The organism is Campylobacter sp. 7477a (genome assembly GCF_014892335.1).
Taxonomy (GTDB): domain Bacteria; phylum Campylobacterota; class Campylobacteria; order Campylobacterales; family Campylobacteraceae; genus Campylobacter_A; species Campylobacter_A californiensis.
The window spans coordinates 1-55,763 of record NZ_JADBJH010000014.1; the positions used below are offsets into that span (position 1 = coordinate 1).

Here is a 55,763-nt window from a genome sequence, read left to right on the forward strand (position 1 = left end):
GATGAAAATTTAAGAAAAGTATAGTTTTAAAAACCAATGGCTTAAATTTAAACAGTAAATCTTTAAAACTTATTACAAGATAGTTTGGTAAATTAATTTTTAGGAGTAATTAGGGAATTTCTTCCCTAATTAATTATTTAATAGATAGGTAATCAATACTGATTTCTTAAGTATTGATTGTTTGATCTTTTTACTTAGCCCACTAATGTTGGGTGAAACTGTATCATTTCAGGGTCTTCAAAGCCAAGTCCAGCTCTTAAAGCCGCAGCTACACCGTCTCCGGTAGCGATGTAAGGAGTAGATGTTCTGTTATAAAAAATTCTCGTATATCCACCAGTTGCAACAACTAGCGACTTACAAAGTATCGGATAAATTTCACCGGTTTGGATATCTCTAAGAACGGCACCTTCGCATTTACCGCCATCAACACCTATCTCAAGAAGCTCATGATCCATTAAAAATTTAACACCGTGACTGATAGCATCATCTAGGCAAGAGTGCATTAAGATATGACCTGTTTTATCGGCAGAAAAGTTACATCTTCTCTTTGAAGCGCCACCCATCATACGTTGAGCAACACCACCCTTTTCTGTTCTTGAAAAAAGCGTTCCCGCAAAATCCATCTCAGCGATAGCTTTACCAGCTAACTCACAAAATTTAATAGCCGCATCTTGATCAACCAAGTAAGCTCCACCCTTTACGGTATCGTAAGCATGCAGCTTGTATGAGTCACCGTTTGAAAAATCAGTAACGCCGTTTATACCGCCCTCAGCCATACATGTCGCGTTTCTGGAAGGCATCATTTTTGTTGCGACAACAACTGTTAAATTTGGATTATTTTTTCTAGCTGCAACGGCTGCTCTAAGTCCTGCACCGCCTGAGCCGATGATTAATATATCGCAAGAAGGAAGCCCTTTTGAATTTCCTGATTTCTTGGTGTCTTCTGCCCCAAATGCACTAACGCCACTGCCGCTAACGGCAAGAGCACTAACGCTAATACAGGCAGACTGAAGAAAATCTCTTCTGGTAAATTTTTGTTCACTCATTGATAATTCCTTGTGATTTTTAAGCATGAACGCCTAGTCGTAAGCATCTGGATATGAAAACATATCACTATGCACACTGTCTCTTATTTACTCAAATTTCATAAAATTTTTACTATGTATTTACGAAATTTAAAATCGGGGCGTACTTTACAAAAAGAATTCTTTATTTTTCTTTATATTCTTAGTTTAGTTTTAAATAAACTATGTAAATTGTAACTTTATGTTAAAAATACAATTTTTATATCATGCCGATAAGGGTGTAATAGTTAAAAGGCGAATATATCGCCTTTTATTAGAAGATATTTATAATTTAATATTTAAGTTTAAATAGTAAATTTTATCAATTAATTTAAATTTTAGTAATCCTCGGCTTCCTAAACGCCGTAACCTCAGGCAAATCACCCCTAAATTTCTCAACCTCAACCATACTTGTATGAGCCGTGTTGCTTTGAGATAATTTACTTGAGGCGACATCTTTGGTCAAGACATTTAAATTTCCATGCTTGCAAAGACTTTTTTCGCCAAATTCCACAGGATCATACCACGCCCCCTCACTTACGATAACCACATCATCTTGCACATCAGAAGTCACTAACGCACCGCATAAAATTTCACCTCTGTCGTTAAACACACGAACAACGTCGCCATCTTCTATGCCTCTTTGTTTTGCTGTTTTAGGGCTTATTAGCATAGGCTCACGCTCGCTTATCTCGTTGTATTGTCTTAGCATAGAGTTGTTTAACTGAGAGTGAAGTCTAAATTTAGAGTGCGCACCGCTAATTGCGATAGGAAATTTCTTATCTTTTGCACCAAGCCACTCAAACGGCTCAAACCAAGTTGCGTGTCCGGGGCAGTCATCATAACCAAAGTCGGATATCGTTTGAGAAAAAATTTCTATCTTTCCAGACGGCGTTTTAAGCGCATTTGCGACTGGATCTGCACGAAATTCAGAGTAATTTGTAAAATATCTTTTCTTCTCGTCAAGCTTGTCAAATCTAAAATATCCCTTTTGCCAAAACTCATCAAAACTAGGCATATCATAACCCATCGCACTTGCCCTACTTACGACATCTGCATAAATTTCTTTAACCCAGTCAAGCTCGCTCTTGCCCTCACTAAACGCCTCTTCTTGCTCCTTGCCCCATTTTTCACATATAAGACGTGCTATCTCAAAGTCGCTTTTGCTCTCTCCAGCAGGCTTTACAAGAGGTTTTATCGCGAAAATATACTCATTTGTGGAGTTTGACATCTCTATATCGGTTCTTTCACATTCTAAACAAACAGGCAAAACTATATCGCTAAATTTTGCATTTGAAGTCCAAAATGGCTCGGTTGTGATGATGGCACTTACTTTTTTTATCGCCGCTACTGCGCGGTTAGTGTCTGGATGACGAGTGAAGGTAGACCCGTTGGCATTAAACATAACACGGATATGAGGAAGCTTATACATCTTGCCGTTACGTGGAATTTCTTTACCAGGCTGCATCAAAGCATCTATAAGCCTTGAATTTGGCATTTCGTGAGCTTTGCTTTTTGCTAGTTTGCCGTTTGGAGTGATGTATCTGTCGGCAACTTTTGCATCAAAGGCGCGAAGTCTAGGCGCGATGTAACTCTCATCAGCATTTTTATGCATTTGGTCATTCATAACAAAACCACCGCCAATCTTACCGATGTGGCCTAGCATGGCACTAAGCGTAATTAAGGCTTGATACGCTTGCTCGCCATATGCTTGACGCTGTATCGCATATCCGCTAACTATCACGGCATTATCTTTAACCAAGGTATCGCAAAGTTCTTTTAACTTTGCCTCTTTTACACCGCAAATTTTACTAGCCCAGGCTAAATTTTTAACGATCCCGTCAACTTTACCAAGGAAATAATCCCTAAATTTATCAAATCCTACCGTATATTTTTCGATAAATTCCTTACTATAAAGTCCGCTTTCATATAGATAGTGGCACATTCCTATCATCATCGCCGTATCGGTACAAGGCACAACACATATGTAGTCGCTGTCAAAGTAGTTAGCGCTTTCGTTTTTATAAACATCTACACTATAAATTTTTATCTCACCGGACGCATTTTTTTGGCGCATTTTATCGTAATAAGCGTATGAGTTATGCATAGGAACACCTATGGCTATTTTGTTTGATACAACAGGGTTTGTTCCCCAAAATACAATTGTCTTAGCCTCTTTTAGTATCGCTTCCCATCTTGTAGGATTATGCGTTGGATCAACGCTTCCTGTTATGTGAGGCAGCAAAGCCGTTGCGCCGCCGTATGAGTAGCCACCCAACTCGGTCACATATCCACCAAGGATATTTAACATCTTTCTGGCTGTAAATCTAGCATGCCCTACTCTGCCTAAACTTCCCCACTGATAAAGCTGTCCCCATATCGCTTCAGAGCCGTATTTGTCAAAATTTTCTTTTAAAACATTAGCTGTTAGTTCTATGGCTTTATCCCAGCTAACGCGCACGAATTCCTCTTTTCCGCGAAGATGCGGTTTTGAATTATTTGGATCTTTTAAGAAACTTTTACGAACATACGGATATCTCACTCTAGTCTCGTTTTGTATATGATCGATTAACGCGTTATTTAGCACCGTAGGCATAGCATCACCCTCAAACGGCTCTGTATCGACAACTCTTTTGCCTATGCTTTTTACCCAAAAAGCGCCAAATTTATTTGCGCTTAGTCCTGAATTTGCGTCATAAACAGCCTGTGCATCACCACTTAAAACCCTTGCGCTAAGCGAAGATAAAGGCACACTTGCAGCCGTAGCCGCGCCTAATTTTAGAAATTTACGTCTTTGCATTTTGATAACTTTGTGTTAAGATAACGCGAACTCGCGTCTAAAGCCGTATTGTAGCACAATTTTAAGAGATGTTTTTAAGATTTTATGTTAGATTAGCAAATTTTAAATACAAAGGTTTTAACGATGAAGATATCTGCTCTTGATCATTTTGTTTTAACGGTTAAAGATGTTAATTGTTCTATCAAATTTTACACGCAAATACTTGGTATGAAAGAGATAAGCTTTGAAGATGGCAGAAAAGCTGTAAAGTTTGGCTCTATGAAGATAAATTTTCATCAACTAGGCAAAGAAGTAAAACCAAATGCGCTAAACGCAACCGTCGGCTCAGCCGATATCTGCTTACTAACTACGACTTTACTTGAAGATGTGCTTAAAGAATGCAAAGCCAAAAATGTCGATGTCATAAGCGATATCGTAAAACGAACAGGTGCAAAAGGAGCGATAAACTCGATCTACCTTAGAGATCCTGACGGAAATTTAATAGAAATTAGTCAATACATCTAAACGGAATAAAATTTGCTTAAAAATTTTGAAAACAGATAACGGATAAAATATGGACCTTTACACAAATAAACAAATGATACTAAAAATGCTTAACGCAACACTTGATGAGATGTTTTTAGCCATCGCAAGAGGTGGTGCGACAAATGAGTCTTGCAGAGACGACAGAGACTATTTATGGGATATTCGTGAAAAATTTGACGCAGCCGACAAAGAGGGATTTGACTTCATAGAGGCTTCAAACGATCTGATATTTTTGTTTGAAAAATACCGCGCAAAAAGCATAAATACATTTTTACCTATCTAAAAATTTAACAAAACTTTCTACTCGAAATTTCCGTAAAATAAATTTAAAATCATTTTGCGGAAATTTAAACCTCAATATCACAAAATATCTTGACATTTAAATTTTTTATCTATATACTTTCATATGAATATATGCTCATATATTAAATAAAGGCAAAAAATGATAAACGAAAATGACAAAAATTTAGAAATTTGCGAGGTAGAGTGTATACACAAAGAAATTATCGATAGCGTTAAAAAAGATATGCCAGATGACGCAAGTCTTATAAATTTAGCCGACTTTTTTAAAAATTTCGGAGATACAACGCGTATCAAAATTCTCTGGGCTTTGAGTATATCAGAGATGTGCGTATGCGATATTTCGGTGCTTTTAAACATGTCGCAATCCTCCATCTCACACCAACTAAGAGTCTTAAAACAAAGTAAGATCGTAAAAAACAGACGCGACGGTAAGATAGTTTACTACTCGCTAACAGACGAACATGTAGCACAGGTATTTAAGCAAGGCTTTAACCATATAAACGAATAAGGATAAAAAAATGATACAAAAATATGAAATTTCAGGACTTTGTTGCCCAAACTGCGCAGCGAAAATAGAAGCAAACATCGCCAAACTTGACGGAGTAAACGAAGCTAGCATAAATTACATCGGCATGAAGATATTGCTTGATTTTGACGAAAGCAAGAAAGATGAAATTTTAAAAGCTACTCAAAACATAATGAACAAAATAGAACCGGGCATGAGTATAAAATTTTAAGGAATTTAGATGAGTTTAAAAACGGATAAAATTTGCATAGCGCTTAGCTTTTTACTTGTGATCTTTAGCTACTTTACACAAGAGATAGGTGTAAAAACAGCGCTTTTAGGCGTAGCCTTAATCATCGCGGGATACGAGATAATCTTTAAAGCGTTTAAAAGTCTAAAAAACGGCTTTAGCTTGGATGAAAATTTCCTCATGTCCATTGCATCTTTAGCCGCATTTAGCATAGGAGAGATGGTCGAAGCGGTAGCGATCTTGCTCTTTTATCGTATCGGCGAGGCGTTTGAGGACTACTCTCTTAACAGATCAAGACGTTCGGTGTCAAGTTTGGTTGATTTGGCTCCAAAACAGGCAAATTTAAAACAAAACGGCGAGATAACAACCGTAGATGTTCAAAGCGTCAAAGTCGGCGAAACCATAGTAGTTAGAGCTGGAGAGAAAGTGCCTATAGATGGCATTATAACTAGCGGAATAAGTCTTTTTAACACCGCCTCTATAAACGGCGAACCACTGCCTCTTGAGCTTGGCAAAGGAGACAAGATCACAAGCGGTTTTATAAATTTAAATGCGACAGTTGAGATAAAGACAACAAGCGAATTTGAAAATTCAGTCGTTAGTAAAATTTTAGATATGGTTGAAAACGCGGCGTTTAAAAAGTCAAAAAGCGAGAAATTTATAACAAAATTTGCAAGAATTTACACACCTATCGTGGTTGGTTTTGCCTTTGTCTTAGCGTTTATACCGCCTGTTTTATTTGACGGAGACTTTAGCGAATGGCTAAAAAGAGGCATTATATTTATAGTCGTCTCTTGCCCTTGTGCACTCGTTGTTTCAGTGCCTTTAAGCTTCTTTGGTGGCATAGGCGGAGCCAGTAAAAACGGTATCTTGATAAAAGGAAGTAGCTTTATAGAGACGCTATCTAAAATCAAGCTCGTTGCATTTGATAAAACAGGCACGCTTAGCAAGGGCGAGTTTGTCCCTTATAAATTTAGCCCAACAAACGGATTTAGCAAAGATGAGCTTTTTAAATTTATCGCATTAGCCGAGAAAAACAGCATACACCCCATCGCTGTTTCTATAGTCAAAGCTTACAAGGAACCTCTTGATGAAAATTTGATAAAACACGTAAAAGAGTCTGCCGGTTTTGGCATTAGTGCGGTTATAGACGGCAAAGATGTTCTTGTAGGAAGCGCTAAATTTATTAAAGACTTTAACCCGCATGATACCGACGAAACAGCCGTTCATTTGGTAGTAAATAATTCATATGCCGGTTATATAAGTCTAAAAGACGAGCTTAGAAAAGAGAGTCGCGAAACCATAAAATGGCTTCATAAAAACTCTATAAAAACCGCAATGATAACGGGCGATAAAAAGGCTCCGGCTCTTGCGGTTGCGAATGAGCTTGGGATTTCAAGCGTAAATTACGAGCTTTTACCTGATCAAAAAGTTAGTGTTTTTGAGAACTTTTTGGATAAAAAAGACAAAAACACAAGCATAGCCTACGTAGGAGACGGCATAAACGACGCTCCTGTTATAGCAAGAGCGGATGTTGGAGTGGCGATGCTTGGAACTGACGCTGCGATAGAAACTGCCGATGTTGTGCTTATGCATAACAACTTAGCCAAGCTAAAAACCGCGATACAAATTTCTAAAAAAACTATCGGCATAGCTAAATTTAATATCATTTTTAGCATCAGTTTTAAAGTTGGAGTTTTGATTTTGGCGATTTTTGGTCTTGCAAATATTCCTCTTGCGATATTTGCCGATGTTGGCGTAACTATAATCGCCGTTTTAAATGCCCTTCGAGCGTTTAAAATTTAATGAGATAAAACTTACTTTTAATCATTTTTTGGTAAAATACCCCCCTAAAAAGGGGTAAAGATGAATATTTTAATTACCGGTGGAGCCGGCTATATCGGTTCTCATGTTTTAAAGGCGCTTTTAACCCAAGGCGGACATAAAATCACAGTCCTTGACAACCTCTCTAAAGGCTCTGCCGAAGCCTTGAAAACACTTAAGAAATTAGGCGAATTTGAGTTTGTAAACGCAAATTTAGAAGATGATTTAAGCGAAGTTTTCTCACGCGGTAAATTTGATGCGATAATACATTTCGCGGCATTTATAGAAGTTGCCGAAAGTGTGGCAAAACCGCTAAAATACTACCTAAACAACACTGCAAACGTGGCTAAAATTTTAACTTATTGCGATAGATTTGGTGTTAATAAATTTATATTTAGTTCAACTGCTGCTGTTTATGGAGAGCCCGAAGTTGGCGAAGTAACCGAAGAAAACCAAACCGCTCCGATAAATCCATATGGTATGAGCAAACTCATGAGCGAGCAAATCATAAAAGACTTTGCCGCTACGAACAAATGCTTTAAATACGCCATTTTGCGCTACTTTAACGTAGCAGGAGCCGACGAAGAGGGACTTATCGGACAAAGGTATCCAAACGCAACCCATCTTATAAAAGTAGCCGTGCAAACCGCACTCGGTAAACGCGAAAGCATGTCGATATTTGGCGATGACTATCCTAGTAACGACGGCACTTGCGTGAGGGATTATATACATGTTAGCGACCTTGCGGATGCACATTTATCGGCACTTGAGTATCTTGCGCAAAACGGTAGCGAAGTATTTAACGTGGGTTATGGACACGGTTTTAGTGTAAAAGAAGTTATACAAACTGCAAAAAAAGTAAGCGGGATAAATTTCTTGGTCAATAAAGCTCCTAGAAGAGAGGGCGACCCTGCGATACTTATCTCAAACGCAACAAAGATCAGAACTAAGACAAACTGGAAACCAAAGAGAGAAAATTTAGAACTCATTATAAAAACCGCGCTAGAATGGGAAAAAAAGATTTAATAAATTTCAAAAGTGTTTTTGAAATTTTAAGAAATAGATATTTTAAAATTTGCGCTCTAAGCCAATTGCCAGTCTCTTTAAGAGTTAAGTAAAAGCTATTAAAACATAGCTATAATGGGCAAAGTGGCATTAAAATATCTCAAAAATAGTTAGAATTTTAAAACTTAAATACGTGCAAAACGTTTTGATGTAAATTTTAAATTATAAATTTAATCGGCAAAAAGCCAAAAAGGAAAAATTATGAAAATAGCCGTTATCGGTCTTGGTTATGTGGGACTTCCACTTGCAGCTGCATTTAGCAAAAGATACAAAGTCAAAGGCTTTGACGTAAATGCCGCAAGGATAGACGAGCTTAGAAAAGCTCACGACCGCACGCTAGAACTTAGCCGCGAACAAATGGAAGAAGCGATACAAAACGGTATGGAATTTAGTCTAAATTTAGACGATATTAAAGACTGCAACTTCTACATCGTTACAGTGCCAACACCTATCGACAAAAATAACCGTCCCGATCTAACGCCTGTCGTAAAAGCAAGTCAAAGCGTGGCACAAGTCCTTAAAAAAGGCGACATCGTAGTATATGAAAGCACTGTTTATCCAGGTGTAACAGAAGAAATTTGTGTGCCGATACTAGAGAAAATTTCGGGGCTAAAATTTAACGAGGACTTCTTTTGCGGATACTCGCCAGAGCGAATAAATCCTGGTGACAAAGAGCATACCGTAACTAAGATCAAAAAAATCACAAGTGGCTCAACACCTCAAATCGCAGACAAAGTCGATGAAATTTACTCATCTATCATCACCGCTGGAACATACAAAGCAAGTAGTATCAAAGTCGCCGAAGCCGCAAAAGTTATAGAAAATACACAACGTGATATAAATATCGCATTTATCAACGAGCTTGCAATGATATTTGAACGCCTTAATATCGATACAAGCGAGGTTTTAAAAGCTGCCGGAACAAAATGGAATTTCTTAAATTTCCGTCCAGGACTTGTTGGAGGACACTGTATAGGTGTTGATCCATACTACTTAACACATAAAGCCCAAGAAGTCGGCTATCATCCAGAAATCATCCTTGCGGGTCGCCGTATAAATGATAACATGGGAAGGTATGTCGCGCAACGCGTGATTAAGATGATGATAAAAGACGGGATCTTAATCAACAAAGCACGTATCTTGGTTCTTGGTATCACATTTAAAGAAAATTGCCCGGACATCCGCAACTCTCGCGTTATAGATGTCATAGAGGAGCTTAAAGACTTTGGTTGCACCGTAGATGTGAGTGACCCTTGGGCGGACGCAAACGAAGTAAAACACGAATACAACCTAGAGCTTATCAAAGACTATGATACAAACAAATACGACTGTGTGGTATTTGCAGTCGCACATAACGAATTTAAAGAGTTAAAATTTAAAGATACTCTCGTTTTTGATATAAAAAATATCTACGAAAACGCAAACGAAAGACTTTAGGCTAAATTTTGGCGATAAATTTAATTAGCTCAATAATCGTCTTCATGGTCTCCATGGGGATAAATTTCTTCCTAACGCCATACATCCTAAAAAGCCTTGGAAACGAGGCTTTTGGCTTTGTAGGGCTTAGTAACACCATAGTAAGCTATGCAGCCGTAATTACCGTGGCAATAAACTCTGTTAGCGGTAGATTTGTCGCTTACGAATGGCACAAAGGCAACTTAGAAAGAGCAAATTCTTACTACTCGTCTGTTTTGGCAGTAAATTTCATCTTCGCGCTATTTGTTGTCGTTGCAAGTGGAATTTTTATACTAAATTTAGACGTGATCTTAAATGTCCCAAGCCACCTTAAAACAGACGTAACCCTGACTTTTGTATTTTATTTTATAAATTTTTGTGTCGGACTTTTTAACGGTGTCATCACAGTTTGTGCATTTGTGCGAAACAAGCTTTATCTACTTTCTATTAGAAATGCCATTTCAAGTGCGATACTAGCGACTTTGATAGTTTTACTGTTTTACCTGTTTTCAGCGATGATAACCTACATTGCTATCTCTGCACTTATCTCATCTATCTTTGTGCTTTTAAGCACGATTTATATGTCAAAACGCATAACACCCGAGCTTAAATTTGATCTTAAAATTTTTGATTTTAACAAGATAAAAGAGCTTTTAAACTCCGGAGTATGGAACAGTTTTAATGCATTAAACCGCATACTTTTAACCGGCATGGATCTTTTTATATGTAACATCTTTATAAACGCCTGGATGACGGGTATTTTAGCAACTGCCAAAGCCGCCCCGATAATCCTAGAAAGCTTCGTTGCCCAGCTTAGCTCGATCTTTTCTCCCAAATTTGTAGAATTTTACTCAAAAGGCAACATCTTAGCACTGATAAATGAAGCTAAATTTTCAATGCGAACGGTCGCGTTTATCATGAGCGCTCCGGCTGCATTTTTTGTTGTATTTGGACGTGACTTTTACTCGCTTTGGTTGCCGTTTAAAAGTGCCGACGAGATAACCCTAATATACAACTTAAGTATGATAACACTTGTGCCTATAGTCTTTATCAGTTATCTTTTTTCACTTTTTGGTATCGATAGCGCGACAAATAAACTTCGTCGTCCCGCCATAGCAAATACGATCTTAGGCGTTAGCACGATACTAGCGCAAATTTGTATTGTGAAATTTAGTGACTATGGAATTTACGGCATAGCTATCGTTGGAGCCGGTTTTTATTGCATTCGCATACTATTTTTCGACCTCATCAACGCGGCTTTAAATTTAGATGTTAAGCTTACGACATTTTATGGGGTTTATCTTAGAAATTTAGCTCTTTTTGTCTTTGTTTGTATGATTTATTATGCTATTTCTAGGCTTGTAAGTATTCAAAGCTGGATCGACCTAGCATTTGCGCTTGTAGCACTTCTTGCATTTGGATACATTATAAATTTATTCTTGATATTTAATAAATTCGAACAACGTATCCTCATGAATAAAATTTTGGCAAAATTTAAAAGGAATTTATGATGAAATTTCCTATCTTTTTAATCTCTCTTCAAAAAGATAGCGCAAGAAGAGAAGTGCTTAAAAGCTTGTTTAAAAGCTACGATGAGTTTGTTTTAACTAGCGCCGTTGATGGACGCGAGATGAGTGCGAAAGAGTATTTTGCCTATGCCGATACCTCACTTAAAGCCTACGGCAAACTTCTAAGCCCCGCAGAGATCGGCTGTGCACTTTCTCACGCAAAAGCATATGAGGCATTTTTAGCCACAGATGCCAAACTAGCACTTATCTTTGAAGACGATGTTATAGGCGATGATAGCAAGATACAAAAAGCTTTTGAGTATGCAAAACTTTTACCACCAAACGGCATACTTATATGTGGCGGCACGGACGGTCTTGAGGGTAGATTTTCGGCATTTGGCAAGTGTATAAAAAGAGGTGAAATTTCAGACGCTAAAGACGATACGCTATTTGAAGTCTCGTCAAATTCATACGGCGTGATATACCGAGCAACGGCATACATCCTAACTCGCAAAGCAGCCAAGGCTTTGCTTGAAACACACAAAAAGGCTGTTTGCGTGGCGGATTTATGGGGTTATTTGCTAAAAAGTAATAAATTAAAAATGTATTATGCCGATATTTTTGCACATCCACTTGACCTAACCAACTCTAACCTAGAAACAGATCGACAAAAACGCGGATACAAACCAAGTTTTAAAACCTATCTAAATAGCTTAAAATTTATCATCTTGTCACGTTTTGAGAGATTTATTTTGGGACATGAGAGGATATTTAAAAGATGAACGAAGTAAAAATAAGCGTTATCATCCCGACGTTTAACCGTCCCGAACTTTTAAAAAAGGCGCTAAGCTCGGCACTTAATCAAACTTATAAAAATTTAGAGATCATTGTTAGCGATGATGCAAATGATGAAACAGCAAAACAAATTTGCGAGAAATTTGGCGATAAAAGAGTAAGATACGTTAAAAATAAAACTCACGCCAAAAGCCCAAACGGCAACAAAAACAACGGCTTTGACAACGCAAGCGGCGAGTTTGTATGCATACTTGACGATGACGATGAGCTTTGTTTAGAGGCGATAAGTGAGTGCTTTAGCTACATCAAAGAGGGCTATAAATGTGTATTTGCAGACGGAGTGTGTGAGATAGACGGCAAGATCACAGATAAGATCGCGGGACGAAATCCATACCAAAACAGCTGCGAGATGAGCAAGATCGACTATCATTGCGGACGCATTACAGGGGAGTATTTTAAGCTATTTTCACGCGAATTTATAGAGGGATTTAGGTTTGACGAGAAGAGTTTTGGCGGCGAAAACGAGCTTTATATACGCTTTTTTGAAAACAGAGTTTTTTATCACAAAAAGCCTCTTTATATATACCGTATAAACCGAGCCGATAGCGCTACCACAAATGCCGACAAACACGCAAAAGGCGTGGCTTATGCCTACTTAAAAACTGCCAAAATTTGTCACGATATAGCCATAAAGCACAATCCCAAATTTCTTTGTTTGCAATATAAAAATGCCGCTTACTACGCAAAGATCGCGGGGGATTATAAGCTTATGCTAAGCTGTATCGCGCGTAGCTTCAAGATAAGCATTTGTAAAGAAAATTTAGCCTTTCTAGCAGTCTGTTTCTTGCCAAATTCAGCCATAAAATCACTCTCAAATTTTAGAGTATGGATTAAAAAAAGGTTTGGCGTATGAAAGTTTTATTTGTTATCTCAACTTTAAGAGCAGGAGGCGCGGAACGAGTTTGCGCGCTTTTGGCATCTAAATTTAGCCTAGAGCACGAAAGCGTTTTGGTAAAATTTGACAAAGATGAGCCGTTTTATGAACTTCACGAAAATGTAAAGCTCATAAATTTAAACCAAGGCGTAGACGAGCTTGGAATTCTTGGTAACATAAAAAAACGTCTGGGTAAAATTTTTAGCCTACGACGCATAGTAAAAGAGGGAAAATTTGACGTCGTCATCTCCTTTTTAGATACTACGAATTTGCTGGTTTTATCAAGCACGTTAGGACTAAAAACTCCTGTAATAATCAGCGAACATACAAGCTTTGACAAGCTTTCTTCTAAGACGATAAAAACACTAAAACGCATACTCTATCCTCGTGCAAGTGCTTTAAGTGTCTTAACAAAAGCTGACGCAAAACTCTACGCCAAATACTGCAAAATCGTAAATGTGATACACAACCCGCTATTTATAAAACCAAATTTATCAAACACCAAAAAAGAAAATTTAGTCATATTTGTAGGGCGTTTGGTAGGTCTTAAAAACTGTGAAATGTTTATCGAAGTAGCAAAAAATTTAAACTCGAGTGGCTATAAATTTATAGTCGCAGGAGACGGCAATGAGAGAAAAAGGCTTGAGGACTTGTCAAATAAACTCGGAGCAGATGTCAAATTTTTAGGCAATGTTACAAACATCGGCGAACTTTATGCAAAAGCTAAATTTATACTCTCAACCTCTAAAGTAGAAGGACTTGGCAACACTCTAATCGAAGCTGTGGCATTTGACTGTGTAAGGATAGCAACCAAAACAAGCGGAGCATGCGAGCTCATAACAAACGGCTATAACGGAATTTTATGTGAAATTTCAAATTCTAAGGCTATGAGCGAGAGCCTAAAAAGTCTCATGAACGACGAGCAAGAGCAACGCAGACTAGCCACAAATGCAAGACTTGGACTTAATGAATTTAGTCTTGAAAATATCTATGAACGCTGGCTTTACCTTTTAAAAATGGCCGGCGTAAAAATACAAGGCGCATAAATGAAAATTTTATTTGTCATAGCAGCTCTTAGAAACGGTGGAGCAGAGCGCGTTTTGAGCATAGTCTCAAGCGAACTTGCCAAAGATAACGAAGTTTATATAGCAGTCTTGGAAGAAAATTTAGGACTTTACGAATTTAACTCAAATATCAAATTTATCTATCCTAAAATTTATGGCTCAAGCAGACTTCTTTCTAAGATAAAAAAAATTTTTGCACTACGTAAATGCTTTAAAGAGATAAATCCCGATGTCATTATAAGCTTTATAGACTGGACAAATGTAGCTTGTGTAGCGGCAAATTTGGGACTTGGATATGAACATATCGCAACAGAACATCACGCAAACGAGTATCTTACGTCGGCTAAATTTAGACTTATACGCGACCTTGCCTATAAGCGCGTTGACATGCTTAGTGTGCTTAGTAAAAGCGACTTTGAGTATTACGACTTCGTAAAAAACCGCACTATCTTGCACAATCCTTGTTTTTTAGCAAGTCCCATCTACTGCAAAAAAGAAAACATCATCTTAAGCGTTGGTCGTCTTGAAAAAGTAAAAGGATACGATGTGTATTTAGACGCCTTAAAAAATGTACCAAAAGAGCTTTTAAACGGGTGGCGCATAGTTATAGCAGGAGACGGAAGTCTTAGAGGCAAGCTAGAACAAAAGGCAAAAGAATATGGCTTAGAGGTTGAATTTTTAGGTCATGTAAACGATGTTGCGCCGCTTTATGAAAAGGCTAAAATTTTTGTCATATCATCAAGAAGCGAAGGCCTTTCAAATGTCTTGATCGAAGCGGCAAATTTTAACTGTGCTCGCATCTCAAGCGATACCGTCGGCGCAAAAGAGCTTATAAGAAACGGCATAGACGGACTTATCTTTGAAAATCAAAACAAAGACGACTTAGCATTCATGCTTGAAGAAATTTTAAATGATGATAATTTACGCAAAAAAATCGCACAAAACGCCAAGGATAAAGCCGACGAATTTAGTGTAGCAAATATCATGAAAAAGTGGCGTAAAGTGATAGAAGAAACGGTAAAACAATGAAAAAATTATGTCTGTTTTTATACTCAATGGGTCCAGGAGGCGCAGAACGCGTGGTGTCAAATTTACTTCCTTATTTAAAGGAAAACTTTGAAGTCCATCTAGTGCTTATGAGCAATATCATAGCCTACCCTATCCCAAGCGAAGTCAAACTGCATTTTATAGAAAATTCAAATCCCTACGAAAACAAGATAAAAAAGCTTTTTAGGCTATTTTTTGCCTTGCCGATGCTGGCTTTTAAATTTAAAAAACTCTGCCTACAACTTAACATCGATACTTATTTTGTCCTGATGAATCGCCCATGTTATATCGCCTTGCTGGCTAGGATTTTAGGGCTTAAAGGACGCATGGTGATAAGTGAAAGAAGCTGTCCGTCCGTGATATACAAAAACGGCGTAAGCGGCTTTTTCAACCGAGTATTTATGAAAATTTTATATCCAAAAGCGGATTTGATACTAGCTAACGCAAAAGGAAATGCCGACGATCTGATACAAAATTTCGGCTGTGATAAGGCAAAGACAAAAGTTCTTTACAACGCTTTAAATTTAGATGAGATAAAAAAAGCTCAAAACGAGCCGCTAGAAAGTGAATTTAGGCCCTTTTTTATAAATATCGGACGTCTTGATAGCGGTAAAAATCAAGCCATGTTGATACGCGCTATAGCAAGCATAAACGACGAAAGAGCAACACTTGGCATACTGGGAAAAGGCGGGCTAAAAAACGAGCTTGCAAATTTAATAAAAGAGCTTAATGTAAGCAAAAGAGTAAGGCTTCTTGGCACAGATAAAAACCCATTTAAACATATCAAAAATGCATCGTGCCTGCTTTGCGCATCGCGTTTTGAAGGCTTTTCAAATGTGCTTATAGAAGCTTTAGCATGTGAAAAAACGATAATCACAACAGAACACAAAAGCGGTGCAAAAGAGCTTATCGGCGACGATGAGTATGGGATTTTAGTGCCGGTTGATGACGAAGACGCTATGCAAAAAGCAATGATAAAAGTGCTAAACGAACCTGAAATGAGAGCAAAATTTGAGGCAAAAGCCTATCAAAAAGCAAAAGAATTTGATAGCAGGAACATCGCAAACGAGCTTATGAGTTATTTGTAGATTATGCTTTAAATTTAACGATAAACTGCGTTTTGTCTTTATCGCTTGTGCAGTTTATCTTAAACCCAAGCTCGTCACAAAATTTTTTTACTAAATTTAGTCCTACGCCAAAGCCGCCGTTTCGCTTGTCAAACCTAGTATAAAGCTCAAAAATATGAGGCAAATTTTGCTTTGCTATGCCCTCGCCCGTATTTGAGATATTAAGACTATTTTGGCTTAAATTTAACTCTATTTTCCCGCCTTCGTTGCAGTATTTTACAGCGTTTGAGAGCAAGTTGTCGATGATTTTGCGAATTTTAAATTTTGAGGTTGTTAGCGTAAACTCATCAGTATTTAGGCTTAAGCTTATGCCTTTTGCATTTAAAGAAGCACCGAAATATTCAGCTCTTTCTTTAAGCATATCGGCTAAATTTACCTCTTGCACGCTCTCATCGGTTTTATTAAATTTAATCATCGCCAAGTCTTCATATAAATTTGAAAGTGTCATAGCTGCTGTTTTTATATTTGCAAGGTATTTTTCTGGGTTATTTTTAAAAAGCTCGATACTCATCAAGATTACGCTTAAAGGCGTATTTATCTCGTGCGTAGTATCTCGTAAAAATCCATCTAAAAACTCTATCTTCTCATAAAGTGGGCGCAAAGAAAGCCTTATGATAAGATAAGCGATAAGTAAGATCGCCGCTAGAATTCCAAGTGAAACAAACAAAATTTGCATCTTTAACGCAAGTAGTTTTTCGCCAAGACCCGTAGTTTTGATCGCTACAAAATACTCGTTTTTTCGCATCCTATCATGCAAAACAAACTGAGAAATCGCTTCATTTGCCTCGATATATCGTCTTGGTGTGCCTGGCTTTACGCGAAAATCCTCTTTTACAATCTCTTGCGTTTTTAAATTTACAACAAAGGCTAAAATTTCACTAAAATCCTCCCTAGTAAGCTCTCCACTAAATTGCAACTTCATATGCAAGTCACGCCTTAGTTCTCTCATATCAAAGGAGTCTTTGTCTATTATAAAATGCTTCTCTCTTTCGTAAAACACATAGCCAAAAAACGCCAAAAAAGCCGTACTGGTTAAAAAATAAAGTAAAAAAATAGGCAAAATATGGCGATTTTTAGACATACTTATATCCTAGTTTTGACTGGCTTTTTATGCACTCTTTGCCTAGAATTTTACGGAGTTCGGCGATATAAACTCGCAAACTCATCTCGCTTGGATTCTCATCGTATTCCCAAATTTCTGAGAAAATTTCCTCGTGAGTTACAAATTTATCACGATTTTTAAGAAGTAAATTTAAAAGTCTTGATTGTTTTTTTGCTAAAGCCACCGGGTTATCGCCCTCATATAAGACACCTTGTGTCATATCAAAGCTAAATTTATCGCTAAGTTTAATGAAATTTTGCGTGTTGTGGACAAAACTTCGTTTTAAGATATTTTGCACTCTTAAAAATAGCTCTTTTAGTTCGAAAGGCTTTTTTATGTAATCATCACATCCACTTAAAAAGCCCGATTGAACATCGTTTATGGTGTTAAGCGAAGTAGTAAATATACAAGATGTAGTTTGGCCTGATGTGCGTAGTTCTTTTAAAAGCTCAAAGCCGTTTCCGCCGATAATCTTCACATCAAATATCCAAAGGTCAAAGTTGCTTTCATAAGCAAGGCTAAGCGCTTCATCGTAGCTTTTTACGCCTTTTACTTCAAAATTTTCACCACTTAGATACTCACACATCATATCAAGCAGCATCGTTTCGTCTTCTACGATCAAAATCCTAGCCAAACTTTTTCCTTAAAATTTATATTGCAGATATTATCTATTTTCATTTTAACAAGAGTTAAATTCGGCCTCTTTACGAAGCCGAATTTATAAGTTTTGCCTATTTTGGCTCAAGAATTTCACCTCTTAATCTACCCATGCCTCTAGCAAAATCATCACAACATCCACTCATTCTCATACCGCCGTCTTTCCATCTGCCGCCCATTCTCATGTCGCAATTACCTCGGCCCATTCCCATACCGTAAAGCCCCATGCCTCTTGCTTCTTTGACGCTTAAGGCGTCAATTTTATTGCTAAAAGAGTCTCTAAAGTCCCTCATAAATTTATCTCTATCTTCAGGTTTCATTTTTGACATCTTTTCATACATCTTGTCATGAAAACCGCCTCTTATGTCCATCGCCTCACGATGAAGTTTGCCCACTCTTTTGTGAATTTCAAAAGATATCTCACCAAGCGTTTTTGCATCGCTTGTGGCTATCATCGCATATAACTCGTCGTTTGTGTTTTTCTCAAACGGTGCTGCAAATACACTACCTGCGACCAGCATTGCCGCTAAAACTAACTTTTTCATTTTATCTCCTTTGAAAAATTATAAGTGTATTATAAATTTAAAACGTGAAGCATTTGTTAAGTAAATTTCACTCATAAAGCTAAATTTGTATAAATTTTCATTATAATAAAGTCTTTATTTCAAAAGAGAGAATATGAATAAAATTTTAGACTTTATTAAAAATTTCCATCTTTCCAAGCAGCTATTTTTATTAATTTTTCTTGCTTTTTGCTTTAGCGTTATAGCAAGACTTTACTGGGTATTTTGGGCAAGTAGTTTTGTTGGATTTTTCCACAACAACGAACTGATGATAAGCACAAACGATGGCTATGCGTTTGCCGAGGGCACCAGAGATATGCTTGCGGGTTTTCATCAACCAAATGACCTAAGCTACTTTGGCTCGTCGCTTTCGACACTTACATTTTGGATTGTCAAACTTTTTGACCTTAACATAGAAAGCGTCATGATCTATCTAAGCGTTATCTTAAGCTCGCTAGTTGTCATCCCTACCATATTAATCGCACGCGAATACAACGCGCTAAAAGCTGGCTTTATCGCGGCACTTTTAGGCTCTGTGGCAAACAGCTACTATAACCGCACGATGGCTGGGTATTATGATACCGATATGCTTATTATCGTGTTTGGAGTGTTTTTGATATGGGGTGTTATAAGGGTGCTTGAGAGTAAAGACGCAAAAAGCCTCATCATCGCCCCCATTACCATCCTAGCCTATATGTGGTGGTATTTAAGCGCCTTTTCACTCATAGCAGCGACTACTATTTTACTAGCTTTTTACACGCTTGTATTTGATAGAAAAAATGCTCTAAACTACATACTTATCGCATTCATGCTACTGGCGATATCAAATTTTGACCCATACGCAAAATTTGCTTTGATTTTGGCGATCTATCTTGTGATTTTATTTAAAAAAAGCCTTTTAACTCTTAAAATTTCGATCGCCATTTTAGTTGGAGCATTTGCCTTTTTTGCGATAAACGGAGGTCTTAATCCAATAATCTTTCAGCTAAAGTTTTATGTGTTTAGAAACGTTAGCGAACTTTCGAATTTAAGCTTTCATTATTTTAACGTAAACCAAACCATACAAGAGTCAGGCATCGTCGATCTAGTGCTATTTTGCGAGCGCATAAGCGGTCATGTTTTGACATTTGCGGTTTCACTTTTTGGCACACTTTTACTTTGTATAAAAAAGCGTTCATTTATAGTTGCTTTAGGTATGCTTTTGCTGGGATTTTTAGCGCTTAAAGGCGGACTTAGGTTTACGATTTATGCAGTACCTGTCATGGCTATAGGTTTTGGATATATCATAGTTTTTGTTCTTGAAAAGCTTAAATTTTCAGGAATTTTATTTAAAACCGTCTATATTTTTATAGCCATTTTATCGCTTTATCCTGTAGCAACTCACATTTATAACTATAAAATTTCGCCCGTTTTTGATGCAAAAGAGGTTCGAGTGCTTGATGAGTTAAAACGTATCGCAGGACGTGAGGATTATGTTTTGACTTGGTGGGATTATGGTTATCCTATAAGGTATTACAGTGATGTTAAGACCTTGATAGATGGCGGAAAACACCTTGGAAGAGATAACTTTGCAGTTAGTTTTGCGCTTGGCGAAAACCAGACAAGCTCAGTCAATATGGCTCGTCTTGAAGTTGAATATACAGAGCGAAATTTCAACGAAAAATTTGGCGCAAATTTAAACCAAATTTTAAAAGAATATGAAAGCCAAGATGTGAATTTATTTTTAAATTCACTTAACGATAAAAGCTTTAAACTACCAAAAAAAACGCGTGAAATTTACTACTATCTACCGGAGCGCATGCTAAATATCTTCCCAACGATCTTGCAGTTTTCAAGACTTGATCTAAAAACAGGACAAAAATGGAACGATCCTGTATTTTTTACGACAAAATACTTTAGGCAAGACAGCGATAAAATAGCACTTGCAAACGGTATAACAATCACAAGCGACATGAGAAATATAGTAGCCGGCAACAACAAGATCCAAGTAAATAGCTTTTTAGAAACAAAATATAACGAAAACGGCAAGCTTGAAGTAACTGAATACAACTTTGATACGAATGCAAAAATTTATATCATTTTCATGCGTGACTACGGACGTTTTTTGGTAATTGACGAGAGTATGTTTAACTCTGTTTTTATCCAGCTTTTTGCACTTGAAAGATATGACGAAGAGCTTTTTGAGCCGGTTATATTAGATAGCGCAACTAAAATTTATAGGTTGAAGAAATGATTTTTAATAAGGTTTTATCTCGTGGCTAGGATAGGTTTTCTTTCGCATGCCGATATGAGCATTTACTATTTTAGAAGCCCAATAATGCGTGCTTTGCAAGATTTGGGACACGAGGTCTTTGCTATCTGTCCAAAGGGCGAATATGTAAAAAGGTTTGAAGCGGAGTTTAAGTGCGTTACTTATGAGCTTGACCGAGCTAGTATAAATCCGCTCACCGTCGTTTCAAACTCAAACAAACTAAGTGAAATTTTACAAGATCTAAATTTAGACCTGCTTCAAACTTCGGCTCATAAATCAAACGTTTTTGGCACGTTTGCCGCTAAAAAAGCGAGCATAAAACGCGTGATAAATTTAGTTGAGGGGCTTGGAAGCTTTTATATAGATAACGACTTTAAAACGCGAATAGTGCGTAAAACGATCGAGACTTTATACAAGCGCGCCTTAAATTTAAGCGATGCGTGTATATTTGTAAATGAGGCCGATCCCAAATATTTTTTAGATCAAGGCATAATTAGTGCGGAAAAAATCATCAAAATCAAAAGCGTGGGCGTGGATACGCGTAAATTTGATCCAAATTTGACCCAAAATGCAGATTTGGGCGATAAAAAAGTCGTTTTGATGATAGGACGTGCGATGTGGCATAAGGGTGTGAGAGAATTTTACGAAGCGGCGGAGCTTTTGAAGGAGCGCAAAGACTGCAAATTCGTCTATGTCGGAGAGGGCTTTGATGGTAACAAAAGCACGGCTGATACGGCATTTTTAAGAGACGGAAACGTAAAATATCTAGGCGCAAGAGATGACGTGGCGCAGCTTTTAAAAGCTTCATATATGCTTGTGCTTCCAAGCTACCGCGAGGGCTTTCCGCGCACGATTTTAGAGGCTATGAGTATGGGGCGCAGCGTTGTGGCAAGTGATGTGGCTGGATGTAATGAAGCTGTGATAGATGGCTTTAACGGGCTACTTTGTGAGGTGAAAAACTCTGCTGATTTAGCTAAAAAGATAGAAATTTTGCTAGATGACGAGAGTATGGCAAAGCGTTTTGGCGAAAACGGACGAAAGCTTGCGGTGGCTGAGTTTGACGAGCGAGAGATCGCTAAAAAATATATTGAAGTTTATAGGAAATTTATCGATGTATAGGGCGTTTTTTAAGCGGTTTTTAGATGTTTTGGGGGCTTTGGTGCTTATAGCTTTGACACTTCCTATTGTGGTCGTGGTATGGATTTTGATAAAAATTAAGCTCAAAACCGATCCGATTTTTACGCAAGATAGGCCGGGACTTAACGGCAAAATTTTTAAAATTTATAAATTTAAGTCAATGAGCGATGAGAGGGATGAAAACGGCGAACTCTTGCCCGATGAGTTTCGCCTAACTAGCTTTGGCAAGCGCATAAGAGGGCTAAGCCTAGATGAGCTTCCACAGCTTTTTAACGTACTAAAAGGCGACATGAGCTTCATCGGACCTCGCCCACTTTTGGTTGAATACTTGCCGCTTTATAGCGCCGAGCAAGCCAAACGCCACGATGTGAGGCCAGGTATCACGGGACTTGCGCAGGTAAATGGCAGAAATGCGATAAGCTGGGAAGAGAAGTTTAAATTTGACACCTTTTACGCCCAGAATTTAAGCCTTAAAATGGACGTGCAGATCGCACTTTTAACCATAAAAAAAGTGATAAAAAAAGAGGGCGTAAGTAAAGAGGGTATGGCTACAACGGAGAAATTTAATGGCAAGAACTAGCCAAATTTACATCTATGGCGCTTCGGGACACGGGCTAGTCATCGCAGATATCGCACAAGCTGTTGGATATGAGAAAGTCGTCTTTTTGGACGATAAAAACGAGATCAAATTTCACCCAAATTTGCCAAAAGCCGACATCGTCATCGCAATAGGCAGCAACCAAACAAGAAAGACCGTAACCGCACGCGTAAAAAAAGCTGGATTTAACGTAGTAAGTTTGGTTCATCCAAGTGCGGTTATAAGCCCAAGTGCGGTGATAAAAAGTGGCGTGGTAGTCATGCCAAATGCCGTGATAAACGCGGGTGCCGTTATCGGTGAAGGAGCTATCATAAACAGTGGCGCAGTAGTGGAGCATGAGTGCATGATAGGCAAGTTTGCACACATTAGCCCAAATGCAGCTCTGGCTGGAAATGTAAGTGTGGGCGAGCTAACTCACGTTGGTATCGGCACTAGCGTGATACAAGGTATTATTATCGGCAAAGAGTGCGTTATAGGAGCCGGAAGCGTAGTAGTAAGAGATATATCAAACAAAGTAAAAGCTTACGGTGTGCCGGCAAAAATAATAACCAAAATTTAAACATATCAAAATCACATGCAACAATCGTCATTAAGGTATCCATCAAATAAAAGCATAAAAATTAAAAATACATATCAAATTTCATCAAAATAACTTAAAATTAAAAAATAAGTGCTAAAATCAAAGCTATTTTATCTATAAGGTCAGAAATGGACAGGGTTTTTTTATCTCCGCCAAATATGAGCGGACGTGAACAAGAGTATATAAACGAAGTTTTTAAAAGTAATTACATCGCTCCGCTTGGAGAATTTGTAAATAAATTTGAAAATAGTATAAAATCCTACACGTCTACAAAAGACGCGTTAGCGCTTAGCTCAGGCACTGCAGCGCTTCACCTAGCTCTTAGAACGCTTGGCGTAACGCAAGGTGACATTGTTCTTGCATCAAGCTTTACCTTTATGGCGTCGGTATCTCCGATACTTTACGAAAAGGCCACTCCTGTTTTTATAGACTGTGACGAGAGCTGGAATTTAAGCCCAGAACTTCTTAAAAAAGCCATAGCAAATTTACCTAAAAAGCCAAAAGCGCTTGTGCTAACTCACCTTTACGGTCAAGCTTCAAAGATGAATGAAATTTGTGAAATCTGCCAAAACGAAGGTATCGCGCTCGTAGAAGATGCAGCCGAAGCGCTTGGAGGTTTTTACAACGGTAAAGCACTTGGAACATTTGGTATACTTGGAGCATATAGTTTTAACGGCAACAAGATCATAACGACTTCGGGTGGCGGTATGCTTGTAGGAGATGAAAATTTAGTTGAAAAGGCTAGATTTTACAGCACGCAAGCACGAGAGCCTTTGCTTCACTACGAGCATAAAGACTACGGATATAATTATCGTCTAAGTAATATCCTAGGCGCAGTAGGCGTGGCACAGATGGAAGTTTTAGAAGAGCGCGTAAAAGCCAAACGAGCCGTTTTTGAAATTTACAAAAACGAGCTTGTCAATGAGCTTGAATTTATGCCAGAGCTTGAAAATTCTCGTGGCAACAGATGGCTTACGACAGGCGTGTTTAAAGAAAAAGGCGCACATATACGCGTGATAGAAGCCCTAGCTAAACAAAATATAGAGAGCCGTCCACTTTGGAAGCCTATGCACATGCAACCTGTATTTAAAGGCGCTTTAAGCTTTACAGACGGAACTAGCCAGGAGTTATTTGAGAGGGGAATTTGTCTTCCAAGCGGTTCATGTCTAAAACCACAAATTCAAGAACGCGTCATCAAGATTATAAAGGAAAATTTATAGATGTTTCAAGCAACAAAGCTAAAACGACTTATATTTTTCCTGCTTGCCGACACGATCATCTTTATAGCCTCTATCTACATCGCTTATCTTTTAAGATTTAGCGGAAATATCCCTGAAATTTACTATCAGGGGTTATTTATCACGATGATCTTTTTAGTTGGTCTTAAACTTTCTTTTATGTGGATGTTTAAAATTTATAAGGTTCCTTGGAGATTTTTCGGACTAAATGAAGCGCGTAAAATTTTTCTAGCGCACATATGTGCTACCGTGATTTTTAGTGTTATTTATTTCATCATTCAAGACTATCTCAAGCCTTATCCACAAAGCGTCGTTTCTATCGATCTTTTGATATCATGCCTTATGGTCGGTGCTTTAAGAATTTCAAAACGTATGTTTCTTGACTTTTCAAACAAACCGCACAAAGGAGAACCTTGTATCGTCTTTGGCGCAACAACAAAAGCCATACATGTTCTAAACGGTCTTAAGCAGGGCTATCTTGACTTTTATGCAGTTGGCGTAGTCGATGGAAGAAGCGATCTTATAGGAACTTATTGCGATGGATTTTTAGTGCAGGACAAAGATGAAATCCCGACTATCATCAAAGAATACAACGTAAAAACGGCGATCATCGCTCTAGCACTGAATCAAGATGATTTACAAGTTGTGTTTGACGAGCTTACAAGATACGGTATACGCGATGTCAAACTCTTTTCTTTAGTTGAAAAAGACCCGATAAAAGACATCTCTATTGAGGACTTACTAGCAAGAAAACCAAAAGACCTAAACCCGGAAATAATAGCAAATTTTTTAAAAGATAAAGTCGCTCTTGTAACCGGAGCTGGCGGAAGTATCGGTAGTGAGATATGTAAACAATGCCTAAAATACGGCGTAAAACAGCTTATCATGGTAGAACACAGCGAATTTAATCTATATAAAATCGCCGAAGACACACACGATAGCAGAACCGTAAGCAGACTTGTCAATATCACAAACGAGCAGGATTTTGAAAGTATTTTTGAGGAATTCAAACCTCAAATCGTAATCCATGCAGCAGCCTATAAGCATGTTCCTCTTTGCGAGTTAAACCCGCGTTCAGCCGTAGAAAACAATATCGTTGGCACAAAAAATGTTATAGACTTTTCTAAAAAACACGGCGTTAAAAAGGTTGTTATGATCTCATCTGATAAGGCGGTGCGTCCAACAAATATCATGGGAACAACAAAACGAGTCTGCGAACTTTACGCTTTAAATTCTAACGAGCAAGGGGTTTGCGAGATAGTTTGCGTTCGTTTTGGTAACGTGCTTGGCTCATCAGGCTCAGTTATACCTAAATTTAAAGCTCAAATCGCCGCAAACAAACCTCTAAGCGTCACACATCCGGACATAACACGCTATTTTATGCTAACATCAGAAGCTTGCCAGCTTGTACTTCAAGCCGCTTCTATCGCCAAAGGAGGCGAGCTATTTGTGCTTGACATGGGTGAGCCTGTTAAGATAGTCGATCTTGCCAAAAAGATGCTTCTTTTATCAAACAAAGAACATTTAGGGATCGAATTTGTCGGACTTAGGACGGGTGAGAAATTATATGAAGAGTTACTTATCAACAAGGATGACGTGCAGACTAAATTTGAAAGCATTTTTGTTACACACTCAGAGCCTTATGATTTAGAGCTTTTAAATAAACAAATTTCAGAGCTTCTTACGCTTGAAGGAGACAAGGTAGCAGCCGCACTTAAAAATATCGTTCCAGAATTCAACCACGCTTTAAATTTAAAAGGATAAAAATTGGTCATAAAAGACATACAACGTTTTAGCGATATCAGATACAAAGCTCGCGCTTATGTCTGTTATTTGTTTAATAGAAATTTGCCAAATCACCTACCAGGCGTCTCTCTTGAAAGCCTAAAAAACGGACTTGAAGAGATAGCGCATGAGATTTCAAATTTTGATGCTTACTACATACTTGACGAAAACGGCACTCAGATCGAAGATAGCGTCAGTATAAATTCAGACATTACTGCAAGCGGAGCTAGTAAAAGTCGTATCAATAACGCCTACTATTACCGCGCCGTTAGAGAGAAGAGATTTACACTAAGTGACCCATATCCTTCAAATTTAAATGGAGAGCTTTGCGTGACGGCTAGTGCGCCGATTTATAACGATAAAGACGAGTTGAAATTTATTGCCTGCGTTGATATTTCATTAGAAAATCTTCTAAAAATAACCGATACAGGCACTTTGGAAAATTATTTTGGTAGATTTTTAAAGTGTATTTATACGCTTTTTTGCGCAGTGCTTTTTATGATATGCGCGTTTTTATTTGGCTATGCGGTTAAAAGTTTTGTATCAAAAAGCATCGAACACATCGATGTTAGCGAGATATTTGAGTCAACCATCATCCTAACTCTTGCCCTTGCCATATTTGACCTTGTTAAGACGATATTTGAAGAAGAAGTCATTGGTAAAAGCCACTCGGAAGATACGCTTTTGTATAAAACGATGGTTAGATTTATCGGCTCAATTATAATTGCACTCGCGATCGAAGCACTGATGCTTGTGTTTAAATTTGCTATCACATCACCAGAAAGTATCATCAACGCCATATACCTAATAGGCGGTGTTGCGCTATTAATGATAGCTTTAAGCATATATCTACTAAGCGTAAAAAGGCAAAAATCACAATGATTGGTATTATTGACTACAAAGCAGGAAACATACAAAGCGTTATAAATGCATTTGCCAAGGTTGGAGCAAGCTGCAAGCTAGTAAGCCAAGCAAATGAACTTAAAAACTACGATAAGGTTGTTTTGCCAGGAGTTGGGGCATTTGCCGAGGCTATGGATAGGCTAAAAGATGCAAATATGCATACGGCAATACATGAATTTATACTTACTGGCAGACCTTTTTTAGGAATTTGTCTAGGCATGCAACTTTTATTTGAACAAAGCGATGAATTTGGTGTTACTAATGGACTTGGTCTTATAAAAGGCAAGGTTGTCAAATTTGATAAAGCTAAATTTCCAAGCCCTTTAAAAATACCTCATGTTGGCTGGAATACCATAAATTTCACCAAAAAAACACCGATAAATCAAGGGCTAAAAGAGCTTGAGTATCTTTATTTCGTCCATAGTTTTCATGCTATTTGCCAAGATGATGCGGTGCTAGGAGAGAGCGAATACGGATATAAATTTGTCTCTGCCGTAGCCAAAGATAACATATATGGCTTTCAACCACATCCAGAAAAAAGTCACAATGCAGGACTTAAAATTTTAGAAAATTTCAAGGAGCTTTAATGCAAATTTTTCCTGCGATAGACCTAAAAGAAGGTAAGGCGGTTAGACTTAGCAAAGGACTTATGCAAAGTGCAAAAATTTACTCCGATAACCCGCAAGATCTTGCAAAACAGTTTCAAGACATGGGGGCAAAATGGCTTCATGTGGTTGATCTTGATGGCGCATTTGCCGGCCAAACGATAAATTTTAAAACGATAGAAAGCATAGTAAAAGCTACAAATTTAAATGTCCAAGTAGGCGGCGGCATACGCGACGAAGAACGTATAAAAAAATACCTAGATCTTGGAGTAAATAGAGTTATCTTAGGTTCCATAGCACTTAAAGATCCTGACTTTGTGCGTAAAATGGCAAAATTTTACCCGGTTGTTGTAGGCATAGATGCCAAGGACGGCTATGTGGCGATTGAAGGATGGGCGGATGTATCAAGCGTAAAAGCAACCGACCTTGCAAAAGAATTCGCAAACGCCGGAGTAAAAGCGATAATTTGCACCGATATCAACAAAGACGGCATGCTTAGTGGAGTAAATGTTGATTTCACACTTAAAATCGCACATGCAAGCGGCATAGAAACGATAGCCAGCGGAGGCGTAAGCTCAATGGATGATATTCTAGAGCTTAAAAAAACTTCGCTTATCGGTGGAGTTATCGTAGGCAAGGCATTTTACGAAGGCAAAATCGACCTAAAAGAGGCATTTTTAAAAGTTTTATAAAATTTAAAGCTTTAATCAATATAAAATTTGTTACAATAAAGCATTTTCTATAAAAGGACATTGTGTGAAAATATTAGTTGTAGACGACAGCTCGACTATGAGAAGAATTATAAAAAACACCCTTCAAAGACTAGGACATAACGATATTTTGGAGGCTGAACACGGCGCTGAAGCATGGAGCATTATGGGACAGCACAGCGACATAAATGTGTTAATTACCGACTGGAACATGCCTGAAATGAACGGTCTTGAGCTTGTAAAGAAAGTTCGTGCAGAGGCAAAATATGTAGATATGCCTATCATAATGGTAACAACCGAAGGTGGTAAAGCAGAGGTTATTACTGCACTAAAAGCTGGTGTAAACAACTACATCGTTAAGCCTTTTACTCCACAAGTTTTAAAAGAAAAACTCGAAGACGTTCTTGAATAATGAAAGATAAATTCTATGAATTAAGCATAAAAAGCTCTAATTTTTATGATGAAATTTTAGAACTAGTGTTTTCTTTTGGGATTACCTGTGTTGAAGAGCGTGAAAATGAGATTATTATCCGCGACGAAGACGATCTAAGTCAGATACAATGGGGCATAGAACAATATGTCTCAAAACTTTGCGATACACTAAATATCAAAAACGACCTACAAATTTCACTAAATTTAAAAGAAAATAAAGACTGGATAAACGAATACAAAAGTGGGGTAAAACCCGTTTTATTGGGTGAATTTTATATACGTCCGAGTTGGGAAGAAGCAAAAGAAAACGCAAAAAATATCATAATAGACCCTGCCCTAGCCTTTGGTTCAGGACACCATGAAAGCACCAGCTCTTGCATAATGTTTTTACAAAAATACGCAAAAGACGAAATGAAAGCGATGGACGTAGGATGTGGGAGCGGGATTTTAAGTATCGCACTAACTAAAATGGGCTGTGTTGTCGATGCTTGCGACACAGATGAACTTGCAGTGCAAAGCACTCTACAAAATGCCAAACTAAACAACGCCGACATAAATAAAATTTGGACCGGATCTATATCAAATTTAAATACAAAATACAATATCGTTGTGGCAAACATTATTGCAGATGTTATTTTTATGCTAAAAAATGATTTAAAAAATATTTTAGAAAATAATGCATACTTAATACTTTCAGGTATCTTACAAAAATACGAAGATAGGATACTACAGAATTTTGCCGACCTTAAGCTTGTTGAGAAAAAACAACTCAATGACTGGGTTAGCTTCGTCTTTCAAAAGTAAAATTTAAGGGAAATAATGAGTCAAAACAACCAAAATAAAAATCAAAATAATAATAACAACGGCGGATTTTTTAATAAAAATCCAATATTTATATTTGCTATTTTTGCCATCGTCATCGTCCTTGCTTTTAGAGGATTAACAGGCGATAGCATGGGAACACTTGGCGAAGGCTCCATGAATGCAACAAAAAATATTTCGTATTCAGAGCTTAAAGAGCTAGTTTCAAGTAAACAAATTTCAAGAGTTGAAATTTCAGAAACCTCGATACGTGCACTTGGATTAAACCAAAACATTTATGTGACTAAACGTATCCATTCAGATCCAACCTTCATACCACTTCTTGATGCGACAGGAGTTGAATATAAGGCATATAGTGAAACAAATTGGTTTGGTGAATTGCTGTTTTCATGGGTTTTACCTATCTTTATATTTTTTGGCATCTGGATGTTTCTTGCAAGCCGTATGCAAAAAAATATGGGTGGTGGAATTTTAGGCATAGGAAGCGCAAAAAAACTTATAAATTCAGAAAAACCTAATGTAAAATTTGACGATGTAGCAGGCGTTGAAGAGGCAAAAGACGAGGTTGTTGAGATTGTTGATTATCTTAAAAATCCTGACAAATACCTACGTCTAGGAGCAAAAATTCCAAAAGGAATTTTACTTGTAGGACCTCCTGGTACAGGCAAGACTTTACTTGCTCGTGCAGTTGCAGGAGAGGCTGACGTGCCATTCTTCTCAATATCAGCGTCAAGCTTTATAGAGATGTTTGTCGGCGTTGGCGCAAGTAGAGTTAGAGACCTTTTTGAAAGCGCTAAAAAAGAAAGTCCTGCGATAGTTTTTATAGATGAGATAGACGCTATTGGTAAAAGTAGAAATTCAGGACCTATGGGCGGAAACGACGAGCGTGAGCAGACTTTAAACCAACTACTTTCAGAAATGGACGGCTTTGATGCAGACAAGCTTCCTGTTATCGTTATAGCCGCAACAAACAGACCTGAAGTACTTGACGCAGCACTTTTGCGCCCAGGTCGTTTCGATAGACAAGTTCTTGTTGATAAGCCGGACTTTAAAGGCAGGATTGACATCTTAAAAGTTCATATGAAAGATGTTAAGATAGCAAAAAATGTCAATCTTGAAGAGATAGGTCGCCTAACCACGGGCTTAGCCGGTGCAGATTTACAAAATATAATTAATGAAGCCGCTCTTTTGGCTGGTAGAAACTCAAAAACCGAAGTCGAGCAATCAGACCTAATAGAAGCTGTTGAGCGCTCCATAGCGGGACTTGAGAAAAAATCACGCAGGGTAAATGCAAAAGAAAAACGTATCGTAACTTATCATGAATGCGGACATGCGCTTATCGCCGAGGTTACAAAAGGCGCAAAAAGAGTTACAAAAGTTTCAGTAGTGCCTCGCGGACTAGCGGCACTTGGCTATACACTAAATAGACCGGAAGAAAATAAATTCCTCATGCAAAAACATGAGCTTATAGCAGAGGTTGATGTGCTTTTAGGTGGAAGGGCGGCCGAAGAGGTCTTTATAAAAGAAATTTCAACAGGTGCTAGCAATGATCTCGAGCGTGCGACCGATATATTTAAGTCAATGATAAGCATGTATGGCATGAGCGAAGTAGCAGGTCTTATGGTGCTTGAAAAACAACGCAATAACTTCCTAGGCGGACAAACTATAAAAGATTATAGCGATAAAACCGCACAGCTAGTAGATGATACTGTTAAAAACATGCTAAATGAGCGATACAATGCCGTTTTAGATACGCTTCGCACATATAGCGGTGCGATCGAAAACATGGTAAGTGCACTTTACGAAAGTGAAACCATCGAGGGCGAAAAAGTTAGAGAGATAATTAAAAATTTCGAAGAAGAAAACGGACTTGAGACTAGACTTGTTGAAGATGAAATCAAAGAAGAAATTCATATAAATGACGAGTCGCAAGATAAAAACTAGGATACAAAAGAGGTCTAAGAAATGCAATATATATCAAAATACGGATACAAATACATAATAATCTTTGCGTTTTTAATGTTTGTGTTTTTAGCGATTGATATGTTTGAGTGTTTTTTTGTGACGGTTTTTATAGCTTGTGTAGCATTTTTTAGACAAAGAGAAAGTGTTAAATGCACTGATAAGTCCCAAATTTTAGTGCCGATAGATGGCAAAATTTCACATATAGGTGTAGCTGAATTTGAAGGACAAAGTTGCACTAAGGTGGAGATAGATAAGTCTATCTTTGGTGTGGGCGTCTTATATGCAGTTTGCTTGGCAAAAACAGTTGTATTAAAAAAACGTCATGGTCTTTTTTTATGTACAAAAATGAAACAATCAAATGCATTAAACCAAAGAGCTCTTTATATTTTTGAAGATAAAGGTTTTAAAATTTATATGCGAGTTATCGCCGGAGCTCTTTCAAGATCACTTGAACTTGAAGATAAACCAGAAGTATCTCCTGGCGATATTTTAGGTTTTTTAGGTAGCGGTAGGGTTGTTTTATTTTTACCAAAAGATATAAAAATTTGCGTAAGTATAGGTGAGAGGGTGCGTAGCCAAAGCACACTTGGTTACCTTGAAACAAGGAGCATGAATGCATAGTCAAAAACCTCAATTAATGTATATTTTACCAAATTTATTTACCGCTTCTAGCGCATTTTTAGGTATAGTAAGTGTTATCGCGAGTATAAAAGGTGATTATGAAAAGGCGATTTTATGGATTATTTTATCTTTAATACTTGATGGACTTGATGGCAGAGTGGCTCGCCTTACCAAAACAACTAGTAAATTTGGTGTAGAATTTGATAGTCTTGCCGACTTAGTAGCCTTTGGTGTAGCTCCGGCGATACTTTTTTATCTATCTATCGGTCAGCATTTTGGACGCTTTGGAACTCTTGTAAGTGCCATGTTTGTTGTCTTTGGAGCCATCCGTCTTGCTAGGTTTAATGTAACAACCGGCACATATGAACCAAATGTATTTATAGGTCTTCCAATACCTACTGCAGCTATAGTAAGCGCGCTATATGTTGGCGTATATATCAATTATAACCTTATCGGCTTTGAGTGGATATATCTTATAATGCAGTGTGTTTTAGCTGTATTGATGGTAAGCAACATAAGATATCCTAGTTTCAAAAAGGTAAATTTTAGACAAGCGCATGTTATGAGAATTTTAGTCGTTCTTGTCATAGCTTTTTCCATGTTATATCTTTATCCTCTTGAGAGCGCAACCATTGTAATGAGCATTTACATTTTTTATGGTATAATCAGGACAACTTTTATGTTCTTAAAAAATTTAAAAAAGGAGAGTGAATGAGCGTAGGCGTAATAAAGTCATTAAAATTCTTGCCAAAAATCGAAATCAAAAACTCTCTACTGCTGCTACTTAGGTAGCAAAACTTCTTTTTCACTAACTTAACCGTACCAGCAATAAAATAAAATACCAAAAAGGATAAAAAATGAATAATAATAAAATAATAATATTTGATACAACATTGAGAGATGGTGAACAAAGCCCCGGCGCTTCGATGAATACTGCTGAAAAATTGCAAATCGCGCTTCAATTAGAGCGCCTGGGAGTTGATGTTATGGAAGCTGGGTTTGCTGCGGCTAGTCCAGGTGACTTCGATGCGGTAAATCAAATAGCAAAGCAAGCGTCAAACATAAGAGTATGCTCACTTTCACGTGCAGTTGAGCGAGATATAAAAGCAGCCGGAGAAGCCTTAGCACCTGCAAAATACAAAAGAATACATACATTTATAGCAACAAGTCCTATCCACATGGAATACAAGCTAAAAATGCAACCACAAGAAGTCATAAAGCGTGCCGTCGAAGCTGTCAAATATGCTAAAACTTTTTGTGACGATGTAGAGTTTAGCTGTGAAGATGCAGGTAGAACAGATATAAATTTCATGAAAGAAATTTGCGATGCAGTCATTGAAGCAGGTGCAGGAACTATAAATTTACCAGATACTGTCGGCTATCGTTTGCCAACCGAGCTATCTAAGATGGTTTCTGAGATGGTAGAATTTATAAATAATCGTGCGATTGTTTCGGTCCATAACCACAACGACTTAGGCCTAGCTACTGCAAACTCTCTTGCTTGTATATTAGCCGGTGCTAGACAAGTTGAATGCACCATAAACGGCATAGGAGAGCGAGCGGGAAATGCGGCATTAGAAGAGATTGTTATGGCAATTAAAACACGTCAAGATATATTTGCCCCGCTTTATACAGACATAATCGCAAAAGAAATTTACCCATCATCTCGCCTAATAGCAAGTATAACAGGCATAGAGCCTCAGCCAAATAAAGCCATAGTCGGCAAAAATGCCTTTGCCCACGAAAGCGGCATACATCAAGACGGAATGCTAAAACACAAAGAAACTTACGAGATCATATCTGCCCAAAGTATAGGACTTGAGCAAAATTCTCTTGTTCTTGGTAAGCACAGCGGTCGCCACGCGTTTAAGGATAAGCTAGTTTCTCTTGGTTTTGATCTTGATGTGGATGCATTAAATACCGCATTTGATAAATTTAAGCAACTTGCCGACAAGAAAAAGGAAATTTTTGATGATGATGTCCGCGCTCTTGTGGCTGAAGAGATAACTAAAATTCCACAAGTATATGAGATAGTTGAACTTCTTCAAAGTAGCGGTGGATCACTTGCGAGCGCCTCTATAAGTATAAAGCATGACGATCAAATAACAAGTGACTCCGCTCTTGGTAACGGCACTGCCGATGCGATATTTAAAGTTATTGATAGGATTAGCAACATTAACGGGGTGCTTAAAGACTATAAGGTTACTGCGGTTTCACAAGGCAAAGACGCTTTAGCCAAAGTTGATGTTAAAGTAGAATTTGAAGGACACAATGCTGTTATGGGACACGGACTTGATATAGATACAATGAAAGCAAGTGCAAAAGCTTATATCGGTGCTTTAAACAGCTATCTTAGGATAAAAGATCTTTAAAACACACAAGGCATGGAAAGCTCCATGCCTTTAAATTCAGGTTCTAAATTTGATAAGAAGTTGATTTAATTTCTCGCCGACACTTTGTAGATGTTCGGCTGCCGCTGCGATCTCTTCTGTATTTCTCATGTTTATCGCGCTTATCTCATTTATCTTTTCGATCCTACTTAAAACCTCATCGATATTATCGCCTTTTTGAGCAAATTCTTTTGCATTTTTTTCAGACTGCTGCTCGCCTTTTCTCATCTCTTCATTTGCGATCTCAACAGTATTTTGGGTTTTATGTGCTATTTGGATTAAATTTTGTGTCTTTTTGACGTTCTCTTCCATTCTTAAGCTAGCCTGAGCAACAGACTCGACTATAGAACCAACCGTTATATTTATCTCCGATAAACTACTTTGTGTTCTTTCGGCAAGCTTTCTAACTTCGTCTGCAACAACGGCAAATCCTCTTCCCTGCTCACCAGCACGAGCCGCCTCGATAGCAGCGTTTAAGGCAAGTAAATTTGTCTGATCCGCGATATCTGAGATAACATTTAACACGTCTTTTATCTGAGTGGCATTTGAGGTCAGAACTTTCATGTGATTAGATAGTTCAAGCTCATTTTCTGAAGTTTGCTGTATATCTCTAGAGATATCTTGGATGTCATTTCTAGCATCAGCTAATTTCAATGCCGCACCTTTTAAAATTTCAGCCGTTTCAAACACGTCTTGTGAAGATGTTCTTATATCTTCTCTTATCTTACCAGACATCTCAAATGTGTTTTGTATGGTTTGTGTTGTCTCTTCTACGCTTCTACCAACTGTTCTTGCTGTTGATGAAAGCTCACTTGAGATAGAAGCATTTTCATTACCAACGTCTTTTGCCGCCTCAACCGTTAGTCTTACTTTTTCTATGAAGTTGTTAAATTCTTTTGCAGTTTGTCCTAGCTCATCATTGCTTTGAACGGGGATTCTCTTAGTAAGATCGCCATCTCCAACGGCTAATTCCTTAGCGTGATCTTGTAGGTTATTTATAGGCGTAAGAATTATTGATTTTAAGATCATTGTTAGTAAAATAAGCACCAAAACCACAGCAACAACCGTGACCATGATCTGATCTACCATGCTATCTTTAGCCACCATTATGGCAGAGTACATATTTTCTTGAGTATCAGCAGCAAATATATATCCGATACTTGAGCCGTCAAATCCCTCAAGTGGTATGCTTACAACAAAATAGCCTGAAGTTTGAAACCTATCTTTCAAGTCGCTTTTGCTAACATCGCTTAGTTCTTTTATGAAATTTGCATCTGCACCATCCATCTTTTGCGCTACAGTATAATTACCTTGCACGACTTTTGGAGCGTCTTTTAAGCCTCCCGCGGAACCAAGCAAGGCGTTATCCATAACTATGGCAGCGCTTAATCCTAGCTCCTTTTTTAGATCTTTTACGATTGATTCGAAAGATTGCATGATCTCAACCGAGCCTATGTATTCGCCCTCGTAAAATATCGGAGCTATACCTCTAAGCTCAAGCCCGGCTACTCCTGCCTCTATGGCAACCAATGGTTTTTTGGTGTTTTTAACCTGCAAGATACTTTTTCTAAATGAGCTTAGATCATCCCCCGATTTATCGCTCCAGTGTCTTAAAAAACTCTTAACATCTGCAGTATGAACGTGAATTTTCATATTTTGATATATAGAGTTGTCTTTATAGCTTTCAACAAGTTTTTTTAGCTCATTTTTCAGCATAGCCTTGTCATTGCTTAAAAGTGCATCTATCACAAATTTATTTTGAGCTAAATTTATAGCGCCAAGCGATGCGACCTGAATTTTTGAATTTAATTTCTCAGCAGTAAAAAGCCTAAAATTCTTCTCCTTGTCTGATATTACATTATCCTCGATCTCCTTGCTACCGTTTAAGAAAAACATAAACATGATAGCTATCGCGATCACGAATAAAGATACTATAGGAACATATATTTTCTTACGTATAGAAAAGTTTCCCACAAATTCCTCCTTTAAAAAATAAAATTAAAATTTTAAAATTATATCTAATTAACGTTGTATTATCGTAAAGATAAAGTTATTATTTCTCATTATCGATCATAAAATCATAAAATTCATTCTTATGATCAGTATTTCCTATCTTGTCATATTGTATCAGGGCAGCGTTTACATTATCGATTTGATGATACAAGTATCCAAGTGCGACACGATTTTCTATCGCATTAGGATCGGTTAGCTTTGTTAGCTCCAAAAGCGCTATGGCATTTTGTGGTTGGTTTGCTCCGGTTGCCGCAACGGATGCTAAAAATAAAGTGGAAGCATCTTGGATATTATACTCATCAATAATTTTGTTATAAAGTCTAAATGACTCTTCAAAGTCGTTACTAAAAAGCTCAATATACGCCAAAGTCTGCATGATATTTACATTTTCAGGAGCACTTCTTAATTGCTCTTTTATCTTTTCGCGCTCGTGGCTTAAAAGACCGGAAATTTGAAGTAGTTTTATGTATTGCTTTCTGATTATATTTGCGCCGTGATAAAATGCCTCTACGTCAAGTTTTTTCGTTTTGAAATAAATTTGTATCTTTTGTGCATACTCTTTTATGTTTTCTTGCTTGTTATAAGCTATGAAATTTAAGATATTAGTCATTATGTCGTTTGGAAGCAAAGAAACTAGGATGTCAGTTTTTTGCTGCATAACATCATCTCTTCCTACTATTTTTGATATTATCGCATCAAAGGCAACATTAAACATAGTCTGTTCTTTTGGCTCCTCAAGCCATCTCATCATCGCGCTTTGATTTGAGTTTATCAAATTTAAGAGTGAAGTGTATAGGTTGTTTTGTTTTAAATTTTTATCACTCTCTAAATTTTCAGTTATCTCTCCTATAAATTTAGAGTCTAAAGACTGGGTCATATCGTAGCTAAAAGCGGCAAAAATTCCAGCTAGATGGTTATTAGGATCTAAATGATAGCTTGACGCAAAATGCTTTGCTGCAAGTGAAAAATTTCCAAGCTGAGCATAGCTTAAGGCTAGATTATACTGGAGTATAGAGTGCTGAGGATAAAGCTTGGCAAGCTCGATAAAGTCGCGGTTTGCCTCTTTTAGTCTGTAGTTTAAAGCCTTGGCGATAACACCTGAAAGCTCGATATTTACCTTTGAAACGGTCGCGCTCTTACTTAAAAAGTCATTCGCCGTAGAAGTATCGTCTAAAAATACACTAACACCGCCTTTTCTTATATACTCTATGCTTTGCTTTACATCAAAAACCTTATATGGAGCAAAATAAAACAGCGTTTCATAACGTCTTGCCTTGTTAAAAAATATCTCATCGCTAAAGCTCATTTGAGCTAAATTTACATCAAATATTTCGGGATTTAAAGTCGCTTTTATCTTAAAAATTTGACTTGGCTTTAATGGATCTGCGGTATAAACATCACGTATGAATCTCGCCCCATCTTTATAAAATCCGGTCTTTAAATCAATTATCGCCGCTATCATTTTTATAAGATCGGGGTTTGTTGTGTTTCTTGCGGCCTTATTTAGATAGTCTCTTGCCTTATCGTAATTAGCCTCATTTGCATAAAGTTGGGCCAAGGTGATATTGGCATTAAAATCTTTTTGTGACTCAAGCTTGTCAATGGCCACTTGATCATCTTTTAAGATAGACGAAATTTTAGCGCTTAAATAAACATACTTGTCTTTATAATGTTCGCTACTTGGGTGCTTAAGCGATTGCAAAGCCTCGTAATAATTACCTTTATAATAATTTATAAGCGCATGATAGTAACTGTAAAGCGGCGAATTTACTTCGTTTTGCAAAAAGGAATTTGCAAGTCCGATGTAGTAGTTGAAATTTTGCGTGCTGTTGGTTTCAAGCGAACAAACCGCCGCATTTATCGCACTTACGGTTGTGTTTTCTCTATCTTGTATGGCTTTATTAAACGATATGACGGCTTGCTCGCAATTTCCCTGCTTCATCTGCGAAACGCCAAGATTATAGTTGGATAAAGACTGGTTGTAAGTTGCTATATTTTCATAAATTTTTAATGCTTCAAATTTATTGCCTTTTTCATATAGTTGGTTTGCTTTTGCGATCATATCATCAATTCTTGATGCGGCAAAATCTTGTGTTTTATAGTTTGACTCTATCTTTTGAGCAAGTCCCGTGGCGTCTATCTCATTGCCCTTGTCTTTTTTTAACAAAAAAATCAAAACAATAAGCAAAATAATAATAACCAAGACAACTACAGCAATGATGATATATAGTTTTTTAGGTGATTTCTTAACCTCTATAGGTTCTGGTATCTCATCGCCGATTAGCAAATTTGGATCTTGAATACTCTCAAGAGAGACTATCTGCTCTTCCGACTCAGATTCTGTCGTCTCCTCGCCAGGAGGCTTTAGTATCAAGACCTCTTCATCTTGGTTTTGAGGCACTACATATACCTTTTAAGAACTTCTGGAATTTCAATTCTACCATCTTTGGTTTGATAGTTTTCCATTATAGCTATAAGTGTCCTGCCGACTGCCAGACTTGAGCCGTTTAGCGTGTGCACGAGGGCATTTTTCTTTCCGTCTTTATAGCGAATTTTAGCCCTTCTTGCTTGAAAATCACGAGTGTTTGAAACCGAACTTATCTCACGGTATTTGTTTTGACTAGGCAACCAGACTTCAAGGTCGATAGTCTTTGCCGCACCAAATCCCAGATCTCCGCTGCAAAGTAGCATATGACGATGTGCAAGTCCTAGTGAAGTAAGTAGATCAGAAGCGCACTCAACCATTTCTTGCAAAACTTTTTGGCTATCTTCAGGTTTAGTGATACTTACAAGCTCTACTTTTTCAAACTGATGTTGACGTATCATGCCACGAGTATCTCGTCCTGCACTACCAGCCTCTTGCCTAAAACACGCAGAGTAGCAGGTCATCTTTATCGGAAGCTCTTCGCTTTGTAAAATTTCATCATTATAAATGTTTGTAACAGGCACTTCACTTGTTGGTATCAGGTATAAATTTTCATTATTTATCTTATAAAGATCATCGGCAAATTTTGGTAGCTGACCTGTGCCGTATAAGGTGTTTGCATTTACTAAAAACGGAACATTAACAAGCTCAAAACCGCGAGCCGTGTTAAAGTCTATCATATAGTTAACAAGCGCACGACTAAGTCTAGCTGCCTCGCCTCTAAGTATCGTAAAACGTGATCCTGAAATTTTAACTCCACGCTCGAAATCAAGCCATCCAAGCTCTTCGCCAAGCTCGTAGTGAGCCTTTGGTTCAAAGTCAAATTTACGTGGTTCAAGCACTGTTTTTACACAAACGTTGTCGTTTTCATCTTCACCAAACGGCACATCGTCATCTATGATATTTGGCACGCTTGAAGCTATCTCTTCAAGCTTTTCTTCAAGCTCTCTTACTATCTCAGAAGCATCGCCCATCGCTGCTTTGTTGGCGTTTAACTCTTCTCGCAAGGCGTCTGTATTTTCGCCGTTTCTACTTTTTATACCAAGCTCTTTGCTTTTTGCATTTTGTATCGCTTGAAAATTTTCAAGCATAACGCGTTTTGCCTTTAGATCATTATATGTATCAAGTAAATTTTTAAGTAAATTTGTATCGACTTTTTTTGCTATAAGTTTTTTATTAAATTCGTCAAAATTTGTTTCGATCAGTCTTAAATTTATCATTTTGCTCCGCCTTTATCTAAAATAAGGGCTATTTTATCAAATTTAGCTTTAAACAGTTATAATCATCTATCCAAAAATTCTTTAAATACCAAAATTTAATAAGTTGAAAATTTATTTTGCGACCAAAGCGGTCTGAAAGAAAAATGATAAAAATGTGACAAGTAAGAATTTGGGCTAATTTTAGCCCAAATATCAATAAACTCCGGTAGCTTCTCTTACTTTTTCCATGACATTAGATGCCACTTCTTTGGCTTTTTTAGCTCCTGCTTCTAAAATTTCAGCAACCTCATCCATATGACTTTGGTAATAACCAAATTTCTCTCTTGCTTCAGAAAAATACTCCCAAACAAGCTCATTTAGATACATCTTAAAGTGTCCGTGACCTTCACCGCCACGCTCATAACGTTTTTGTAACTCCTCTTGTCCTATTTGATCCAAGAAAAGTTTTGCAATATTATAGACATTACAGTTTTGCCACTCTTTAGGTGCTTCTAGTGGCACAGCTTGGGTTACAATACTTGAAATTTGTTTTTTTAACGTTTTTGCGTCCGCAAAGATATCGATAGTATTTCCGTAGCTTTTGCTCATCTTTGCACCATCGGTTCCTGGCACGGTCGCAACATTTTCATCAACTTTGTGTGTAGGAAGTTTAAAAATTTCACCGTGCTCGTTATTAAATTTTATAGCGATATCACGCGCTATCTCAACATGTTGGATTTGGTCTTTTCCAACAGGAATCACATCTGAACCAAAAAGTAAAATATCAGCCGCCATTAAGACCGGATAGCTAAAAAGTCCATGGTTAGCCGAAATTCCTTTGGCAATTTTGTCTTTATAACTATGAGCTCTTTCAAGTAACCCCATAGGTGTGTATTGGCTTAGTATCCAGTAAAGCTCAAGCACGTCTTTTACATCGCTTTGTATCCAAAATGTAGATTTTTGCGGGTCTATGCCAAGGGCTAGAAACGCGGATGCCGCTTCAAGCGTATTTGTACGAAGCCTTTTAGCGTCGCTTACAGATGTCATCGCATGATAATTTGCGATAAACATAAACATATCTTCGCTCTTTTGTGCTTCCACCATTTGTTTTATACTTGCGAAATAATTACCAAGATGAAGTTTCCCACTTGGCTGAAGTCCAGTTAAAACTCTCAATTTTTATCCTTTAAGCTCAAAGCTTTCTTTATCTCTTTTACGATCTGCTTTGGTGTTTTGTTTTCTACATTTATTGTTATGTCCGCCTTTTTTTCATACATTTCAACCCTTGAGTTAAAAAGATCTCTTGCTTTATTTGGGTCTTTTAAAAGCGGTCTTTTGGCAAATTTTTTTTCGCTATTTTCGCTATTTTGCATGCGAGTTATTATCGCGTCAAAGCTTGATTTTAGATAGATTGTTGTGCCTATTTTCTTGATATCTTTTGCGTGTATAAACCCGCCTCCGGTTGAGATAATGGCGTTTCTTACACTAGAAGCTAGAAATTTAGCCAAAGTTTTTTCTAAATTTCTAAAATACGTCTCTCCGTATGTCGAGAAAATATCTTTGATTTTCATATTTGCCGAGCTTTCTATCAAATCATCGCAGTCTAAATTCATGGTCTTTAAACTCTTACTTAAAGCCCTAGCGACAGTTCCTTTGCCAACCCCCATAAATCCTATAAGAACTATATTATTATTCTTTATCTTCATCGCTCTCCCCACGGTTTTTCGGTATCAAAACTACCGGAGTGCCGCTTAGGCTAAAACTCTCTCTAAGTTTATTTGTAAGGTAGCGTTTGTAACTAAAGTGAAGCGCTCTTGGCTTGTTCATAACAAGCGCAATACGAGGAGGCGCGAAACCAAACTGCACTGCGTAGTAAATTTTAACGCTTTTGCCTTTTTCGCGCGGTATAGGATGTAGTTTTGTAGCTTCTCCTACGACCTCATTTAGCTTTGAGGTTTGTATCTTTTGAGTGAAATTTTGATAAACCTCTTGTATAAGTCCGTATAGCTTATGAACGCGTTTGCCTCCAAGCGCCGAAACGCTGATAATAGGCGCATAAGCAAGAAATTTAAAGCGGTCTTTTATCTCCTTGCAAAATTCGTCAAATTCCCACTCGCTCTTATCCCATTTGTTTAGCACGATTATCACGCCAAGGTTAAATTTACTAGCAAGACCGGCTATACGCTCATCAAGCTCGGTTAAAGGCTCGCTAGAGTCAAGCACCAGTAGTGCAATGTCGGTTTGTTCTAAAATTTTCTCGGTTCTGTTTAGCGCATATCTTTCTATTCCTTCTATCTTACCGCGCTTTCTAATACCTGCCGTATCGACAAACTCATAAATTCTACCCTCGTGTTCGTAAATTTCATTAACAGGGTCTATCGTGGTTCCTGCTACATCGCTAACTACGGCACGAGAATCTTTTACAAGTGCATTTAAGAGACTTGACTTACCAACATTTACGCGCCCTATGATACCTACTTTAATATTTTTTTCGGCGAAATTTTCATCTGCCCTAAACTCGCCCTCATCATCAAATTCTTCCAAAAAGTCATCAAAATCATCACTCACATCAGCCTTTAACACATCGTCTTTTAGGTGTTTTGCTATCCACTCCGTAAGTTCATCAAGTCCTGTGTTATGGCTTACTGAAATTTGAAAAAGATCTTTTACGCCAAAATTTATAAATTCCCACGCCCTAGTTTCGTCCTTTTTGCTGTCTACTTTGTTTATCACAAGAGCGATCGGGATATTAAGCTTACTAAGCTCATAAAACATCATGCGATCTTCGTCATCCGGCATAAATTTACCATCCACCATATAGATGATGGCGTCTGAATTTTTAGCCTCGTTTAGGGTTTTGATCTTGACGTTACGAAACAGTTCCGAACTATCGTCAAGTCCGCCGCTATCGATAAGCAAACACTCTTTACCCTCGATATCGACAACGGCTTTGTTTGTATCACGTGTCGTGCCGCTGACATCGCTAGTGATAGCTATCCTCTGCCTTGCCAAACGATTAAAAAGCGAACTTTTTCCAACATTTGGTTTTCCAACTAATATAACTTTTTGCACGTTTTTCCTTTGTAATTAGTCGTTATTATACTAAAAATTTCTTTATCTACTTGATATGATACATCGTGAGAAATTCGTCTCCGATATGTTTTTCATTGTAAATTTCATCATAAATATTTTTGGGGATTATACAGAATTTAAGCTTTTTATTCATTAATTTAAGCCGTTTTGCACTACAATACGCCTTAAATTTAAAAGAAAGTTTTGTTTTGCATAGATTTATTTTGCACCATTTGGGTGCTTACTATATGATAATAGCTTGTATGTATTTTGCAGCGGTCGGTGCTTTTGCAAAAGTATTAAGCGCTGAGATGTCAAGCGTAGAAGTTGTCTTTTTTAGAAACCTCGTAGGTCTTATCCTTGTGCTTTATGCGATATACAAAAAACCACCGACAAATCAAAAAGGCGGACAGTTTTTCGTGCTTATGTTTCGTGGCTTTATCGGCACGGTCGCACTTTTTGCCTTATTTTACAATATCGCTCATATAAATTTAGGTGCTGCGTATACATTTCAAAAAACAAGCCCTATTTTTACAGCAGTTTTAGCAGCGATATTTTTAAAAGAGGCGCTTAGCTACAAGGGCTGGGGAGCGATATTTTTAGGTTTTATAGGAATTTTGTTTATAGTTCAACCAAATTTAGGCATAAGTAAATCCGACTGGCTTGGACTTTGGAGCGGTGTTGGAGCCGCACTTGCTATGCTTAGCGTGCGTTCTTTGCGCAAAAGCTATGATACAAGCGTTATAGTACTTAGCTTTATGGGTTGGGGAACACTGCTTCCGATGATATTAATGGGAACAGCCGAAGTTGTGCAGTTTGAGCCACTTGACTTTTTGCTATCTCCGTTTGTTATGCCAAGCCTAAAAGGAGTTATTTTTATAGTATTTATGGGACTTGCGGGCTATTTTTTCCAACTTTATATGACAAAGGCTTATGCAGCCACTAAAAAGGCGGGAATAGTTGCCGCAGTTAGCTATATGGATGTTGTCTTTTCACTCATGGTGGGCTATCTTATGGGAGACGGTTTGCCAAATAGCATGGCATTTTTTGGTATAATGCTAGTCATTTTAAGCGGCATACTAGTTGCAAGGGAGAAATAATAATGATACTAATAACAGGACCATGTGCGATCGAAAGCGAAGAGCTTGTAATGTCGGTTGCACAGCGTCTACAGAAACTTAACGAAGATAGTAGGATTGATTTTTATTTTAAATCAAGTTTTGATAAGGCAAATCGCACAAGCTTAAGCTCGTTTCGCGGACCGGGACTTGAAAAAGGTTGTGAAATTTTAGCAAAGGTAAAAGAAAAATTTGGCTATAAAATCGTGACTGACATACACGAAAGCTATCAAGCCGAGCCTGTCGCAAAAGTTGCCGATGTGTTGCAGATCCCGGCATTTTTATGTCGTCAAACAGACTTGTTAGTAGCCGCAGCAAAAACAAATGCGGTAGTAAACATCAAAAAAGGGCAGTTCCTGGCAGCTTCAGCGATGAAACACTCGGTTAAAAAAGTGCTTGAAACTCGCGGAGTAAGCGGCGAAGGATATGAGGTAGCTAAGCAAAACGGGGTTTGGCTTTGCGAGCGCGGAAGCACATTTGGGTATGGAAATTTGATAGTGGATATGAGAAATTTAGTGTTAATGCGCGAATTTGCGCCGGTAGTATTTGACGCAACACATAGCGTGCAAATGCCTAGCGCACTTGGCGAAAAAAGCGGCGGAGACGCTAGATTTGTGCCGTATCTTGCTAGGGCAGCCGCAAGTGTAGGCGTGGATGGATTTTTCTATGAAACACATATAAACCCATGTGAGGCACTTTGTGACGGACCAAATATGCTAAATTTAGATGAACTTGAAAAAGTTGTCGAACAAACCTTAAAAATACAAGAAATTTTAAAATAAAGGGAATAAAAATGAAAATAATCGAAGGAAAATTAGCCCTAAACGGCAAAGAAAAAATAGCGATCATCAACGCTAGATTTAACCATATCATTACAGATCGCCTAGTTGAAGGTGCAAAAGATGCATTTTTGCGCCACGGTGGAAATGAAGAAAATTTAAGCCTGATCCTAGTGCCTGGTGCATTTGAAATTCCTATGGCGCTTGAAAAAGTACTTGCAAGCGGTAAATTTGACGCGGTTTGTTGCGTAGGCGCGGTAATACGTGGTTCAACACCACACTTTGACTATGTTTCAGCCGAAACTACAAAAGGTATCGCAAATGTAACACTAAAATACGGCAAACCAGTAACATTTGGAGTACTAACTGTTGATAGCATAGAACAAGCGATAGAAAGAGCAGGCAGCAAAGCCGGAAACAAGGGCTTTGAAGCAATGACCGGCGTTATTGAAATGCTTAGTCTTTATGAAAATTTAGGAGCCTAAAATGGCGACTAGACACCAAGCTAGACAGGCGGTAGTTTCACTGCTTTATGCTTACGAGATGGGAAACACTGACGATGCGTTTATAGATGAGTTTTTAGAAGAAAAAAAGATCAGAAACGAGCGCAAAGAGAGTGTTGTAAAAAGTTTTCGTGAAATTTTAGCAACCAAAGATAAACTTGATGAACAAATTTTACAATACCTAAAAGACGGAGATCTTGATAAGGTGGGTATCGTTGAGCGAAATATACTAAGGCTTGGATTTTACGAGATAAACGAAGCACAAACCGATATCGCAGTAGTAATAAACGAAGCAGTTGAGCTTGCAAAAGAGCTTACAAGCGATACTTCACCACGTTTTATAAACGGTGTTTTGGGCGCATTAAAGGAAAAAAAGTGAAACTATGCGTTGCGCTTGACATGCAAAGTCGCGAGCAAAATTTAAACTTAGCAAAAGATTTAGCAGGGCTTGACATCTGGCTAAAAGTCGGACTAAGAAGCTACCTTAGAGACGGTGAAAAATTTATAAATGAACTAAAAGAGCTTAGCGGAGCTAAAATCTTTCTTGACTTAAAACTTCACGATATACCAAACACTATGGCTGACGCAGCCGAAGTTATCGCAAATTTAAATGTCGATATGATAAACGTCCATGCAAGCGCTGGAAAACGGGCCATGTGCGAGGTTATAACTCGTCTAAATGCACTTCCTGTGCGCCCTCTAGTCCTTGCCGTATCGGCACTTACTAGCTTTAATGAGGAAGAATTTAAGGCTGTTTATAGCAAAAACATAAATGAAAGCGTGAAAAATTTTAGCATAAGTGCTTATGAAGCGGGTCTTGACGGTATGGTTTGTTCTGTTTTTGAAAGCAAGATGATAAAAGAAGCCACAAGTGATAAATTTCTAACGCTAACGCCAGGAATTCGCCCATTTGGTGAAGCAAAAGGAGATCAAAGCAGGGTAGCCGACATAGAGACGGCAAGGCGCGAAAATAGCGATTTTATCGTGGTCGGAAGACCGATTTACGAGGATAATAATCCGCGTGAAATTTGCGAGAGAATTTTATCGCAAATCAAAGCGGTGCGAGAAATGCCACAGGCTTAAATTTAAAGTAAAACTATGGCAAAATTATCAGCGGCTCGCCAGCGTATAAAGACCGATATAGTGGCTTTAAATTTCAGGCAGATACCATACGTGGGTGAAGATACTAGCGCCGATTTAGTCGCGCTTGGATATACCGACATAGCTTCGCTTAAGGGCGCGAACGCCGATGAGATGTATGAGCGCACTAAGGCTCTTGGACGAGGCAGTGATCGGTGTATCTTATATGTGCCGCATGATTTGCTACTATGCAAACACACAAGACCAAGATAAAGAGAAGCTAAAATAGTGGGCTTGGAAAGATAAAATTTAAAGAGGTTGTTTTAGCGCTAGATCAAATAAATATGCTAATAAATTTAACTAGTAAATTAATGTTTTATAGGAGGTTTTATGAACGAGCATATCGTGGTGGTCGATGACGAGCTTGATCTTTGCGAGCTTTTGGAGTTTAACCTACAAAAAGCGGGATATAACGTAACTACATTTTCAAATACCAAGCGAGTTGAGCAGTTTTTAGATGAAGAAAAAGTGGATCTTGTCATCATGGATAGGAATTTGCCGGGCATTGAGGGTGGAGAATTTATAAAAATTTTGCGTCAAAAAGGCTATAACGAGCCCGTAATATTTCTAAGCGCGAAAGGCTCAAAGGACGAGAAATTGCAGGGGTTTGAGAATGGCGGCGATGATTATATCACAAAGCCGTTTGAGCTTGACGATCTACTGGTTCGCATAAAAGCGGTGCTTAGGCGAAGTGGCGGAGAGAGCGAGTTTTATAAATTTAAAGAGATAGTCGTAAAAAAGGGCACCGGTGAGGTTTTCGTCGGCGAAAAGGCTTTAAATTTAACCAAGCTTGAAACGGAGCTCTTAATCGAGTTTATCAAAAATAAATTTAATATACTAAGTCGTGATCATCTTTTGCAAAGCGTGTGGCAAGACGATACAAATAGCGATAAAAGCGTCAATATCGCAGTTAAACGCTTAAGGCAAAAGCTTGGCAAATCGGGCGATCATATCGTATCTGTGCGCGGGGAAGGCTATAAGATTTGTTAAAAATTTTTGCTTTATTTACGGTGTTTTTAGCTGTGCTTTTTGGTTCATTTTGGTTCATTTTGGGTGAAATTTTTTGGCAAAAGGTCTATATTTTGCTCTTTGTCGGAATTTTTTTGACAATGCTTTTTGCTTTTATCGTTTTTGAGCTTTTAAGTCTTCAGTCTATACGTGTGCGGGAAGTTTTGGATAAAAAGCAGAGCAAGCTAAAGCGACAATCGGCTAAGATCAGACTTAGAAACTACCAGCTAGAAGGGCTTTTGGGTGGAATTTCGCATGAGTTTAAAAACCCGCTTGCCATTATCAAAACTTCGGCTCAAACGATAAAAGGCGGCGAAAATTTAGACCAAGCGATAAGGGATAAATTTATAGATAAGATCATCAAAAATAGCGACAAGCTAGATAAGATTATAAATAGACTTAGGATCGGTTTTGGTGAAAATTTGGTTCTAAATTTAAGCCTAGTCGAGCTATCGAAACTTTGCTCGCAAGTTAGCGAGGATCTAGCAAGCAAATATCAAAATCAAAGTATCGTGATAAGCGGAAGCGCTTACGTAAAAGCGGACGCCGACATGATCTATCAAGTTTTATTTAACTTATGCGAAAACGCATTAAAATACTCACAAAACGATGTTTTTGTCGAGATATTGCAAGATAGGGTGCTCGTAAAAGATAGCGGTAGCGGGATCGGCGATTATGAGATAAAGCTGATAACTAAAAAATTTTACAAATCAGGTGAGAAAAATTGGAACAGTTCGCTTGGACTTGGACTTTATATCGTAAAATATATACTAAAACTGCATAAATTTGAATTTTTGGTTAGCTCGCAAATTGGCGTTGGCTCGGAATTCGGCTTTAAATTTAGAGACTAAAAACGGGCGATGATAGCCGTTTTAAGCAAAATTTACACTTAAATATATCGATTTTAATGTTTCCAAAATGTTTTTAACTGCTGATATGATTTCGCATATCTTAAAAAAGGAGAGCGAATGAAAGTTTTTAACATTTTAGCGGCAAGTTGCCTTGTTTTAGCGGCGGCAGGGTTTGAAAGAGATCAGATAAGAATAGCGGGTAGCTCAACCGTATTTCCATTTACTAGCTTTGTAGCTGAGGAATTTGGAGCCAACAAGGCAAACAAAACTCCGATCGTAGAAAGCGTGGGAACGGGCGGCGGATTTAAGCTGTTTTGTTCTGGATTAGGCGGGGACACTCCAGATATCGCAAATGCCTCAAGACCTATAAAACTTAGCGAATTTGAGCTTTGCCAAAAAAATGGCGTAACCGATATTTCGGGCATTATGATAGGTTATGATGGCATAGTCTTGGCTCAAAACACAGCTAACGGCGAGCTGAGTTTGAGCAAAGAGCAGATATTTAAAGCGCTTGCAAAAGATATATTCTTAGGCGGCAAGCTTGTTCCAAATCCATATAAAAGTTGGAAACAAATAGATGAAAGTCTGCCGGATCGCGAGATCGTGGTGTATGGTCCTCCAAGCACATCTGGCACTAGAGATAGCTTTGAGGAGCTTGTGATGCAAGAAGTATCTGAAAAGCTGGGCTATGATAAAGGGTATAAGGCTATTAGAGAGGACGGAGTATTCGTGCCTTCAGGCGAAAATGATAATCTAATCGTAGCAAAACTCGGCACAAATAAAGCCGCGCTTGGCATTTTTGGTTATAGTTATTTTGAAGAAAACGCCGATAAACTAACCGCTGTTTCTGTAGATGGTGTAGCCTTAAACGCTCAAAATATCGCAAATGGTAGCTACAAGGTGGCAAGAAGCCTCTTTATCTATGTTAAAAATGCTCACAAAGGCAGCACAAAAGGGCTTGAGGATTTTATAAAATTATATATAAGCGACGATATGATAGGTGAGAACGGCGAATTAAGGACGCTTGGGCTGATACCTCAGGGTGGCGACGAGCTAAAAAGAACCCGCGAGTTCTTCTCTAAGCCTTTGGATATGGATCTAGTTAAGGCTCATAAGGTAAATTAATGCTACCTTTAGCTCAAACAAAAGCTAAAAAATGGCTTTTAAATTTAAAGCAAAATAGTAAAGAAATATTTACAAAGTCGCTACTTTTCGTAGCGACTTTAGTCTCCATACTAACTACTTTCGGGATACTTTTCGTGTTGCTTTTTGAAGCGATGCTATTTTTTTCAAGAGAAAGCGTGTCTTACTTTTTTACAGGCAAGATATGGTCTCCAGATGGCGCTTTTGGTGCCGATGGCGGAATGTTCGGAGCCCTGCCTCTTTTTAGCGGCACATTTTATATTACCGCTATTGCAATGCTCGTTGCTATACCGGTCGGGATATTTAGCGCGATATATCTAAGCGAATACGCTTCAAACAGGGCTAAAAACATACTAAAGCCGGTTTTAGAAATACTTGCCGGTATCCCAACGATAGTTTATGGTGTATTTGCTGCGCTTATCGTGAGTCCGATGATAGTGGATGCGGCGGCTAAATTTGGAGTTAGTGCTAGTTACGAAAGCGCTTTAGGAGCTGGATTTGTAATGGGTGTAATGATAACACCTATCATAGCAAGTCTATGCGACGACGCGCTAAGCAGTGTGCCAAAAAGCCTAGAATTTGGCTCCTTAGCACTCGGTATGACTAGAAGCGAGACCATCTTGTTTGTTACGATTCCGACAGCTATGCCGGGCATCATAGCGGCTTGTTTGCTTGGCGTATCAAGGGCGCTTGGAGAGACGATGATAGTCGTCATGGCGGCTAGTTTAAGAGCAAATTTAAGCCTAAATCCACTTGAAGATATGACGACGGTTACGGTTAAGATCGTGGAGGCTTTGACTGGCGATAAGGAGTTTGATAGTTCGCTAACGCTAAGCGCTTTTGGACTCGGGCTAACGCTTTTTGTCGTAACCTTACTTATAAATCTCGTGTCGGTCAAGATATCAAACGACTTTCATAAACGATACAAGATATCAAATTTATAAGGCAAAAGTGTGAAAATAACAAATAGTAAAAACCAAAGTGACTTTGAATTAAAAGAGCTTAAAATTCGCCATTTTAAAGGTAGGGTTTTTAAATTTATCTGCAGTTTTGCATTACTTTTTTGTGTAGGATTTTTGGCTATTTTTCTATATAAAGTAGCCTCTCTTGGAGCCGGCGCTTTTAGTACTTACTATCTAAAACAAGAAATTTTAATAACGGAAAATTTGCTAAACAATCCAAGAGATGCCTTGCCTAGGCAGCTTCATGGTATAGTTTCAAGGGCGTGGTTTTGGGAGTTTGGAAATTTCTTGCAAGAGAATAAAAGCCTAATAAACACAAAGCGAGAATTTGAAATTTTACTAAATGCTAACGCCAAGCAATACTTAAAAAATCAAACTTCAAAGCTTAGCGCAAAAAATATGCAACTGCTCGATGAGTTACGAGAAAAAGGGCTGATAGTTTCTAAATTTAATAAAGAATTTTTTCTTAACGGCGATTCGAAAATTCCAGAGGCGGCAGGAGTGCTTTCGTCTATAGTGGGGACGATGCTAACGATGTTTGTAGCGATGGTGACATCCGTGCCTATCGCAATAGCCAGCGCGATATATATTGAAGAGTTTTTAAAAGATGGAAAATTTAAAAGTATCTTGCAAGTAAATATCAACAATCTAGCCGCCGTGCCATCTATATTATTTGGACTTTTGGGGCTTGGCGTATTTGTAAATTTATTCGGATTAGCACGCGGTAGTGCCTTAGCGGGCGGTCTTACCTTGTCACTTATGAGCCTGCCTATCGTCATCGTAAGCACCACGGCGGCTCTAAAAGCCGTGCCAAATAGCATAAGGCAAGCCGGTATGGCACTTGGGATATCAAAAGTCGATGTGGTAAAAGATCATGTTTTGCCAAGCGCTTTTGGTGGCATATTGACAGGCTCTATCATATCTTTAGCTCAGATTATCGGTGAAACCGCACCGCTTATCATCATCGGAATGATAGCTTTCGTGCCACAAACGCCGACATCTTTAAGCGACGCGACAACGGTCATACCGGCTCAAATTTTCTCTTGGGCTAGCATGCCGGAATTTGCTTATGTAGAGAGGACAAATGCAGCGATTTTGGTGCTGTTAGCTTTGCTGCTTGTGATGAATTTAGTAGCATTTTATCTAAGAAAAAAATATCAAAAAAAGGGCTAAAATGAAAATAAAAGCAAGAAGTGTCGGTTTAAATTTATATTACGGCGACAAGCAAGCGCTTTATGACGTAAATGTTGATATATATGATAAAAAAATTACTGCGCTAATCGGCGCTAGCGGATGTGGCAAGAGCACATTTTTAAGGTGTTTTAATAGAATGAATGACCTGATAGATGGCTGCAAGATAGGCGGTTTAGTAGAGGTAAATTCCCAAGATATCTATGCAAGCGATATCGACGTGGTTGCGGTCAGAAGGCGCGTGGGTATGGTTTTTCAGCAGCCAAATCCATTTGCTAAAAGTATATATGACAATATCTCTTACGCCCCGCTTATGCATGGCATAGTAAAAAAGGGCAGTGAATGTGATGAGCTTGTCGAGCGATGTCTGAAAAGTGCGGGACTTTTTAAGGAAGTCAAAGACAAACTAAAACAAAATGCGACAAGTCTGAGCGGAGGGCAGCAGCAAAGACTTTGTATAGCTAGGGCGATAGCGGTAAGACCCGAGATTATTTTGATGGACGAGCCAACCTCGGCGCTTGACCCAATCTCAACGAGCGTGATAGAAGAGCTTATGCGTGAGCTAAGAGATGAATTTAGTATCGTAGTCGTAACTCATAATATGCAACAAGCTCAGCGTGTAGCAGACTATACGGCGTTTTTTCATCTTGGAGAACTAGTAGAATACAACAAAACAGACGAAATATTTAACTCTCCGCAAAAAGGTAAAACTAAAGACTATATAAAAGGGCGATTCGGATGATGCGGGAGTAAAAATTTATATGTTTAATTTGCTTCTTGTGTCATTATAATAACTTATCTCGTGTATGAAATAAAATTTAAGCGATATATCAGCAGGTTTTGTTTATAATGCGATTTACTATTTTGCGGACAGATGGGTGAGCGGCTGAAACCACACCCCTGCTAAGGGTGCAAGTCTTAATCGGGCTTCGAGGGTTCAAATCCCTCTCTGTCCGCCACTGCTTATTTATGTCTCTGTAAGCTACGCCTTAGACACTTCAACCTTAATGCATAATAAAATAACATACTTACATAAATAAAAGTAATTTAAATTTATTGTTTGATTAAAAATTTTAGATATTTAAAATCAGACGAGAAGATCTCTCGCCTGATTGATAAATTAGAAGTCTGTTTTGATGTCAGTGTCTATCTGAATGTAGATAGTCTCGCCTGCATGATCACCCGAAGTAACCTTACTTTCATAAAGCTCATATCCCTCTTCGGCTTTATAGTCGGTTGATTTTTCCCATTTGCCAGTTACCGTATCATTACTATCGCCGTCTATTTTTAATATAGTATCGATACTATCGGTCATATCTAGCACATCATCGGCGGATAGGTTAAGCAAGCCTACACTATTATCCACTTTTCCAAGATCTAGTCTGTTGATATGCTCCATCCTTGCATCTAGGTTGCTAGCATCAGACATCTCGGTTCTTCCAAACCAGTAATTATTAACAGTATAGTTTTGAGTTAAATTATCGAAATTTATAGTTTCGCCAACTTTAACAGTATCATATGTATCTTCACTACCTATATGTTTATCATAATCATAATGCGCAAAGCCATATCTGCTAGAACCAGCTTGTCCATCCTTGCTTATACTATAGCCTTTAAACGTGTCTATGGTATTATCAAAAGTTTCTGTTATACCTATAGTGCTTGGTCCTGTCGGCACACTTGGAGCTACTGGGGTTTCCGGTATAGCAGGATTTACAAACGTAGAAGAAGATGTTTGAGTTACACTATCACCATCCGCATCAGTTATAGTAAATTTAATATCAATAGTCTCGCCTTCTTTACTATTAGCCACATTCTCATCAGCAGTGTAGTCATAAGTGCCCTTTGCAAGATCCACAACTAGCTTACTACCTGTATCTCTTACTACCTCAACTTTGGCTATCACATCTCCGTCACTGTTTATCTCGCACGCTTCGCCGTTTATAGTCTTGGCAGCGATATCATATATGTAAGTTTTACCATCTATTTCGACACTAATAGTACCATTTTCATCAGCACCGAGGTCAAAACCGACTTCTCCGTTGGCTTTTGTAACAAAGTTAACATTTTCAGCTGTTTTGGCCTCAAATTTTAACTTGCTAAATTCCTGTGCATCTGTATTTTCACCGGTTATGCCGTTATAAGAGATAGAATTTAAGCTTGAGAGATTTACGTCTTCGCCTAGTTTATAAGACTCGGCTATTATGCCATTTTTCGTTAAAAACTCCCTCCAAATGCTCTCTTCCGCCTTGCTAATACCGTGGTCGGTAGTAACCTCGGAAGTTATCTCGATGTTGCCATTTCTATAAAACCTTGTTCCAGTGCTATTTGTAGTGATATATCCTGAGCTACCGCTGTTGGTAAATCTATTACCTGTTCCAAAATTCCAAATTTTACCATCATATAAAATAGACGCAGTGTTGCTTAAAGATGTGCTACTTGCGTCAGATACGGTAGCATCGCCATCAGATACGAAGTGGATCCTATTTTCTACGCCTTTTTCCGTAAATTTACCATTTTTATCAAACGTCTCCATGGTTTTAGCAAGTGCGGCATCATAATTTGTGCCAGATAGCAAAGAGCTTTCTAAAGAGTAAGTAAATGCCTCTTTTCCGTTTACAGTTCTATGTGCATAGTATCTTGCTATCATGGCTTTCGCGTCGTTTATGCTCATCCAAGTATCGCCATGAGAATTTGTTAGCGTGGCTGCCTTACCTGAAAATGCCACAAGGCTTACTTTAACGTTCTCTTCACCTTTTGTGCCGTAGTCATTAAGTAACGCCATAAGACCCTTATATGCCGCATCAACTCTCATGGTCTTATCTGTAGCACTAACTTGATCAAACATACTTATAGAAAAGTCAAGCACCAATGTAACGTTTGATTTTGGATTTGCGATGGTTATGTCCATGGTGTTATTTGTTGGATTGTATGACGTTGGCGTACTATCGTTAATCGTTACGTTTATGTCTATACTTGCGTTACTACCAACCATATTTACAGCCTCTACCGTCACACCTTTTGTTGTTGTTGAGTCTAATAAGTTACCCTCACCATCTTTGTGAAATACCGGTTTTAGTAAGCTTGTTGAAATTTGACCGTTATTGTCGACACTTAGCTCTATTACGGTTGCACCGCCTTGGCTTGCTTCTTTACCTACCAACTTGCCATCTTCATTAAACCACAATACCTTGGTGTCGGCATTTGTTAGTAATCCGCTATCTGTGCCGTCTTGTGTAGTAAATGTAAATGACGTTACGACCGATGAGCTTTCTGTCTTTATGGCATCAGCACTACTTGCTCCGCCCTTTATATCATATTCAGAAACTGTTAAGGTGATATCACTATCTATAAATTTAATACTGTTGTCTACGGTTATACTAGAAGAAACTTCGCTAGATTGATTTCCTGCGATATCTTTTATAAAGGCACTTATGCTGGTATTTTTGCTCTCCATTACTTCAACAGGTATTTTTATAGAACCGTCTTTAACCTCTATGGTGCGCCCGTCGTCAAGCTGGGCAGTAGAGCCGTTTTGAGATAGTATGCTTACAGTTTTTGTTTCGCCGCTTGGATTTGTGATAGTAACAACAACCGTATTTGTCGCACTCACATCACTTGGTAACGTAATGGTTGCGGTCGTTTCGTTTGCCTTGCCATCTTTGGCGTTTTCTTCGTTGTTTAAAACACCGTCTTTCTTGGTATCTTCATCCCATGAAATGATCGGATCATTT

At 38.1% G+C, this 55,763-nt stretch carries 49 protein-coding genes, 1 tRNA gene and 4 pseudogenes; 41 read left to right on the top strand and 13 right to left on the bottom strand.

What is annotated here, in order from left to right; genetic code table 11:
- Positions 1–206: 206 nt before the first annotated feature.
- Positions 207–1,046 (bottom strand): annotated as a pseudogene (locus CCAL5182_RS07480) (FAD-dependent oxidoreductase); the annotation flags it as partial.
- A gap of 349 nt (positions 1,047–1,395) precedes the next feature.
- Positions 1,396–3,864, bottom strand: coding sequence for a molybdopterin-dependent oxidoreductase (locus CCAL5182_RS07485; protein ID WP_169938450.1), 2,469 nt, complete (start codon positions 3,862–3,864; stop codon positions 1,396–1,398).
- Between the two features lie 123 nt (positions 3,865–3,987).
- Between CCAL5182_RS07485 and CCAL5182_RS07490 the strand changes: the two genes are divergently transcribed.
- From CCAL5182_RS07490 to pglJ, 13 genes are all read left to right on the top strand, one after another.
- Positions 3,988–4,368, top strand: coding sequence for a VOC family protein (locus CCAL5182_RS07490; protein WP_169972436.1), 381 nt, complete (start codon positions 3,988–3,990; stop codon positions 4,366–4,368).
- 49 nt (positions 4,369–4,417) lie between these two features.
- Positions 4,418–4,672, top strand: a complete 255-nt coding sequence (locus tag CCAL5182_RS07495) for a nicotinate phosphoribosyltransferase (protein WP_169972435.1) — start codon at positions 4,418–4,420, stop codon at positions 4,670–4,672.
- Between the two features lie 159 nt (positions 4,673–4,831).
- A complete protein-coding gene (locus tag CCAL5182_RS07500; RefSeq protein WP_169938444.1) occupies positions 4,832–5,200 on the top strand; it encodes an ArsR/SmtB family transcription factor in 369 nt (122 codons plus the stop codon).
- A gap of 10 nt (positions 5,201–5,210) precedes the next feature.
- Entirely contained in the window at positions 5,211–5,429 is a 219-nt protein-coding gene (locus tag CCAL5182_RS07505) for a cation transporter (RefSeq protein ID WP_169938442.1), read from the top strand.
- A 9-nt stretch (positions 5,430–5,438) separates the two neighbouring features.
- Entirely contained in the window at positions 5,439–7,253 is a 1,815-nt protein-coding gene (locus tag CCAL5182_RS07510) for a heavy metal translocating P-type ATPase (protein ID WP_169972434.1), read from the top strand.
- A gap of 60 nt (positions 7,254–7,313) precedes the next feature.
- Positions 7,314–8,297: a UDP-glucose 4-epimerase GalE gene (gene galE, locus CCAL5182_RS07515; protein WP_170000472.1), complete on the top strand. Its 984-nt coding sequence runs from the start codon at positions 7,314–7,316 to the stop codon at positions 8,295–8,297.
- A 240-nt stretch (positions 8,298–8,537) separates the two neighbouring features.
- Positions 8,538–9,773, top strand: coding sequence for a Vi polysaccharide biosynthesis UDP-N-acetylglucosamine C-6 dehydrogenase TviB (gene tviB, locus CCAL5182_RS07520; RefSeq protein ID WP_169938436.1), 1,236 nt, complete (start codon positions 8,538–8,540; stop codon positions 9,771–9,773).
- Between the two features lie 8 nt (positions 9,774–9,781).
- A complete protein-coding gene (locus tag CCAL5182_RS07525; protein ID WP_170000473.1) occupies positions 9,782–11,302 on the top strand; it encodes an MATE family efflux transporter in 1,521 nt (506 codons plus the stop codon).
- Positions 11,302–12,081 carry a glycosyltransferase family 25 protein gene (locus tag CCAL5182_RS07530; RefSeq protein ID WP_336610670.1) on the top strand — a complete coding sequence of 260 codons (780 nt, stop codon included), beginning with the start codon at positions 11,302–11,304 and terminating at the stop codon, positions 12,079–12,081. The genes CCAL5182_RS07525 and CCAL5182_RS07530 overlap by 1 nt, the downstream gene beginning before the upstream one ends.
- On the top strand, positions 12,078–13,007 hold the full coding sequence (locus tag CCAL5182_RS07535; RefSeq protein ID WP_169938430.1) for a glycosyltransferase family 2 protein: 930 nt from the start codon (positions 12,078–12,080) through the stop codon (positions 13,005–13,007). The genes CCAL5182_RS07530 and CCAL5182_RS07535 overlap by 4 nt, the downstream gene beginning before the upstream one ends.
- Positions 13,004–14,074 carry a glycosyltransferase gene (locus CCAL5182_RS07540; protein ID WP_169938428.1) on the top strand — a complete coding sequence of 357 codons (1,071 nt, stop codon included), beginning with the start codon at positions 13,004–13,006 and terminating at the stop codon, positions 14,072–14,074. Before CCAL5182_RS07535 ends, CCAL5182_RS07540 begins: the two co-directional genes overlap by 4 nt.
- Entirely contained in the window at positions 14,075–15,121 is a 1,047-nt protein-coding gene (locus CCAL5182_RS07545) for a glycosyltransferase (RefSeq protein WP_336610671.1), read from the top strand.
- Complete coding sequence (gene pglJ, locus CCAL5182_RS07550) at positions 15,118–16,227, top strand: N-acetylgalactosamine-N,N'-diacetylbacillosaminyl-diphospho-undecaprenol 4-alpha-N-acetylgalactosaminyltransferase (RefSeq protein ID WP_336610672.1); 1,110 nt, start codon at positions 15,118–15,120, stop codon at positions 16,225–16,227. Before CCAL5182_RS07545 ends, pglJ begins: the two co-directional genes overlap by 4 nt.
- 1 nt (position 16,228) lies before the next feature.
- Here the strand turns inward: pglJ and CCAL5182_RS07555 are convergent, their stop codons facing one another.
- From CCAL5182_RS07555 to CCAL5182_RS07565, 3 genes are all read right to left on the bottom strand, one after another.
- Entirely contained in the window at positions 16,229–17,347 is a 1,119-nt protein-coding gene (locus CCAL5182_RS07555; protein ID WP_169972428.1) for a sensor histidine kinase, read from the bottom strand.
- Complete coding sequence (locus CCAL5182_RS07560; RefSeq protein WP_336610673.1) at positions 17,340–18,002, bottom strand: response regulator transcription factor; 663 nt, start codon at positions 18,000–18,002, stop codon at positions 17,340–17,342. The genes CCAL5182_RS07555 and CCAL5182_RS07560 overlap by 8 nt, the downstream gene beginning before the upstream one ends.
- Positions 18,003–18,099: 97 nt before the next feature.
- Entirely contained in the window at positions 18,100–18,570 is a 471-nt protein-coding gene (locus CCAL5182_RS07565; RefSeq protein ID WP_336610674.1) for a DUF1104 domain-containing protein, read from the bottom strand.
- 133 nt (positions 18,571–18,703) lie between these two features.
- Between CCAL5182_RS07565 and CCAL5182_RS07570 the strand changes: the two genes are divergently transcribed.
- The 15 genes from CCAL5182_RS07570 to CCAL5182_RS07640 all read left to right on the top strand — a co-directional run bounded on the left by CCAL5182_RS07570 (position 18,704) and on the right by CCAL5182_RS07640 (position 34,607).
- The gene (locus CCAL5182_RS07570) at positions 18,704–20,821 is read left to right on the top strand and encodes an STT3 domain-containing protein (protein ID WP_336610675.1); all 2,118 of its coding nucleotides are present in this window, start codon (positions 18,704–18,706) and stop codon (positions 20,819–20,821) included.
- Positions 20,822–20,842: 21 nt separating this feature from the next.
- The gene (locus tag CCAL5182_RS07575) at positions 20,843–21,958 is read left to right on the top strand and encodes a glycosyltransferase (protein WP_170000480.1); all 1,116 of its coding nucleotides are present in this window, start codon (positions 20,843–20,845) and stop codon (positions 21,956–21,958) included.
- On the top strand, positions 21,951–22,556 hold the full coding sequence (locus CCAL5182_RS07580) for a sugar transferase (RefSeq protein WP_169972424.1): 606 nt from the start codon (positions 21,951–21,953) through the stop codon (positions 22,554–22,556). Before CCAL5182_RS07575 ends, CCAL5182_RS07580 begins: the two co-directional genes overlap by 8 nt.
- Positions 22,543–23,133, top strand: coding sequence for an acetyltransferase (locus CCAL5182_RS07585; RefSeq protein ID WP_169972423.1), 591 nt, complete (start codon positions 22,543–22,545; stop codon positions 23,131–23,133). Before CCAL5182_RS07580 ends, CCAL5182_RS07585 begins: the two co-directional genes overlap by 14 nt.
- A gap of 149 nt (positions 23,134–23,282) precedes the next feature.
- Positions 23,283–24,374, top strand: a complete 1,092-nt coding sequence (gene pglE / locus CCAL5182_RS07590; protein ID WP_170000481.1) for a UDP-N-acetylbacillosamine transaminase — start codon at positions 23,283–23,285, stop codon at positions 24,372–24,374.
- Positions 24,375–26,156: a UDP-N-acetylglucosamine 4,6-dehydratase (configuration-retaining) gene (gene pglF / locus CCAL5182_RS07595; RefSeq protein WP_170000482.1), complete on the top strand. Its 1,782-nt coding sequence runs from the start codon at positions 24,375–24,377 to the stop codon at positions 26,154–26,156.
- Positions 26,157–26,159: 3 nt separating this feature from the next.
- Positions 26,160–27,059, top strand: a complete 900-nt coding sequence (locus CCAL5182_RS07600; RefSeq protein WP_336610676.1) for a PDC sensor domain-containing protein — start codon at positions 26,160–26,162, stop codon at positions 27,057–27,059.
- On the top strand, positions 27,056–27,667 hold the full coding sequence (hisH, locus tag CCAL5182_RS07605) for an imidazole glycerol phosphate synthase subunit HisH (protein WP_336610677.1): 612 nt from the start codon (positions 27,056–27,058) through the stop codon (positions 27,665–27,667). The genes CCAL5182_RS07600 and hisH overlap by 4 nt, the downstream gene beginning before the upstream one ends.
- Positions 27,667–28,377: a 1-(5-phosphoribosyl)-5-[(5-phosphoribosylamino)methylideneamino]imidazole-4-carboxamide isomerase gene (gene hisA / locus CCAL5182_RS07610; RefSeq protein ID WP_336610678.1), complete on the top strand. Its 711-nt coding sequence runs from the start codon at positions 27,667–27,669 to the stop codon at positions 28,375–28,377. Before hisH ends, hisA begins: the two co-directional genes overlap by 1 nt.
- Positions 28,378–28,441: 64 nt before the next feature.
- Entirely contained in the window at positions 28,442–28,807 is a 366-nt protein-coding gene (locus tag CCAL5182_RS07615; RefSeq protein ID WP_169938400.1) for a chemotaxis response regulator CheY, read from the top strand.
- Positions 28,807–29,631: a 50S ribosomal protein L11 methyltransferase gene (locus CCAL5182_RS07620; RefSeq protein WP_336610679.1), complete on the top strand. Its 825-nt coding sequence runs from the start codon at positions 28,807–28,809 to the stop codon at positions 29,629–29,631. Before CCAL5182_RS07615 ends, CCAL5182_RS07620 begins: the two co-directional genes overlap by 1 nt.
- A gap of 15 nt (positions 29,632–29,646) precedes the next feature.
- Positions 29,647–31,593 carry an ATP-dependent zinc metalloprotease FtsH gene (gene ftsH, locus CCAL5182_RS07625; protein WP_336610680.1) on the top strand — a complete coding sequence of 649 codons (1,947 nt, stop codon included), beginning with the start codon at positions 29,647–29,649 and terminating at the stop codon, positions 31,591–31,593.
- A gap of 21 nt (positions 31,594–31,614) precedes the next feature.
- Positions 31,615–32,235, top strand: a complete 621-nt coding sequence (locus CCAL5182_RS07630; protein WP_169972418.1) for a phosphatidylserine decarboxylase — start codon at positions 31,615–31,617, stop codon at positions 32,233–32,235.
- Positions 32,228–32,950, top strand: a complete 723-nt coding sequence (gene pssA / locus CCAL5182_RS07635) for a CDP-diacylglycerol--serine O-phosphatidyltransferase (RefSeq protein ID WP_169938392.1) — start codon at positions 32,228–32,230, stop codon at positions 32,948–32,950. Before CCAL5182_RS07630 ends, pssA begins: the two co-directional genes overlap by 8 nt.
- 142 nt (positions 32,951–33,092) lie before the next feature.
- Positions 33,093–34,607 (top strand): 2-isopropylmalate synthase, encoded by a 1,515-nt coding sequence (locus CCAL5182_RS07640; protein WP_336610681.1) that lies wholly within the window; start codon positions 33,093–33,095, stop codon positions 34,605–34,607.
- A 36-nt stretch (positions 34,608–34,643) separates the two neighbouring features.
- Here CCAL5182_RS07640 and CCAL5182_RS09075 read toward each other — a convergent pair.
- The 7 genes and pseudogenes from CCAL5182_RS09075 to der all read right to left on the bottom strand — a co-directional run.
- Positions 34,644–35,150 (bottom strand): annotated as a pseudogene (locus CCAL5182_RS09075) (methyl-accepting chemotaxis protein); the annotation flags it as partial.
- A 351-nt stretch (positions 35,151–35,501) separates the two neighbouring features.
- Positions 35,502–36,527, bottom strand: a pseudogene (locus CCAL5182_RS09080) (cache domain-containing protein); the annotation flags it as partial.
- Between the two features lie 151 nt (positions 36,528–36,678).
- A complete protein-coding gene (locus CCAL5182_RS07650; protein WP_336610683.1) occupies positions 36,679–39,039 on the bottom strand; it encodes a tetratricopeptide repeat protein in 2,361 nt (786 codons plus the stop codon).
- The gene (serS, locus tag CCAL5182_RS07655) at positions 39,039–40,283 is read right to left on the bottom strand and encodes a serine--tRNA ligase (protein WP_169938385.1); all 1,245 of its coding nucleotides are present in this window, start codon (positions 40,281–40,283) and stop codon (positions 39,039–39,041) included. Before serS ends, CCAL5182_RS07650 begins: the two co-directional genes overlap by 1 nt.
- A gap of 192 nt (positions 40,284–40,475) precedes the next feature.
- On the bottom strand, positions 40,476–41,438 hold the full coding sequence (gene trpS, locus CCAL5182_RS07660; protein ID WP_169972414.1) for a tryptophan--tRNA ligase: 963 nt from the start codon (positions 41,436–41,438) through the stop codon (positions 40,476–40,478).
- Positions 41,435–41,968 (bottom strand): shikimate kinase, encoded by a 534-nt coding sequence (locus CCAL5182_RS07665; protein ID WP_169938381.1) that lies wholly within the window; start codon positions 41,966–41,968, stop codon positions 41,435–41,437. Before CCAL5182_RS07665 ends, trpS begins: the two co-directional genes overlap by 4 nt.
- Positions 41,952–43,334, bottom strand: a complete 1,383-nt coding sequence (gene der, locus CCAL5182_RS07670; protein WP_169972413.1) for a ribosome biogenesis GTPase Der — start codon at positions 43,332–43,334, stop codon at positions 41,952–41,954. The genes CCAL5182_RS07665 and der overlap by 17 nt, the downstream gene beginning before the upstream one ends.
- 248 nt (positions 43,335–43,582) lie before the next feature.
- Between der and CCAL5182_RS07675 the strand changes: the two genes are divergently transcribed.
- From CCAL5182_RS07675 to CCAL5182_RS07735, 13 genes and pseudogenes are all read left to right on the top strand, one after another.
- Positions 43,583–44,434: a DMT family transporter gene (locus CCAL5182_RS07675; RefSeq protein WP_169938454.1), complete on the top strand. Its 852-nt coding sequence runs from the start codon at positions 43,583–43,585 to the stop codon at positions 44,432–44,434.
- 2 nt (positions 44,435–44,436) lie between these two features.
- Positions 44,437–45,234 (top strand): 3-deoxy-8-phosphooctulonate synthase, encoded by a 798-nt coding sequence (gene kdsA, locus CCAL5182_RS07680; RefSeq protein WP_194239050.1) that lies wholly within the window; start codon positions 44,437–44,439, stop codon positions 45,232–45,234.
- Between the two features lie 11 nt (positions 45,235–45,245).
- The gene (ribH, locus tag CCAL5182_RS07685) at positions 45,246–45,716 is read left to right on the top strand and encodes a 6,7-dimethyl-8-ribityllumazine synthase (RefSeq protein ID WP_169972412.1); all 471 of its coding nucleotides are present in this window, start codon (positions 45,246–45,248) and stop codon (positions 45,714–45,716) included.
- Position 45,717: 1 nt separating this feature from the next.
- Positions 45,718–46,113 (top strand): transcription antitermination factor NusB, encoded by a 396-nt coding sequence (gene nusB / locus CCAL5182_RS07690; protein ID WP_169938374.1) that lies wholly within the window; start codon positions 45,718–45,720, stop codon positions 46,111–46,113.
- Positions 46,110–46,817 (top strand): orotidine-5'-phosphate decarboxylase, encoded by a 708-nt coding sequence (gene pyrF / locus CCAL5182_RS07695; RefSeq protein WP_169972411.1) that lies wholly within the window; start codon positions 46,110–46,112, stop codon positions 46,815–46,817. The genes nusB and pyrF overlap by 4 nt, the downstream gene beginning before the upstream one ends.
- Positions 46,818–46,832: 15 nt before the next feature.
- Positions 46,833–47,103 (top strand): annotated as a pseudogene (locus CCAL5182_RS07700) (helix-hairpin-helix domain-containing protein).
- A gap of 101 nt (positions 47,104–47,204) precedes the next feature.
- The gene (locus CCAL5182_RS07705; RefSeq protein ID WP_169972410.1) at positions 47,205–47,864 is read left to right on the top strand and encodes a response regulator transcription factor; all 660 of its coding nucleotides are present in this window, start codon (positions 47,205–47,207) and stop codon (positions 47,862–47,864) included.
- Positions 47,858–48,733: a sensor histidine kinase gene (locus tag CCAL5182_RS07710; RefSeq protein WP_336610684.1), complete on the top strand. Its 876-nt coding sequence runs from the start codon at positions 47,858–47,860 to the stop codon at positions 48,731–48,733. The genes CCAL5182_RS07705 and CCAL5182_RS07710 overlap by 7 nt, the downstream gene beginning before the upstream one ends.
- A gap of 117 nt (positions 48,734–48,850) precedes the next feature.
- A complete protein-coding gene (locus CCAL5182_RS07715) occupies positions 48,851–49,858 on the top strand; it encodes a PstS family phosphate ABC transporter substrate-binding protein (protein ID WP_169972408.1) in 1,008 nt (335 codons plus the stop codon).
- Positions 49,858–50,820, top strand: coding sequence for a phosphate ABC transporter permease subunit PstC (pstC, locus tag CCAL5182_RS07720; RefSeq protein WP_336610685.1), 963 nt, complete (start codon positions 49,858–49,860; stop codon positions 50,818–50,820). The genes CCAL5182_RS07715 and pstC overlap by 1 nt, the downstream gene beginning before the upstream one ends.
- Positions 50,821–50,829: 9 nt before the next feature.
- Positions 50,830–52,011 carry a phosphate ABC transporter permease PstA gene (pstA, locus tag CCAL5182_RS07725; RefSeq protein ID WP_322619353.1) on the top strand — a complete coding sequence of 394 codons (1,182 nt, stop codon included), beginning with the start codon at positions 50,830–50,832 and terminating at the stop codon, positions 52,009–52,011.
- A 7-nt stretch (positions 52,012–52,018) separates the two neighbouring features.
- Positions 52,019–52,771, top strand: coding sequence for a phosphate ABC transporter ATP-binding protein PstB (pstB, locus tag CCAL5182_RS07730; protein WP_236860508.1), 753 nt, complete (start codon positions 52,019–52,021; stop codon positions 52,769–52,771).
- A gap of 126 nt (positions 52,772–52,897) precedes the next feature.
- Positions 52,898–52,988 (top strand) — tRNA-Ser (locus tag CCAL5182_RS07735).
- A 161-nt stretch (positions 52,989–53,149) separates the two neighbouring features.
- Here the strand turns inward: CCAL5182_RS07735 and CCAL5182_RS07740 are convergent.
- The coding region (locus CCAL5182_RS07740) for a vWA domain-containing protein (RefSeq protein ID WP_169972405.1) at positions 53,150–55,763 on the bottom strand (2,614 nt) is incomplete at its 5' end.

Bases quoted from the DNA above. Each gene is read 5' to 3' on its own strand.
- serS (WP_169938385.1), bottom strand. From the start codon at position 40,283: ATGATAAATTTAAGACTGATCGAAACAAATTTTGACGAATTTAATAAA.
- pstC (WP_336610685.1), top strand. From the start codon at position 49,858: ATGCTACCTTTAGCTCAAACAAAAGCTAAAAAATGGCTTTTAAATTTA.
- ftsH (WP_336610680.1), top strand. From the start codon at position 29,647: ATGAGTCAAAACAACCAAAATAAAAATCAAAATAATAATAACAACGGC.
- CCAL5182_RS07510 (WP_169972434.1), top strand. From the start codon at position 5,439: ATGAGTTTAAAAACGGATAAAATTTGCATAGCGCTTAGCTTTTTACTT.
- CCAL5182_RS07545 (WP_336610671.1), top strand. From the start codon at position 14,075: ATGAAAATTTTATTTGTCATAGCAGCTCTTAGAAACGGTGGAGCAGAG.
- pglJ (WP_336610672.1), top strand. From the start codon at position 15,118: ATGAAAAAATTATGTCTGTTTTTATACTCAATGGGTCCAGGAGGCGCA.
- nusB (WP_169938374.1), top strand. From the start codon at position 45,718: ATGGCGACTAGACACCAAGCTAGACAGGCGGTAGTTTCACTGCTTTAT.
- CCAL5182_RS07535 (WP_169938430.1), top strand. From the start codon at position 12,078: ATGAACGAAGTAAAAATAAGCGTTATCATCCCGACGTTTAACCGTCCC.
- CCAL5182_RS07620 (WP_336610679.1), top strand. From the start codon at position 28,807: ATGAAAGATAAATTCTATGAATTAAGCATAAAAAGCTCTAATTTTTAT.
- CCAL5182_RS07565 (WP_336610674.1), bottom strand. From the start codon at position 18,570: ATGAAAAAGTTAGTTTTAGCGGCAATGCTGGTCGCAGGTAGTGTATTT.
- CCAL5182_RS07490 (WP_169972436.1), top strand. From the start codon at position 3,988: ATGAAGATATCTGCTCTTGATCATTTTGTTTTAACGGTTAAAGATGTT.
- CCAL5182_RS07585 (WP_169972423.1), top strand. From the start codon at position 22,543: ATGGCAAGAACTAGCCAAATTTACATCTATGGCGCTTCGGGACACGGG.
- CCAL5182_RS07675 (WP_169938454.1), top strand. From the start codon at position 43,583: ATGATAATAGCTTGTATGTATTTTGCAGCGGTCGGTGCTTTTGCAAAA.
- CCAL5182_RS07540 (WP_169938428.1), top strand. From the start codon at position 13,004: ATGAAAGTTTTATTTGTTATCTCAACTTTAAGAGCAGGAGGCGCGGAA.
- hisA (WP_336610678.1), top strand. From the start codon at position 27,667: ATGCAAATTTTTCCTGCGATAGACCTAAAAGAAGGTAAGGCGGTTAGA.
- pssA (WP_169938392.1), top strand. From the start codon at position 32,228: ATGCATAGTCAAAAACCTCAATTAATGTATATTTTACCAAATTTATTT.
- CCAL5182_RS07715 (WP_169972408.1), top strand. From the start codon at position 48,851: ATGAAAGTTTTTAACATTTTAGCGGCAAGTTGCCTTGTTTTAGCGGCG.
- CCAL5182_RS07580 (WP_169972424.1), top strand. From the start codon at position 21,951: ATGTATAGGGCGTTTTTTAAGCGGTTTTTAGATGTTTTGGGGGCTTTG.
- tviB (WP_169938436.1), top strand. From the start codon at position 8,538: ATGAAAATAGCCGTTATCGGTCTTGGTTATGTGGGACTTCCACTTGCA.
- CCAL5182_RS07570 (WP_336610675.1), top strand. From the start codon at position 18,704: ATGAATAAAATTTTAGACTTTATTAAAAATTTCCATCTTTCCAAGCAG.
- CCAL5182_RS07630 (WP_169972418.1), top strand. From the start codon at position 31,615: ATGCAATATATATCAAAATACGGATACAAATACATAATAATCTTTGCG.
- galE (WP_170000472.1), top strand. From the start codon at position 7,314: ATGAATATTTTAATTACCGGTGGAGCCGGCTATATCGGTTCTCATGTT.
- CCAL5182_RS07705 (WP_169972410.1), top strand. From the start codon at position 47,205: ATGAACGAGCATATCGTGGTGGTCGATGACGAGCTTGATCTTTGCGAG.
- hisH (WP_336610677.1), top strand. From the start codon at position 27,056: ATGATTGGTATTATTGACTACAAAGCAGGAAACATACAAAGCGTTATA.
- pglF (WP_170000482.1), top strand. From the start codon at position 24,375: ATGTTTCAAGCAACAAAGCTAAAACGACTTATATTTTTCCTGCTTGCC.
- CCAL5182_RS07500 (WP_169938444.1), top strand. From the start codon at position 4,832: ATGATAAACGAAAATGACAAAAATTTAGAAATTTGCGAGGTAGAGTGT.
- ribH (WP_169972412.1), top strand. From the start codon at position 45,246: ATGAAAATAATCGAAGGAAAATTAGCCCTAAACGGCAAAGAAAAAATA.
- CCAL5182_RS07495 (WP_169972435.1), top strand. From the start codon at position 4,418: ATGGACCTTTACACAAATAAACAAATGATACTAAAAATGCTTAACGCA.
- CCAL5182_RS07485 (WP_169938450.1), bottom strand. From the start codon at position 3,864: ATGCAAAGACGTAAATTTCTAAAATTAGGCGCGGCTACGGCTGCAAGT.
- kdsA (WP_194239050.1), top strand. From the start codon at position 44,437: ATGATACTAATAACAGGACCATGTGCGATCGAAAGCGAAGAGCTTGTA.
- CCAL5182_RS07665 (WP_169938381.1), bottom strand. From the start codon at position 41,968: ATGAAGATAAAGAATAATAATATAGTTCTTATAGGATTTATGGGGGTT.
- CCAL5182_RS07505 (WP_169938442.1), top strand. From the start codon at position 5,211: ATGATACAAAAATATGAAATTTCAGGACTTTGTTGCCCAAACTGCGCA.
- CCAL5182_RS07530 (WP_336610670.1), top strand. From the start codon at position 11,302: ATGAAATTTCCTATCTTTTTAATCTCTCTTCAAAAAGATAGCGCAAGA.
- CCAL5182_RS07640 (WP_336610681.1), top strand. From the start codon at position 33,093: ATGAATAATAATAAAATAATAATATTTGATACAACATTGAGAGATGGT.
- CCAL5182_RS07555 (WP_169972428.1), bottom strand. From the start codon at position 17,347: ATGTCTAAAAATCGCCATATTTTGCCTATTTTTTTACTTTATTTTTTA.
- pglE (WP_170000481.1), top strand. From the start codon at position 23,283: ATGGACAGGGTTTTTTTATCTCCGCCAAATATGAGCGGACGTGAACAA.